The following is a 47,373-nucleotide window of genomic DNA, read 5'->3' as shown; positions in this document are numbered from 1 at the left end:
GGCAGGCTCGCGCCGACTCGAACGACAGCAGGGCTTGTTTTCGTTCGCTACCCCAGCGATAGCTCCCGATGTCGCCGTTTTCGCGAATGACGCGATGGCAGGGGATCAGCACGGCGATGCGATTGCGCGCCAGGGCGGAGCCGACCGCGCGCTGTGCGCGGGGATTGCCGATCAGCGTTGCCAGCGTCCGATACGAGACCGCGTCACCGGGTGCGATACTGATCAGCGCTTCCCAGACCTTGATCTGGAAATTGGTGCCACGTAGCAGCAAGTGTAGCGGCCGTTGCTGTTCGGCAAGGGAACATGCGCGTTGGACGGTTTCCGCGAGCGCCTCATCGTTGCGTATCAGCGTGGCGTGTGGCCATTCCGACTGAAGCTGTAATACGGCAGTGGTGTCGTTGGTGGACGCCGTAAACTGCAGATGACAAAGGCCGCGCTCGGTGCTGCCGGCGATCACCCGTCCGAATGGCGTCGGCCCGAAGCCGTAGGTGATGACCAGTCCTTCGCCCAGCGAGCGGACCTCGCCCGGCGTCACGGCATCGCAGGCGACCATCAGATCGTGTAACCTGCCAGGCCCCGACAGGCCCGCTGCGTACGCTGCGGCGAGGACGTCGTGCTGCGTTCGCAGTAGGGACCTGGCGTGCTCGGTGGTCAGGTATTGCAGAAAACGCTTGGGTGAAATTCCCGCCCAGACGCTGAAGGTGCGTTGGAGATGAAACGGGCTGATGCCGACGTGGTCAGCGATTTCCTCAAGTCCCGGCTGGCCAGGGGTGTTTTGTCTGAGGAAACGGATCGCGCGGGCGACCGTTTCATACGCCCGGCAGCGCTCGTCGAACGGGTTCACGCGGCTTGCCTCAGGCGCTCGAGAACGCCAGTGGTGAGCGCGATACCGGTCAGAATCAGCGCGCCACCGAACAGCGTATGCCAGCCAACCGCTTCGTCGAGAAAGACCGCCCCCCAGAGAACGCCAAAGACGGGGATCAAAAAGGTCACGGAAAGCGCGCGTGTGGGTCCGACATCGTCGATCAGCCGGAAGTACAGCAGGTAGGCGGCGCCGGTGCACACCACCCCCAGCAAAGATACGGCAGCCCAGTCGCCAGCGTCGGGAAGATGGCGAACGGGCGCCAGAAAAAACAGCGGCAGGACGACCAGACTGGCCATCCACATGCTGCCGTGCGCGTTGTCGAAGGGCGTCGCCACGCCAGGGCGTGCCTTGGCATAGATGCTGGCAATGCTGTACGACAGGGGGGCGAGCAGCCCGGCGGCAATCGCCATCCACTCACCGGCGTTGGCCAAGGCGATGTTCTTGCCGACCAGCACGCTGACGCCGGCGAGGCCACAGCCGAGACCGAGAGCGACGGCGCCGGTCAGCGGGGTGCGCAGCCAGAGGGCGCCAATCACCGCTCCGAAAAGTGGCGAGGTGGCGTTGAGAATCGCCAGCAGCGACGCGGGGAGCGACAGCGCGGCGTAGGCGAAGAGGAGAAAGGGCAGGGCCGAGTTCAGTAGCCCGACGGTCAGGAAATGCTTCCAGGTGCGCCTCAGTTCGAGAGGGCGTTTCAGCCACCGGCTTGCCAGCCAGAGGAATACGGCGGCAATGCCGACGCGGAACATGATCAACGCTACCGGGCCGAAGGCGGGAACGCTGACCCGCATGAAGAGAAACGAGGCGCCCCAGATCGCGGCGAGGCAGAACAGTCTGATGATGCTGGCGGTATCCATTGGCGTCTTCGTCGAATTGTGGTGTGGCTTGATTGTCGCCGTGTCGGCTGGCGCCTGCCACCCGATTCTTGCTCTTTCGGGAGCGCGCGGGCATTGCTGGTACGACAACGGATCGCGCCCTTTCGGCCTGGCCATTACGACGGTTTCGCGACCCTCGGGGTCGATTTTTCGCGGCCAGGTGAGGGGACTCCCCGGCGTCGCCGACGCGGCTGCTCGCTCGCCGGGCGCGCGGCGAATCCGGCCTCGCGGCGTTACCGGGCGTGGTCGGTGCGGGCTGAGCGGAGTGTCTCCTGGACCCGTGTCCCCGGGGCTAGCGACCGCCCTTGCTGCCACCCTTGTCCCAGCCATAGCGAATGGTTCTCTGCCAGCGGGTCTCCGCTTGGCGCAGGCCGTTGCTCGGGCTTGGCGAATACCGCTGCGTGGGCGTTTTCGGGGTGGGCGTCGCTTGCGGCTTGCTTGGGCGGGAAGGCTTGTCGGTCATTGCGGAGGGCTGGGATCGTGTGTCTGGCGCTATGGTAAACTTTGCGCCCATTCTAACGCTGAAGAGAAAGCCATGTCCGGCAACACCCTTGGCACGCTGTTCACCGTCACTTCGTTCGGTGAGTCGCACGGTCCGGCAATCGGCTGCGTGGTCGATGGCTGTCCGCCCGGACTGGCGATCAGCGAAGCCGACATCCAGGTCGAACTCGACCGTCGCCGGCCGGGGACTTCGCGCCATGTGACGCAGCGGCGTGAACCCGACCAGGTCGAGATTCTGTCGGGCGTTTTCGACGGCAGAACGACGGGCACGCCGATTGGTCTGCTGATTCGTAATCAGGACCAGCGCAGTAAGGATTACGGCAATATTGCCGAAACCTTCCGCCCCGGGCACGCCGACTACGTATACACGCAGAAGTACGGTTTTCGTGATCATCGCGGTGGCGGCCGTTCGTCGGCGCGCGAGACGGCGGTGCGCGTCGCCGCGGGGGCCATCGCCCGCAAGTGGCTGGCGGAGCGTTACGGGATCACCATCCGCGGCTGGATGAGCCAGCTCGGGCCGCTCGAGATCCCCTTCCTTGACGATGCCGAGATCGCCAACAATCCGTTTTTCGCGCCGAACGCGGCGATCCTGCCGCAGCTCGAGGACTACATGGATCAACTGCGCAAGGCCGGTGATTCGGTCGGCGCGAAGATCTCCGTCGCCGCCAGTGGCGTACCTCCTGGTTGGGGTGAGCCGGTCTATGACCGCCTTGACGCCGAGATTGCTTACGCGATGATGAGCATCAACGCGGTGAAGGGGGTCGAAATCGGGTCCGGTTTTGCCAGCGTTGCGCAGCGGGGCAGCGAGCACGGCGACGAGATGACGCCGCGGGGCTTCCTCACCAACAACGCCGGCGGGGTACTCGGCGGCCTATCCACCGGGCAGGATATTCTGGTCAACCTGGCGATCAAGCCGACGTCGAGCATTCGTTTGCCGCGACGTTCGATCAGTCTCGATGGCAGCGCAACGATAGTCGAAACGCACGGTCGGCATGACCCCTGTGTCGGCATTCGGGCGACGCCGATTGCCGAGGCGATGCTGGCGCTGGTGTTGATCGACCATGCCCTGCGCCACCGTGCGCAGTGCGGTGATGTGGTCTGCAGCATGGCGCGTATTGCCGGTGCGGCGGACGCGTGACGGCCAGTGGTCGCACTGGTTATAATTCCCGGGTCTGGTCGTGCAGTGGGCCGACCAGGATCAGAAAGAGGCCATGATCATGCACGTTGAGCACCACGATCTTCACCACGAGTTCCCCGAGTATCTGGATTCGATTCACGCCCTGAAAGCAGCGAGCGAGCCGTTCGGCCACATGTATGATGAATACCAGAATCTGACCCGGGAGGTCGAACGTCTCGAGGAGGAAGACCTGCCGGTCGGCGATTTCACCATCGAGAACATGAAGAAACACCGCGTCTTTCTCAAGGACCAGATGTACCGGATGCTGGTCGCACACAAGAACGGCGACTGAGCCGATCCTCGCCGGGGTGGTTCGGCGCATCCGGTAGAATTGCCGGATGCATGCTTTGCCCTATTGGCGCCTCTCCGGCTACTACTTTTTCTATTTCGCCTTCATCGGCGCGTTTTCACCGTATTTCGGGCTCTATCTCCAGTCGCTGTCGTTCTCGGCCTGGGACATCGGATTGCTGATGTCCCAGATGCAGCTGATGCGCCTGTTCGCGCCCTATTTGTGGGGCGCGCTGGCCGATCGTCTCGGGCAGCGGGTGGTCATCGTCCGTCTGGCTGCCGTACTCAGCCTGATCGGATTTTCCAGCTTCTTTAACGTGCGCAGTTTCGAGGCCATGCTGGTCGCCATGGCGCTGTTGGCCTTCTTCTGGAGCGCCGCACTGCCGCTGGTCGAAACGGTAACTTTCGACCATCTGCGTGAGCAGCCGGCACGCTACAGCCGAATCCGGCTATGGGGCTCGATCGGTTTCATTGTCGCCGTGATGGCTACCGGCGCCTTGCTCGATCAGGTGCCCCTGTCCGGCCTGCTGTGGGTGATTGCCGCGACGCTGGTCGGCATTCTGGTCTATGCGCTGGCCGTTCCCGAGGCGCCGTCGCACGGGGCCTCGGGCGATCACTTGCCGGTTGGCGAGATCGTGCGTCAGCGGCGCGTCAAGGCCCTGTTTGCCGCGTGTTTTGCCATGTCTGCGGCACACGGGGCGCTTTACGTCTTCTACTCGATCCACCTCTCCAGTCACCAGTACAGCAAGTTTCTGGTCGGCTGCCTGTGGTCGCTCGGGGTGCTGGCAGAGATCGTGATCTTCTTTTTCATGGTTGGCTTGCTGCGCCGGTTCGGACTACGTACCATTCTTCTGGTCAGCTTTTCGGCGGCGATAGTGCGCTTCCTGATGATCGGCTGGGGCGTCGACTGGTTGTGGGTGATCGTCCTCGCGCAGTTGCTGCATGGCTTGACCTTCGGTGCCTATCATGCGGCAGCCATTGCTGCCGTCAATCGGTGGTTTCCCGGGAGTTGCCAGGCGCGTGGCCAGGCCTTGTATTCAAGCCTGTCGTTTGGCGCTGGAGGTTTGGCGGGCAGCTTGCTGAGTGGCTGGACCTGGGATGCCTGGGGTGCGGCGCCGACCTATACGCTGAGTTCGGCGTTCGCCGTCCTGGGCCTGATCTTCGTCGCGTTGGGCGTCAAGAAAGCCGATCTGGATGCGGTCGCCAACCGGCTTCCGACGCCAATCAACGAGACTTCGCAGCGGTTTTGAGGTGCTTGATGAGATTGTTCCATGTTCGTCAATGCGGATTGGCCGTGCTGGCCGCCATTCTCGCCGCGGGCTGCGCGACGACGCGGACCACCGGTGGCGGAACGGTTGGCGTCGAGCGCGACCAGACCATGCTGGTTTCGTCGGCCACGGTCGATCGCTCGGCCGCCAAAGCCTATCGTGAGACGATGGGCGAAGCGCAGCGCAAGAACCTGCTCAATCGCGATGCGCAGCAGACCGAGCGGGTGCGCGCGATTGCCAGGCGGCTGATCCCGATGACTGCTGCTTTTCGCGCTGACGCGCCCGGCTGGCAATGGGAAGTCAACGTCGTCAGTTCAAAAGAACTCAATGCCTGGTGCATGCCAGGTGGCAAGATTGCCGTGTACACCGGTTTGATCGAACAACTGCAGGTTTCCGACGACGAACTTGCCGGTGTGATGGGACACGAGATTGCGCATGCGCTGCGTGAGCATGGTCGGGAAAAAGCTGGCCAGTCCGCTGGACTGAACGTTGCAGCGATGCTTGGCGGGGCCCTGATCGGCGCTTATTTCGGTGTCGATGCCGGCCTCGGGCAGAGCATGATCGGTAGCGTTGGCGACCTCGCGTTCATGCGCCCCAACTCGCGCGAGATGGAGCAGGAAGCCGACCGTATCGGCGTCGAACTTGCTGCACGAGCCGGTTACGACCCGTATGCGGCGATCTCCCTGTGGGAGAAAATGGGACGGGTGTCCGGAGGGCAGCCGCCGCAGTGGCTGTCCACTCACCCGTCACACCAGTCGCGGATCGCCGATCTGCGTGTCTACGCGCAGCGCGTGCAACCGCTTTATGTAGCGGCGCGTGCTGCTCACTGATTCCTGGCTCTGACCAACACAGCCGTTGAGCCGGCGCTGACAGCGGCCAGCGCGGTGTGACATAATTCTGCCCTCTCTCTAGTGGCCCGCCGGGGCCGCACTTTGTCGGATTGCCGATCTATGCCGCAGACCTTGTACGAAAAGCTTTGGCAGGACCATGTCGTCCATCAGGAGGCCGATGGTACCGCGCTGATCTACATCGACCGCCACCTGGTGCACGAGGTGACCAGCCCGCAGGCCTTCGAAGGCCTCAAGCTGGCCGGCCGCAAGCCCTGGCGGGTCTCGTCGATCGTCGCCACTGCCGACCACAACACGCCTACCGATCACTGGGATCGAGGAATCGAGGACCCGATATCGCGCCTGCAGGTCGAGACCCTGGACGCCAATATCAGGGAGGTCGGTGCGTTGGCCTATTTCCCGTTCAAGGACCCGAGTCAAGGTATCGTGCACGTCGTCGGTCCGGAGAGCGGGGCGACGCTGCCTGGCATGACCGTCGTCTGTGGCGACTCGCATACCAGCACGCACGGCGCTTTCGCGTGTATGGCACAGGGCATCGGCACCTCGGAGGTCGAGCATGTCCTGGCGACACAGTGCCTGCTGCAGAAGAAGTCGAAGACGATGCTGCTGCGTGTCGATGGCGTGCTCGGCAAGGGCGTTACGGCGAAGGATGTCGCGCTGGCGATCATTGCTCGTATCGGCACCGCCGGCGGCACCGGCTACGCCATCGAGTTTGCCGGCAGCACGATTCGCGGCTTGTCGATGGAAGGGCGGATGACGCTTTGCAACATGGCCATCGAAGGCGGTGCGCGCCTTGGCCTGGTGGCGGTCGACCAAGTGACCATCGACTACCTGCGGGGTCGCCTGTTTGCTCCGCAGGCGGAGCAGTGGGCGCCGGCCGTCGCTCGCTGGCGCACGCTGCGCAGTGACGATGGCGCCGAGTTTGATTGCGTGATCGAGCTGTCTGCCGACGACATCAGGCCGCAGGTCACCTGGGGTACGTCGCCTGAAATGGTGGTGCCGATCGATTCCTGCGTACCGGACCCGGCGCAGGAGTCTGATCCCGTCAAGCGCGAAGGAATGGAACGGGCGCTGGTCTACATGGGTCTGAGGGCAAGCTTGCCGATCCGCGAAATCAGCATCGACAAGGTTTTCATCGGCTCATGCACCAACTCGCGCATTGAGGACTTGCGCGCCGCCGCTGCCGTGGTGCGGGGCAGAAAGGTGGCGAGCAGTATCCGCCTCGCACTGGTTGTCCCGGGTTCGGGGTTGGTCAAACGGCAGGCAGAGGACGAAGGGCTGGACGAGGTTTTTCGTGCTGCCGGTTTCGAGTGGCGTGAGCCGGGCTGTTCGATGTGCCTGGCGATGAACGCCGACCGCCTTGAAGCCGGTGAGCGCTGTGCCTCGACGTCGAATCGTAACTTCGAGGGGCGGCAGGGGGCCGGTGGGAGAACGCATCTGGTCAGTCCGGAAATGGCCGCAGCAGCGGCGATTGCCGGGCATTTCTGCGATGTACGCGATTTGCTTTGATTTGAAGGAGAGATGATGAAACGCTGGTCAATGATTCTGGTGGCGATCATTTCGCTGATTTCGTTCAGCGCCTGCAACACCATGCAGGGCGTCGGCAAGGATGTCGCCAAGGGTGGTGAGGCGATCGAGAAAGCCGCCAAGTAAGGCCGTTGCGCAAGGAGAAGTATGGACAAGTTCGTTTGTCTTGATGGCCTGGTGGCTCCGCTCGACCGGGCCAACGTCGATACCGATGCGATCATTCCCAAGCAGTTCCTGAAGTCGATCAAGCGCTCCGGCTTCGGTCCGAACCTGTTCGACGAATGGCGCTACCTGGATGTTGGCGAGCCCGGGAAAGACAATTCGCAGCGGCCGCCCAAGCCGGATTTCGTCCTCAATCAGCCTCGCTATCAGGGCGCGCAGATTCTGCTCACCCGCAAGAACTTCGGTTGCGGCAGTTCGCGCGAGCACGCGCCCTGGGCTTTGCTCGATTATGGCTTCCGGGCGGTGATCGCCGAGAGCTTTGCCGACATCTTTTTCAACAACTGTTTCAAGAACGGTATCCTGCCGATCGTTCTGTCGGTTGCCGAGATCGACGCCTTGTTTGCGCTGGTGGACGAAACGCCGGGCTTTCGGCTGCTCGTCGATCTCCAGCCGCAACGGGTGGTGCGTCCGGACGGCAAGGCCCTATCGTTTGCGGTCGACTCGTTCCGCAAGGAATGCCTGCTCAACGGCTGGGATGATATCGGCCTGACCTTGCGTCATGCCGACTTGATCAAGGCCTTCGAGGAGAAGCGCCGAATCGAGCAGCCTTGGTTGTTCGCCTGAAGGAAGTGGAATGAAGATCTGTGTTCTCCCGGGAGACGGAATCGGCCCGGAAATAATGGCTGAAGCGGTGCGCGTACTGGAAGCTCTCGATCTCGGTTGCGAGATGAGCGAAGTGCTGCTCGGTGGCAGTGCGGTCGATGCCACCGGTGATCCCTATCCGGAGGCAACGCGCCGGCTCGCTGAGGGTGCCGATGCAGTGTTGCTCGGTGCCGTCGGTGGTCCGCAGTGGGACGGCTTGCCGCGCGCCCAACGTCCGGAACAAGGCCTGCTGGCCATTCGCAAGCATCTTGGGCTGTTCGCCAACCTGCGCCCGGCGATTCTCTATCCGGAACTGGCCAACGCCTCGACGCTGAAAAACGAGATCGTCGCTGGTCTGGACATCCTGATCGTGCGCGAACTGACCGGTGACATCTATTTTGGCCAGCCACGCGGCATCGAGATGCGCGACATCGATGGCCAGCCACAGCGCTTCGGTTTCAACACCATGCACTACAGCGAGAGCGAGATTCGCCGCATCCTGCGAGTCGCTTTCGAGGCGGCGCGCAAGCGCAGCGGCCGGCTGTGCTCGGTGGACAAGATGAACGTCCTGGAAACGACGCAGCTATGGCGTGACGTGGCTATCGAGACGGCGGCCGACTATCCCGACGTCGAACTCAGCCACATGCTGGTCGACAATGCCGCGATGCAACTGGTGCGCAATCCGAAACAGTTTGACGTGATCGTCACCGGCAACATGTTCGGCGATATTCTGTCGGATGAGGCGGCGATGCTCACCGGCTCGATCGGCATGCTGCCTTCGGCCTCCATGGATGCCAACGGCAAAGGCTTGTACGAGCCCTGTCACGGTTCGGCGCCGGACATCGCCGGTCAGGGCATCGCCAACCCGCTGGCGACGATCCTCTCGGCGGCGATGATGCTGCGCTATACCTTTGCGTCCGATGGCGCCGCCTTGCGCATCGAAGGCGCGGTCAAAAAAGTACTCGCTCAAGGCTATCGGACAGCCGATATCTACGAGCCGGGGACGAGGCAGGTGGGTACGCGGGCGATGGGTGACGCCGTTCTGGCCGCGTTGAGCGTCGGCTGAGTGGGTTGAGTCAATGGGATTTCTGGCAGAGGTAAGCAAATGAACAAGGTCGGTCTGGTCGGTTGGCGCGGCATGGTGGGTTCGGTGCTGATGCAACGGATGGTGGAAGAAGGCGATTTCGAGCATATCGAGCCGCTCTATTTCTCCACCTCTGCGGTCGGTGGCAGGGCGCCGGCACTCGCCGGCAAGGAAGGCGGCACGTTGCAGGACGCGATGTCGATCGACGTGCTGAGAGAGATGGACATCATCATTACCTGTCAGGGTGGTGATTACACCAAGGACATCTTTCCCCGGCTGCGCGCAGCTGGCTGGCAAGGGCACTGGATCGACGCTGCCTCGACGCTGCGCATGAAAGACGATGCGGTGATCATCCTTGATCCGGTTAACCTCGAGGTCATCAAGGAGGCGTTGGCCAGCGGTGGCAAGAACTGGATTGGCGGCAACTGCACGGTCTCGCTGATGTTGATGGGTCTCGGTGGCCTGTTCCGGCACGATCTCGTCGAGTGGGTCAGCGCCATGACCTACCAGGCGGCTTCCGGTGCCGGCGCGCAGAACATGCGCGAACTGCTGTTGCAGATGGGTGCGCTGCATGACGCGGTCAAGGTCGAGCTAGCGGAACCGGCATCGGCAATTCTTGAAATCGACCGCAAGGTCGCCGAAACGATGCGCTCGCCAGGCTTCCCGACCACGAACTTCCGCAACACGCCCTTGGCCGGCAGCGTGATCCCGTGGATCGACGCGCCGGTCGAAGGTGGCCAGTCGAAAGAGGAGTGGAAAGGGGGTGCCGAGTGCAACAAGATACTCGGCCTCCCGGCGTTTCGTTCGCCGGGTAGCATTCCGGTAGATGGCCTGTGCGTCCGGGTCGGCGCGATGCGCTGCCACGCGCAGGGCCTGACCATCAAGCTCAAGCGCGATGTGCCACTCGATGAGGTCTCCGACATCATCGGGCAGGCCAACCCCTGGGTAAGAATCGTCGCCAATGAACGCGAGATCAGTGAGCGGGAGCTGACCCCCGCGGCGGTCACCGGGACGCTGACGGTTCCCGTCGGTCGTCTGCACAAGCTGGCGATGGGCCCGGAGTATCTCGGTGCCTTCACGGTAGGCGATCAGTTGTTGTGGGGGGCCGCCGAGCCTCTTCGTCGCATGCTGCGGATTCTGATCGACGGCTGATTGGAGAGAGGGAAACAGAGCCGGTCGGGACACCAGCTCCCGGCCTTCGGCAGGCGCTGGACTCAGAAGCAAGTTTAGCTTGCATGGCTAACTTCATGATGTTATTTTAATAATTCCGATTTCGACGCTTAGGGTGGCGCCGTGGCCAAGAAAATACGCCAAACAGAAAAAAATCTCCGACTCCGGACCTCCGTATTGGCGGTTGCGTCGTCTCTGCTACTCGCGGCTGTGCCTTTGGCCACCGAGGCCGCCGGCTTGGGCAAGATCACCGTCTTGTCGGCGCTTGGTCAACCTTTGCGCGCCGAGGTGGAAGTGTTCGCGACGCGCGAGGAAATCGCGGGGATGAAGGCGCAGCTGGCGTCTCCGGATGAGTTCAAGCAGGCCGGTGTCGATTACTCGTCTGTATTGGCCGGTATCAGTTTCGCCGTCGCCAAGCGCCCGAATGGCCAGGCGATCATCAAGTTGAGTTCGAACAGGCCAATCAACGATCCATTTGTCGACCTGCTGCTGGAGCTCAACTGGGCGACGGGTCGCCTGATTCGCGACTACACTTTTTTGCTGGACCCGCCCGAATTTGCCGCCCGGGCCGCCGCCTCAGCGGCGCCCGCAGTGGTCGCCAGGCCCGTGGCGCCAGTCCGGCCGGTCGGCGAAGACCGTGTAGCCGCAACCAAGCCGGCGAGGGTCGAGTACTACAAGGCGCGCGCCAAGGAACAGGCAGAGAAACCGGCCGAAAAAACTCCGGCCGCCGCGCCTGGCCGTCAGGTCAGGCGCGGCGAGACCTTGAGCCAGATCGCTCGTGAAACACGCCCCGAGGGGGTCTCGCTCGACCAGATGCTGGTCGGGTTGTTCCGGGCCAACGAGGATGCATTCGATCGCGGCAACATGAACCGCTTGCGTGCCGGCAAGATTCTGTCGATACCGGAAAAAGGTACCGTCGAGGCGATACCAAGAAACGAAGCCAGACAAGTCGTGGTGGCGCAGTCATCGGATTGGGGCGCCTATCGCCGCAAACTTGCTGCTGCCGCAACCGACTCTCCCGCGGGAGAGGATGCGGCAAAGCAACAAGCGGCCGGCAAGATCACGACCAGGGTCGAAGAGCCCGCGGGGCCTGCCGCCGAAGCGAAAGATCATCTCAAAGTATCGAAAAGCGAGCTTGCCCCCGGTAAGTCGGCGGCAATGTCCAAGCGCTCGGACGAGGACCTGATTGCCAAAGAGCAGGCGCTCAAAGAGGCCAACGAGCGTTTGGCGAGTCTGGAGAAGAGCGTTGCCGAGCTGCAGAGGCTGGTCGAACTGAAGAGCCAGAGCCTCGCCGAGTTGGAGAGGCAGGCTGCTACTGGTACTGCCCCTGCCGCCGCTGTCGCGGTACCCGCTGCCGTAGCAACCCCGGTGGGCGCAGCAAAGGCGGTGGACAAGCCGGCTGATCAGCCAGGCGGGGACAAGACGATGGGAACGGTCGCTCAGGTCGAGCAAAAGGCTGAAGACGCCAAGCCGGAGGTCAAGCCGGAACCACCCAAGCCGGTCGAGCCGCCGGCACCGAATAAGGTGGTGGTGCCACCACCTCCACCCGAAGAGTCGAGCTTCCTGACAGAGCTGTTTACCAGTACGCCCTTCCTGGCGGGTGGTGGCATTGCCGCGCTTCTCGCTGCATACTGGCTCGCCAAACGTCGTCGGCAGGGTGAAGGTTCGCTGGATGAGACCAGCACGCTGGCACCCCACAGCGAGAATCTGGTAGTCAACTCGGTGTTCCGTAACACCGGCGGACAGAGCGTCAATACCGCACATTCGGTGGCGCAGACTGATTTCAGTCAGGCCGGTCCGGGCAGCATCGATACCGATGAAGTTGATCCGGTTGCCGAAGCAGATGTCTACATGGCCTACGGGCGAGATGCCCAAGCCGAAGAAATTCTGCTTGAGGCCAAGCAGAAAGATCCGGGGCGCCATGCCATTCACCTGAAGCTGCTTGAGATTTACTTTAGTCGCAGGGATGTCAAGCCATTTGACGCACTGGCGACGGAGCTCTTCAACGCCACCGGCGGGGTCGGCGTGGAATGGGAAAAAACGGCGGCGATGGGTGTTCAGCTTGACTCCAGAAATGCGCTGTTTGGCCCGGCTGGGCAAGGCGAGCAGGGTGCTCCAATGACTGACGAGGCGGCGACGGCCACGATCGCCGCAGCCGGCGTGCCGGTTATCGCGCCAGAAATGCGGGTTGTCGAGCCAACCAGGTCGCCTGTTGACTTTTCCGAGCCGATGGAGCGGACGCTGATTGACCCTGCGGCTCGGTCACGGCAAGCGCGGGCGTCGGGTGGCGGGCACGAGGCTGACGAAACGGTAGATTTCGAGAAGACCGATCTTGCCGGGCGCAATCGTGATCGCGACGAGGACAGCCAGTCCGGCGCGCCGAACGACGGCGATGATCCGTTCCTTGAAGCTACCTTGTCTTTCCCGACGCCGGAGCAGGGGGGGGCCCTGGACTTCGATCTGGAGACCTCTTTGCCAAAGGGCTCGCTGCTGCCAGTCGCCGACGAGGATGAGAGCTCGGAGACATCTGAGAAGTCGCCCCTGGAGGTGGTCAGCCCACCGGAGGAGACCGTGCTCCTCGAGCTGCCGTCGCAGGCAACCACCTCGCAACTTGGCGCCGGCCTCGATTTCGAATTCGATCTGGGAGTGGCGGTGCCGGGTGAGCCAACCGAGTCGAGTGCGGAGAGCAGGACCAAGGCGCCTGCACCAGCTGACGACGACGAACCGGTCGATATCGGCTCAGCGGATGCCGAGGCGCTCGAGTTCGACGTCAAGCTGTCCGAGTCGGCCGTCCTCGGCCAGGCGATGCAGCAGCCCTCGGTCGACCTGTCGTCGATCAGCCTGGATCTGGACGATGTTGATGAGATCTCCCCAGCGCAGCCGGCTGCCGACGATACGCCGGAATTTTCCTTCGAAACCGAGCTGGAAGATACGCTGGTCAATCCGGATTTCTCGACGGCACAGACCGACAGCACGCTCGATCCGCACTTTGGCTCCGATGTGGATCTGGCCGCCGGGCCCGAGATCAGCTCAAGCGAAGAGGTGGCGACCAAGATTGACCTTGCCAAGGCCTATCAGGAAATGGGTGACCTGGAAGGCGCGCGCGAGCTCTTGCAGGAGGTTCTCAAGGACGGCGATGCGGCGCAGCAGGCAGCCGCACAGGCTATCCTTGCCGGGCTGCGCGAATAAAGTCCGTCGCGCCGGGCCAGGTAGCGTGCCGGCCGTAGCGCCTTCAGGGCTGTGGCCAATGGGCCTTTCGGCTCGAGAGTAGGGGCGCGGCAGTGCATCCAACCACCCACCTTGTCATCTGGCTGATGATGCTGGCCGCTAGCCAGACCCTTGTTGGCCTTCAGTTGGTGGCCGCTTTCCTCGTTCTGCAGTTGTTTGGCATCTCTTCGTTGCGCCGGTGCGGGCGGCTCGCCTGGGGCATGCGCTGGCTTTTCGTATCGCTGTTCGTCATTCTTGCATGGGGCGGTGTTGGCGAGCCTCTGTGGCGCGGCGCCTTGGCACCGACTGTCGCCGGGCTGACCGATGCTGCGACGCATCTTGGCCGGCTGCTGGTCGCCTTGATGGCCGTCGCTGTGCTTCTGGAATGTATGCCGGTGTCCGATCTGCTGACTGCCACGCATCGCCTGCTCGGGCCCCTGCGAGCATCTGGCATCGATCCCGAGCGGGGGGTCGTGCGTCTGATGCTGGTGCTGCGCTACGTCGAGGTGATGCCGCGCCCACGCGACTGGCGGATCCTGCTTGACGTGCCTGCGAGGAGCGTCGACGAGATGCTCGAAGTCGTCGATCGTCCGTTTTCTTGGGCCGACCCACTGGCTATCGGGATGGCCGCCGGCGTTGTGACGATCTTCTGTTTCTGGCAGGCTTGAGGTATGCGTATTGCTCTTGCGGTCGAGTACGACGGGACCGGCTTCCGTGGCTGGCAGAAGCAACCCGGTGGTGGCACCGTTCAGGACGCACTGCAAGACGCTTTGCTGCAGTTTGCCGGGGTGCCGGTCAGCGTCGTCTGTGCCGGACGTACCGACGCGGGTGTGCACGCGCTGGAGCAGGTGGTACACTTCGATACGGATCTTGATCGGCCGATGTTCGCCTGGGTGCGCGGGACCAACACCTTCCTGCCGCCGGCAGTTGCCGTTCGCTGGGCGCAAAGGGTTGCCGACGACTTCCATGCGCGCTACTCGGCGTTCGCCAGGAAATACCGCTATCTGCTCATCAACCGGGCTCACCGATCCGGCCTCTGGCATTCCCGGGCCGGTTGGTATTACCATCCTCTGGATCTCGCCGCGATGCAGGCAGCAGCAGAGCGCTTGCTTGGTGAGCAGGATTTTTCTGCTTTTCGGGCGGCGGAGTGTCAGGCCCGATCACCGGTGAAGATCATGCGCAAAGCCGATATTCGGCGTTCAGGCGAGTTGATTGTGTTCGATTTCGAAGCGTCTGCCTTTCTTCACCATATGGTGCGCAATCTGGTTGGCAGCCTGGTATATGTCGGGCAGGGAAAACATCCACCGCAATGGATCGCCGATCTACTGGCGGCTGGCGATCGCCAGTTGGCGGCACCGACCTTCGCCGCAGCGGGGCTTTATCTCTCCGCTGTCAGCTACCCGCCGCACTATGGATTGCCGTCTGGCGCAACGACTCCCTCCGTGCCGCAGGGCCCCGGTCTGTGAACCGCGAACCCGCAGGCCCGACGAGGCCGCGCATCAAGGTCTGCGGACTGACGCGCCTCGAGGATCTGGAGCACGCCGTGCAGTCTGGCGCGGACGCACTGGGTCTGGTTTTTTATCCGCCGAGTCCACGCTTTGTTGACCTGCAGACAGCGGCTCGACTGGCGCGCGCCGTGCCGCCCTTTGTCACCCTGGTCGGGCTCTTCGTCAATGCCGAGCCGGCAGTCGTGCGGGCGACGCTGGCGGCGGTGCCGATTCATCTGCTGCAATGGCACGGCGATGAAGACGAAGCCTATTGCCGGCAGTTCGATCGGCCTTACATCAAGGCGGCACGCGTCAGGCCGGGGATGGATTTGGTACAATACGCGGCTGCCTTTCCGTCGGCGCAGGCGATTCTTCTCGATGCCTACGTCGAGGGTTATGGGGGGGGGGGCAAGGTCTTTGACTGGTCGCTGGTGCCGCGCTCCCTGGGCAAGCCGTTGATCCTTTCGGGCGGGCTGGATGCCGACAACGTTGGCGAGGCGGTGCGCTGCGTGCGACCGGACGCAGTTGATGTTTCGTCAGGCGTCGAGGCGCGCAAAGGCATCAAGGATGCGGCAAAGGTCCGCGCCTTCGTGGCAGCGGTACAGGCGGCTGGATTGACGAGCGGCGATTGATGAAAGTGTTCAAGGGATTACTCATGCGCACGAAAACGGGTGGTCGGCTACGGACCTTCTGGCGGCGCCATCTGGCCAGACAACCCTGAGGCGGTGACATGCCTGTTTGATTCTACGCAAGCCTATTGTCGCAAGCCGCCGCAAGGAGATTGTTGATGGCCGTACCTGCTTACGATTTACCTGACGCCACAGGCCACTTCGGCCAGTATGGTGGTGTTTTCGTTGCGGAAACCCTGATCGCCGCACTGGACGAACTGAAGGAAGCCTACGCGATCGCGCAGCGTGATCCACAGTTCATCGCCGAGTTCGAGTATGAACTCAAACATTATGTGGGCCGGCCCAGCCCGGTCTATCACGCCAGACGCTGGTCGGAAAAGTTCGGTGGGGCGCAGATCTACCTGAAGCGCGAAGACCTGAACCACACCGGCGCGCACAAGATCAATAACTGTATCGGGCAGGCTCTGCTGGCCCGGCGGATGGGCAAGCCGCGCGTTATCGCCGAGACCGGTGCCGGTCAGCATGGGGTGGCCACGGCGACCGTGGCCGCGCGCTATGGTATGCAATGCGTGGTGTATATGGGTTCGGAGGATATGCAGCGGCAGGCGGCCAATGTCTACCGCATGAAACTGCTTGGTGCGACGGTGGTGCCGGTGACCAGCGGTTCAAGAACGCTGAAAGACGCCCTGAATGAAGCGATGCGCGATTGGGTGGCACAGGTTTCGGACACCTTCTATATCATCGGTACGGTGGCCGGCCCACATCCCTATCCGATGATGGTGCGTGATTTCCAGTCGGTCATCGGTCGCGAGTCGATCGCCCAGATGCAGGAGCAATGTGGCCGCCAACCCGACGCCGTGATTGCCTGCGTGGGCGGCGGCTCCAACGCCATGGGCATTTTTCATCCCTACATCCCGGTCGACAGCGTGCGTCTGATCGGCGTCGAGGCGGCAGGTGAGGGCGTGGCAACCGGGCGCCACGCCGCCTCATTGACGGCCGGTCGTCCCGGCGTCCTGCACGGGAACCGGACCTATCTGCTGCAGGACGAGAACGGCCAGATCATGGAGACCCACTCGATCTCGGCTGGTCTCGATTATCCTGGCGTTGGCCCCGAGCATGCCTGGCTCAAGGATAGTGGCCGGGCGGAGTACGTCAGCGTCAGCGATGCCGAAGCGCTGCAGGCTTTCCACGACCTGTGTCGCCTTGAAGGCATCATCCCGGCGCTCGAATCGAGCCATGCTTTGGCCTACGCGATCCAGCTGGCACCGACCTTGCCGAAGGACAGTATCCTGCTGGTCAACCTTTCCGGCCGCGGTGACAAAGACATGCACACCGTTGCCGACAAATCGGGCATCACCTTCTGACCATGTCGAAAATCAAGGCAGTATTCGAGCGCCTGCAGGCGCAAGGGCGCAAAGCCCTGATTCCGTTCATCACCGCGGGCGACCCCGACCCGGCTCTGACCGTTCCTTTGCTGCATACCCTGGTCCTCGCCGGGGCGGATATTCTTGAGCTTGGTGTGCCGTTTTCCGATCCGATGGCCGACGGGCCCACTATCCAGCGGGCGTCCGAGCGAGCACTGGCCAAGGGCGTGAGCCTGCGACAGGTGCTCGAAATGGTTGCCAATTTTCGCGCTGATGACAACGAAACACCGGTGGTGCTGATGGGCTATGCCAATCCGATCGAGGCGATGGGCATCGAAGCCTTTGCTGCAGCTTCCTTCGATGCCGGTGTGGACGGTGTCCTGGTGGTCGACTATCCACCCGAGGAGGCGGTCGAGTTCGCACGGATCTTGCACCGCCATGCACTCGATCCGATCTTCCTCCTGGCGCCCACTTCCAGTGAGGCGAGGATCGCACAGGTCGGCGCGCTGGCCAGCGGCTACATCTATTACGTCTCGCTGAAAGGGGTGACTGGATCGGCTGCGCTGGACGTCGCTGCGGTGGCCGCACGCATCCCCGAGATCCGCGCACGCACCGGCGTGCCGGTCGGTGTCGGCTTCGGCATTCGCGATGCGAGCACCGCCGCTGCGGTAGCCGTCGTCGCCGACGCGGTGGTGGTGGGCAGTCGAATCATTGAAGAAATCGAGCAATCGTCGCCCGACGAGGCCTGTGAGAATGTCCGTACCCTGGTCGCCGAACTTCGCCGGGGAATAGATGCCGCAACGAAAGTAGCGCGAGGAACGTCATGAGCTGGTTGAGCAAGCTGTTGCCGCCGAAAATCAAGCGAAACGCCAACGGCCTGGCGCGCAAGTCGGCATTGCCCGAAGGCTTGTGGAGCAAGTGCCCGACCTGTGAGGCGGTGCTCTACGCTACCGATCTGGCTGCCAACTGCAATGTCTGCCCCAAGTGTGCCCATCACTTGCGCATCGGCGCGCGGGCGCGGGTCGATCTGCTGCTCGACGTCGAGGGGCGTGGCGAGATCGGTGGTGAGGTGCTGCCGGTCGATTCGCTGGCCTTCAAGGACAGTCGCCGCTATCCCGACCGTCTGCAGGAGGCCACCGAGTCCACCGGTGAGACCGAGGCGCTGGTGGTCGTGCAGGGTGCGATCAAGACCCTGCCGGTGGTCCTTGCCGTCTTCGAGTTCAACTTTATGGGTGGCTCGATGGGGTCGGTGCTGGGCGAGCGCTTCGTGCGTGGCGTGCGGGCCGCAGTCGAGCAACGGGTACCTTTCATCTGTGTCACCGCATCCGGCGGTGCACGAATGCAGGAAGGCCTCTTCTCGCTGATGCAGATGGCCAAGGCGACGGCGGTCCTGACACTCCTTTCCGAGGCGCGGCAGCCGTTCATCTCGATCCTCAGCGACCCGACGATGGGCGGCGTATCGGCCTCGTTCGCCTTCATCGGCGATGTCGTCATTGCGGAGCCGGGGGCATTGATCGGCTTTGCTGGCCCCCGCGTCATTGAACAGACCGTTCGCGAAACGCTGCCGGAGGGTTTTCAGCGTTCAGAGTTCCTGCTCGAGAAGGGCGCGATCGACATGATTGTCGATCGCCGCCAAATGAAGGATCGGGTTGCCAGCCTGCTGGCCCTGTTGCAGAGGCGGCCTGCGCTGCAGTGAGGAATCGTGCGTGAGCGGTGATCCGGGCGGCACCCTGCTGGCGCTAGCAGAGGCCGTCGCACCCGTCTCGCTCGAATCCTGGCTGGCGCACCTCGAAAGCCTCCACCCCAGCGGACAGGCCGGAATCGAGCTGGGGCTGGAGCGCGTCGTCCGCGTCAAGAACGCCCTGGGGCAGCAGCAACGCTGCCCGCTGATTACCGTCGGCGGCACCAATGGCAAGGGGTCGACCTGTGCCTATCTGGACGCCATCTACACCTTCGGCGGCTATCGCGTCGGGTGCTATACCTCGCCGCACCTGCTCGAGTACAACGAAAGGGTGCGCATTGACGGCCTGCCCGTGGGCGACGTCGCACTTTGCCAGGCCTTCGCTCGGGTCGAGGCGGCGAGAAAGGCTGCCGGTGACGTCGCGCTCACCTATTTCGAGTTCGGCACGCTGGCCGCGTTCGAGGTCTTCAGCGCCCACCAGGTCGAGGTGATGATTCTCGAGGTCGGCCTGGGCGGCCGGCTGGATGCAGTCAATGCCTACGATCCGGATTGCGCCGTGGTGACCAGTATCGCGCTGGATCACACCGACTGGCTGGGACCCACCCGCGCCTCGATCGGCTTCGAAAAAGCCGGCATTTTTCGTGCCGGTCAAGCGGCGCTCTGCGCGGATCCCGATCCTCCCGCCACTCTGATCGAGCATGCGCAGGCCATTGGTGTCGACCTGCACCTGCTGGGCCGTGATTTCGGTTATTTCGGCGACAGCCTGCAATGGACTTTCTGGGGCCGTGGCGGGTTGCGGCGCGGCGGCCTTGCCAACCCCGCTTTGCGCGGCCGATGCCAGCTGGCCAATGCCAGTGCTGCGCTCGCCGCCGTCGAGTTGCTCAGGCCGCGTTTGACGGTTTCGATGCACGCGGTGCGGCGCGGGCTGATCGAACTTGATCTGCCGGGCCGCTTTCAGGTGCTTCCGGGTCGGCCGACGATCATTCTCGATGTGGCCCACAACCCGCAGGCAGTGGCTGAGCTTGCCGACAACCTTGGCGGCATGGGCTTCTTCACCAGGACGATCGCTGTCGTTGGCATGCTGGCTGACAAGGACATTGCCGGGTCCCTGGCACCGCTGGCGGGCAAAATCGACATTTGGCTGCTGGCCGATCTCGGGGTGCCGCGAGGTGCGTCGGCTGAGGTCCTGGCCGGCGTGGTGTCCGGCGCCGGTTTCGGTGGCACTGTCGAGTGTCTGCCGTCAGCGGCGCAAGCCTTCGCGCGCGCTGTCAAGCTGGCCGGGGAAAATGATAGAATCGCAGTCTTTGGATCGTTCTACACGGTAGCTGCCGTCATGCGCAACATCAACAACGGTCGCTGACCGAAGCGACGCGAGTGGATTACACGATACCGATGACTGAAACATCCGATCCTCAACTGCACCTCAAGAAGAAAGCGCGTCGCCGGCTGGTCGGAGCGGTGGCCATTGCCGGATTCGCGGCCGTGATCCTGCCGATGGTCATGGACGAAGAGCCCAAGCCGGTGGCGCAGGACGTCCAGATTCGAATTCCCGGGCAGGAGCAACTGCAGTTTGACCCGAAGGAACTGGCGGCCAGGTCATCTTCTCCTCCTGTCGCAGTGGCGGCAGGCGAGGAGCACGATGGCGTGGCGTCTGCCGACGCGCTACCCAGGGAAGCTGTGAAGCCAGCGAAAGACAAGCCGCCGGCGACGCCGGCTGTCGCCAGGGCGCCGGAAAAAACCGCCGAAAAAACCGCCGAAAAGAATACGGCCAAGCCCGCCGACAAGCCGCCGGTAAAGAAAGCCGTAAGTCCTCCAGCAGTTGTCGGCAAGACCGTTGAAGCCCCGCCGGCCGCGCCCAATGGGCAGTACGTGATTCTGATCGGCGCTTTTGCCAATCCTGCCAACGTCAAGAAGCTGCTGGCCAGCATCGGCAAGATCGGGGTTCCTACCTATACCGAAATCCTCAATGCGCCGGACGGCAAGCGAACGCGCGTGCGTGCCGGCCCTTTCCCGAATCGCGACGCGGCCGATAAGGCTCTCGACAAACTGAAACGAATTGGTGTGGGTGGAGTCGTCGCTGGGCGGCCATGACGGTCTTTGACTACGTGGTGCTGTTCGTCGTCGCGGTTTCCCTGGTGCTCGGCATGTGGCGTGGCGTGGTCGGCGAGATCATCGCCCTGGTGGCGTGGGTGCTGGCGTTCTTCGCAGCCAGTTGGTGGGGTGCGCTGGTCGCCCAGGGCTTGACGTCGATTGGCGATCCGGTCCTGCGCCTGGTCGCCGGCTGGGTGACAATATTCGTCGCCGTGCTGGTGGTGATGGCGCTGCTTCGTCTGGCGGTTCGCGGCCTGCTCAAGGCCCTGGGCATGACTTTGACCGATCGTCTGCTGGGGACCCTGTTCGGCGTTGCCCGTGGTCTGGTCATCGTCCTGGTCCTCGTTGCCGTTGGCGGCATGACGTCGCTGCCGAAAGAGAAGTGGTGGAGTGAGGCGTATTTTTCTGCCCCGCTCGAAACAGCGGTGTTGGCCAGCAAGCCGTGGTTACCATCGGAAGTAACTAAACGGATCAGGTTCGGGTAGGGAAAGACTATGTGCGGGATTCTCGGGGTTGTCGCAACGACAGCGGTAAACCAGTTGCTTTACGATGGGCTGATGGTCCTGCAGCATCGGGGTCAGGATGCCGCGGGTATTGCCACCGTCGAGGACGACGCGTTCCACATGCACAAAGCGTCGGGACTGGTGCGCGACGTTTTTCGCACGCGCAACATGCGCGCCCTGCCGGGCAACATGGGCATCGCTCACTGTCGCTACCCGACCGCGGGTTCGGCGTTCGACTCCGCGCTGTCACAGCCGTTCTACGTCAACTCGCCGTTCGGTATCGTTCTTGGGCACAACGGCAACCTGACCAACACCGAGGAACTCAAGGAAGAGATGTTCCGCCAGGACCTGCGGCACATCAACACCCACTCCGATTCGGAGGTGCTGCTCAATGCCCTGGCGCATGAGCTGCAGGCCACGGCCAAGGGATGCCGGCTGGACCTGGACACGATCTTTGGCGCGGTGGCCGCCGTTCATCGTCGCTGCAGCGGGGCCTACGCGGTGGTGGCGATGATCGCGGGTTACGGCATGCTCGCCTTCCGCGATCCGTTCGGCATCCGCCCATTGATCTTCGGTATCAACGAGACCCCCGAAGGTCCCGAGTACATGTTCGCTTCCGAGTCGGTGGCGCTTGACACCCTCGGGTTCCAGGTGCTGCGTGATGTCGATCCTGGCGAGGCGATCTTTATCGACCTCGATCACCGCATGCACCAGCGGCAGTGTGCGCGAAGCTCGACGCTTGCCCCCTGCATTTTCGAGTTCGTCTATCTGGCCCGGCCGGATTCGGTGATTGATGGCGTGTCCGTCTACGAAGCGCGCCTGCACATGGGCGAGCACCTGGCCGACAAACTGCTCACCCGCATTCCCGTCGGGGAAATCGACGTGGTCATACCGATTCCCGATTCGAGTCGTCCTTCAGCGATGCAGCTGGCACAGCGCATCGGCGTTCCTTATCGTGAAGGTTTCGTCAAGAACCGCTACATCGGCCGCACCTTCATCATGCCGGGGCACGCGACGCGCCGGCGTTCGGTGCGCCAGAAACTGAACACCGTGGCGCAGGAATTCAAGGGCAAGCGCGTTCTGCTGGTCGACGATTCCATCGTGCGCGGTACCACCAGCCGCGAGATCGTGGAAATGGCGCGGGCTGCCGGCGCGCTGAAGGTCTACTTTGCTTCGGCTTCGCCGCCGGTGCGCTACCCCAATGTTTATGGAATCGACATGCCGACCCGCAGCGAGCTGATTGCGACCGGTCGCACCGACGAGGAAATCGCTCTTGAAATTGGCGCCGATGCGCTGGTCTATCAGGATCTGGAGGCGCTGAAAGCTTCGATCCGCGAGTTGAAGCCGTCACTTTGCTGTTTTGACACCTCATGTTTCGACGGCTCCTATGTCACTGGCGACGTCAGCCCGGAGTACCTGAGCGCCATCGAACTGGCTCGCGAGGGCCATGGCCAGGCGGCGTCAGCCAAGGAAGAGCGCTGGATGTCGCGGCAGTTGCACCTGAACCTGATGTCAGTAGGGTGAGGCCGATGGAGTCCAAGCGCAACTATTCCCTCGAGACGCTGGCGGTACGCGCGGGCCAGGAGCGCAGCCAGTTCAACGAGCACAGCGAGGCGCTGTACCTGACCTCGAGTTTCATCTTCAAGAACGCCGCGCAGGCCGCCGCGCGCTTTTCCGGCGCAGAGGAAGGCAACGTCTACTCGCGCTTCACCAATCCCACCGTGTCGGCCTTTGAACAGCGTCTGGCTGCACTGGAAGGTGCCGAAGCGTGCGTGGCGACTGCCTCCGGGATGTCGGCGATTCTCTCGCTGGTGATGGCGCTATGCAGCAGCGGCGACCACATCGTTTCTTCGTCTGGCCTTTTTGGCGCGACGCAGCAGTTGCTCGGCACCCTCATGCCGCGCTTCGGCATCCAGACCAGCTTCGTCGCCCAGACCGATGTCGCCGCCTGGCAAGCCGCCATGCGGCCGGAAACGAAACTGTTTTTTCTGGAAACGCCGTCGAACCCGCTGACCGCCATCGCCGACATCGCCGCGCTGGTCGACATCGCGCATCGTCGCGGGGTGCTGGTGGTGGTCGATAACTGCTTCTGTACGCCGGTTCTGCAGCGACCACTCGATCTCGGTGCGGACCTGGTGCTGCATTCGGCCACCAAGTACCTGGATGGTCAGGGCAGGGTGCTCGGTGGTGCCGTCGCCGGGCCAAAAAGGCTGACCGACGAAGTGTTCAGGTTCTTGCGTACCGCCGGGCCGACGCTCTCCGCCTTCAACGCCTGGGTTTTGCTGAAAGGCCTGGAAACGCTGCAGATTCGTCTCGAAGCGCAGTCGGCCAAGGCACTGCAACTGGCGCAGTGGCTGGAGCAGCATCCGAGCGTGACGCGCGTCTACTATCCCGGACTAGCTTCGCATCCCCAGTTTGATCTCGCGCGCCGGCAGCAGAAAAGCGGCGGCGCGATCGTCTCCTTTACCGTCAAGGGAGCGCGGCAAGAAGCGTGGAAAGTGGTGGACAGCTGTCGTCTGCTGTCGATCACCGCGAATCTGGGTGATACCAAGACGACGCTGACGCACCCGGCGTCGACCACGCACGGCCGGATCACGCCCGAGCAGCGGGCGGCGGCTGGCGTCAGCGAAGATCTGTTGCGTATCGCGGTCGGTCTCGAAGCCGTCGTCGATCTGCAGAACGACCTCGAAACGGGCCTGTCTTCGATCTAGCGGCCGCTACCGGTACGTTCCCGGCGCTTTGGCCGGGCCAGGTCTTCACGCTCGCCGGCGGCTTTCATGAGCGACTCTTTGGCGTCCTGCGGCATCATCAGATAGGTCATCAGGCTGGAGCCGATGCAGACCAGCCAGAAGAGTAAAAATCCGGTCGAATAGGTCGCCGTTGCCGACCATTCCACACGTTGGCCGAAAAGATACAACTGCTCGGGATCGATCATCGTGAAGAAGATCGTCTCGGCGATCCCGGCCGCAATGAATGCCGGCCACATCACCCATATCACGTATTTCATGCTTTACCCCTGTTCGTGTTCCTCTTGGTGCGGTCAAGCATCACGGCCGACCTGCGGCAAATGAACAAGCGGCCGAAGAGGTCTGATCGAAGGAGCCGACAGCCTTGCCGGCCGCTCGGGTCGCTTGATCGCCGCTGCAGCGACTTTGCGCGGCCGATCAAGCAGCAGACCGAACTCACGCGCACAAGGCAGGAAATGTGGCACAGACGGCGCTCCGGTTCAAGCACTAAACAAGCGGCGTAGGTCTGGCCGAGCTTGCGGCGCGGATGGCTCTGGCGCATGGCACCCGCCGCCGAGCCGCTTGTCGCGGGTTTTTCCGATACGCTGGCCGGGTAAAGCGGTGGCGCTTCGAGCCCGGGTCCTCCCTCTCGCGGTGCGCCATCAATGCGGCACGTTCCTCCTTTTTGCCAGTCGAGCAATATTTGCGGCGGTCGCGGCGATCCCGTTTATCATGATTCATGCGTCGCTGGCGCGGCCGGACACCGGTGGTCGTCACCATTGAACGCCGCGGGGAGCCTCCTGCCGAGGGACAATCATATGCCCGTTTACTACGACATCATCCACACCACCTGTTACCGCTATGCCTCCCCGGTGACTTTCGGCGAGCACCGGGTGATGTTCCGCCCGCGCGACAGTCACGACCAGCGGGTGTTGGCCACCGACCTGCAGGTCAGCCCCGAAGCGGTGGTGCGGATGATCCAGGATCCGCACTCCAACTCGGTTGCCCTGGTGACGCCACTGGGTGCTGCCAGCGAACTGAAGATCGTCTGTTCGTTCACCATCGAACACGCCGAGGGCCTGTACCCGGAACTGCAGCTGTCCCCCAGCGCATTGATCTTTCCCTTTGCCTATTCCGTGGAAGAGCGTTTCGATCTCGAGCATTACATGCGCCCGCACCACGACGACCCGGATGGCGTGCTGACGCACTGGGCACGCCAGTTCATGCGCACCGACGGACCGACCGGCACGCGCGACCTGCTGCTGAACATGAACCAGTTCATTCGCGATCACTTCGGCTACGCACAGCGGGAAGAGGAAGGAACGCAGACGCCGCTGCAGACCCTGCAGTGCGGGACCGGTAGCTGTCGTGACTTCGCCCTGCTGATGATGGAGGCGGTGAGGCGCCTCGGCGTCGCCACGCGCTTCGTGTCGGGCTACCTCTACGACCAGGCGCTCGATGGCGGTAGCGACGGCGGCACCTTCGGCGCCGGCGCGACGCATGCCTGGCTGCAGGTTTACCTGCCGGGTGCCGGCTGGGTCACCTTCGACCCCACCAACAACCTGCTCGGCGGCAACTGCCTGATCCGCGTCGGCGTCGCGCGCCACCCCAGCCAGGCCTCGCCGATCTCGGGCAACTGGTTTGGCGCAGGCAATGCCTACCTCGGGATGACGGCCACGGTACAGGTGCGACGGGTCATGCCGAATGCTTGATCGGGTGGCGGGTCGGTCGAGCACGGGCGATCTGTCGCCAGGCGCCAGCGCGGATCTTCCCGACCCGGCTCAACCGCGCGGATCTTTCGCCAGGCGCAAGCCCGAGAACTGCCAGCGGGCGGCTGGTGGAAAGAAATTGCGGTAGGTCGGCCGGCTGTGGCCGGCGGGTGTCGCGCGGCTGCTTCCACGCAGTACCAGTTGGCCGACCATGAACTTGCCGTTGTATTCGCTGACAGCGCCGTTCAGTGGCCGGAAGCCGGGGTAGGGGTCGTAGGACGAGCGCGTCCATTGCCACAGTTCGCCCGTCATCTGCGTCATTCCCGGCACACCATACGCCGCCTCCCATTCGAATTCGGTGGGCAAGCGGGCGCCGGCCCACTCGGCGTAGGCGGTGGCTTCGTAGAAGCTCAGTTGCGCCACCGGGGCGGCAACGTCCAGCGGCTGCACACCGTGCAGCCCGAAGATCTGCCAGCGGCCGGACGGTGCACGTGGGTCGCCGGGGGGCAGCCAGTACGCGGGAGCGCTCCAGCCCTGAGCCTGCACCGTGGCCCAGCCGTCGGACAGCCACAGCTCGGGTCGTCGATAGCCGTCATCGGCGATGAAGGCAGCATAGTCGCCGCAATTCACCAGGCGGTCGGCGATCTGGAACGGTGGCAAGAGCACCTCATGACGAGGCCTTTCGTTGTCGAAGGCAAAGCCCTTGCCGCCATGACCTACCGGCGCCACGCCGCCGGGCATGGCCAGCCAGCGCAGTGTCGGCGTCGCGGTGCCCGGAGGCACCCGTGGCGGGTCGGTAGGTTGGTAAGCCGGGAGTAGCGGGTTGCACGACAGCGCATGCAGGATGTCGGTGAGAAGCAGTTCCTGGTGCTGCTGCTCGTGCTGCAGCCCCAGGGCGACCAGCGGCGCGGCCAGTTCCCAGGCAGTGAAATCGGCTTCGGCTATGAAGGTCCACATGGCGGCGTCGACGTGCTGGCGATAGAGATGCACTTCATCCAGCGACGGCCGGGTCAGCAGGCCGCGTTGTGGCCGCGGGTGGCGTGGGCCGAGCGACTCGTAGTAGGAATTAAACAGCAGTGAAAAGCGCGGGTCGAAAGGCGCGTAGCCGCCAGCATGAGGCTGCAGCACGACAGCCTCGAAGAACCAACTGCTGTGTGCCAGGTGCCACTTGGTCGGGCTGGCGTCGGGCATCGACTGCACGCACTGGTCTTCGGCCGACAATGGCGCAGCGAGCGCCAGGCTGTGGGCGCGCACTTCGTCGTAGTGCTGCGCGACTTGCTCGCGGTGGGAGCGGTCAATAAATGAGAGTTCTTCGCGGGGCAAACCTATCGTGGGCATTTCGTTAGTCTCCCAAGGGTGTTTGCAGCACGCCGTTCGCGTCGCGGAACAGGCCTGTGCACATGGGTCGTGATCGCTTCCGGGTCATTACAGCATAGAAGCGAAATCACCGCCGGGCGAGGGCCCCGACCAAACCGCTCTTCGGCTCGCCGCTCATTGCGGCCGATCCAGGCTCGTTGTTGCCGCCGCGTCCGCCAGCAGCAGAGCCGACTCCTGCCGCACCCGGCCGGCCGGAATGGCGCGGTCGCCATCGATCAGGCGCGTCAACATGGCCATTTTTTCGGTGCCGGTCACCAGCCAGAGGATGCGGCGGGCCCGGTCGATCGCTGGATAGGTGAGGGTCATTCGGCGCCGGCCCTGGTAGATGCCCGACAGCGCGACATCGGCGGTGGCGACGAGCACGGGATCGCCGGGCAGCAGCGAGGCCGTGTGACCATCGGCCCCGAGTCCCAGGTGGACGAGGTCGAGCACCGGCGGCGAACCGGCAACCTCGCGCAAGGTGTCGATGTAGTTCTTTGCCGCCGCGTCGAGATCGGTCGCTTCCACCGGCATCGCGTGCACCTGCCCCGGTGGCAGCGGCACGTGCGCGAGGAGGTTTTCTTCGATGTGGGTGAGGTTGCGTTGCGCATCGCCGTTGGCTGCGACGCGTTCGTCGACCTGCATCAGGTGCACGTCCGGCCACGGCAGGGGCAGTTTCGCCAGTTCTCGCAGCATCGCCCAGGGGGTGCTGCCGCCGCTGACGGCGATGACGAAACGGCCGCGTGCGGCCACTGCGGCTGTGGCCTCGGCGGCGATGACCGCGGCGGCACGGCGGGCGACCGCGTCCGCATCGGCCAGCACTTCGAGTTTCATGACGGTTCCGTGACTGCCGGATTCTGCCAACCACCTGGCGGCGACAGCTTGCGGTTGGCCTGTTTCGGGCCCCAGCTGCCCGGCTGATATTCGAACAGCGGCGTTTCCGCCTTCAGCACCGGATCGACGATACGCCACGCCTCTTCCACATAATCCTGGCGCGCGAACAAGGTCCGATCGCCGGCCAGGGCGTCACCGAGTACGCGCTCGTAGGCGTCCATTTCCTCGCTGCCGGGCCGATGGCTGGCCAGCAGCTCGGTGTGCTGGCCGGTCATCCGGTCCTCCGCATCCATCACCGTGGCGCCGATGGCGATCGTCATGTCCGGGCTGATGCGAAAGCGGAGATGGTTGGCGACGCCCGCGCATCCGGGGAAGATCTTCGGCGCCCGATGCAGGCGGACGACCACCTCGGTGCACGTCACCGGCAGCAACTTGCCGGCCCGGATGTAGAACGGCACTCCGGCCCAGCGCCATGAATCGATCTCCAGTCGCAAGGCGGCGAAGGTCTCCTGTTGCGAATCCGGCGGCACGTCGGGTTCCTGGCGGTAGCCGGCAAACTGACCGCGCACCAGGTTCTTGGTCTCGATCGGCGGGATCGACTTCAGCACCTTCACCTTCTCGTCACGCATCGACTCGGCGTCGGCCCGCGCTGGCGGTTCCATCGCCAGATTGGCCAGCACCTGGAACAGGTGGTTCTGGATGACGTCGCGAATCGTCCCGACCTGATCGTAGAAGGCGCCACGGCCCTGCACGCCGAAACTCTCGGCCATCGTGATCTGCACGCTCTTGACGAACTTGTGGTTCCAGAAGGGTTCGAGGAAGGCGTTGGCGAAACGGAAGAAAACCATGTTGTGCACCGGCCGCTTGCCGAGATAGTGGTCGATGCGGAAGATGTGCTCCTCGTCGAAGGTGGCCAGCAGGACCTGGTTGAGATCGCGTGCCGAGACGAGATCGCGTCCGAAGGGTTTCTCGACCACCATGCGAGCGCCGTTGCTGCAGCCGGAACTGGCCAGTTGCTCGACGACCGAAGCGAACAGCGAGGGCGGAATGGCGAGGTAATGGGCGGGTCGTTTCGCCGCGCCGAGTTCCTGGCGCAGGGCGGCGAAGGTGGCCGGATTGCCGTAGTCGCCACGCACGTAGCGCAGCCGTGCGCTCAGGCGCTTGAAGGTCGCGGCATCGAATCGACCGTGCGTTTCGATGCTTTCCCGCACTCGCGCCTTGAGTTGGTCGAGGGACAGAGCGCCGCGCGCGACGCAGATCACCGGCACATCGAGGTTGCCGCGCTTGAGCAGGGCGTGCAGCGACGGAAAGATCTTCTTGTAGGCCAGGTCGCCGGTGGCGCCGAAAAGCACCAGGGCATCGGAGTGTATTTCGCTCATCGTGCTTCCCCTCTTTCGGGCTTATTTGGTGTCGGGTTTTTCGTGGTGGCCACCGAACTCGTAGCGCATCGCGGAGAGCAGCTTGTCCTGGAACTCGGCTTCGCCGCGCGAGCTGAAGCGCTCGTAGAGGGCGGTGGTGAGCACCGGCACAGGAACGCCCTCGTCGATCGCCGCCTTGATCGTCCAGCGGCCCTCGCCCGAGTCGGAAACGCGTCCGGCGAATCCCGTCAGCGAGGGGTCCTTGATCAAGGCATTCGCCGTCAGATCCAGCAGCCACGATGAAATCACGCTACCGCGCCGCCAGAGTTCAGCGATGTCGGGCAGCTTGAGGTCGTACTGGAAGTGTTCGGGGTCGCGTAGCGGTGTCGTTTCGGCGTCCGTCGCGTGCGTCTGCTTGCCGACGTTGGCGGCGCGCAGGACGTTGAAGCCCTCGGCGTAGGCGGCCATGATGCCGTACTCGATGCCGTTGTGCACCATCTTGACGAAGTGGCCGGCGCCGTTCGGCCCGCAGTGCAGGTAGCCCTGTTCCGCGGTGCCGGTGGCATTTTCGCGCCCCGGCGTGCGCGCGATCTCGCCGATCCCCGGCGCCAGCCGGGCAAAGATCGGATCGAGATGTTGCACGATGTCGACCTCGCCGCCGATCATCATGCAATAGCCGCGTTCCAGGCCCCAGACGCCACCGCTGGTGCCGACGTCGACGTAGTGGATGCCCTTCGCCGCCAGTTCTTTGGCGCGGCGGATGTCGTCGACGTAATACGAGTTGCCGCCGTCGATCACCATGTCGCCCGGCTCGAGCTGCGGCAGCAGCTCGGCGATGGTCTGGTCGACGACGGCGGCAGGCACCATCAGCCACAACGCGCGCGGCCGGGTGAGCTGCCGCGCGAGATCGGCCAGCGACGTCGCGCCGACTGCCTGTTCGCGCACCAGTTCGTCAACCGCCGCCGGTGCCATGTCGAAGACCACGCAGTCGTGGCCGCCCGCGATGAGCCGGCGCACCATATTGGCGCCCATCCGGCCGAGTCCGATCATTCCGAGTTGCATCCTGGTTTCCTTTCTTCTGTGGCGAGAGCGAAACTTGCGAATTCCCTGCTGACAGCGGAAGCTCACGTCAGGTTCGCTGGCAGCGTAACATGCAGCGCTTGCCATGCCCGCGTTGGTGACCGGCGATAACGGCTGTTTCGACCGGCGGCTTTACAGCGCTCCGGCCGGACGCGTAGTATCCAACGGCCGCAGCCTGTCGGCATGTCATCCCATTTACCGACACTTGTGGAAGATTCAGCGAACCATGCCCGAGCCTAGCTGGACGTGCCCTGCCTGCCACCGCACCAATCCCGTCGACACCGCCGTGTGCCGCGCGTGTGGCGCCCCCGCGGTCCCCGCGGCGACTGCGCCGGGGCCCGGCGATCCATTGCCTGCCGCTAGCCGTGACTTGTCTGTTGCGGCCGATTGCTCGCCAGCCGGGCAGGTGAGCGGCCACAGGGGTCAGCCAGACGAGACCTTTTTCGCCTCCCGCGAAAGCCAGTTGGCCAAGGCAAGGATCTACGTCTTCGGCGGCCTTGCCGCGGGTTTTGCCATGGTCATCGTGAAACAAGGCGGGTTTTCGTCTGATCTGCTCGTTACGCTGCCGATACTGCTCCTCTTCGCGCTTCCCGTCGGGCTCCATTTCCGTAACCAACTCAGGTTTGGCCAGGTCCTGGTCACACTCACCGATGAGGCGATCGAGGCACCAAATCTCGCCGCGAGGGAAAAGACACTCCGGTGGGCCGACGTTGACACCATCGCTCTCGATCTCAAGCAGGTCACCCCGGTTCTCGCATTCCACCTCAAGGAGGTTGACGGGTTTCGCAGCAGCAGGAAGTCGTGGGCGGGGATCAATCCATCGAAGCCCACCCTGGGATTGTCCGCTTTCTCGCCAGCCGATCAGGAACGCCTTCTCGACGCGGTAAGACGTCGACACCGTTTGGCGATCGGCGCCATCGATAGTGAGCCGGGGGCGACGGGCAACGAACTGCGGGAGAAGCGGGAGTTTCAGGAGCGAATCAGGGCGCTTCAGCCCTACACCTGGGCGACGCATGCGCTGATCGGCGCCAACATCCTGATCTGGCTGGCGACGCTGTTCTATGGCGCCGAGGTCGCGCGAACGCCGGCAGAGACGCTCCTCCTTTGGGGCGGCAACGCTGCCTCCGAGGTACAAAAGGGAGAATGGTGGCGGCTGCTGAGCGCCATCTTCCTCCATGGCAGTCTGGTCCACCTGGCGATGAACATGCTCGGCCTGTACACCGCCGGCATGACCGTCGAGCGGATCTATGGTCCACGGCTCTTGCTGATCATCTATCTTGGTTCGGGGTTGCTCGGCAGCGCATTAAGTCTGCATTTCGCCGCACAGCAGGCGGTATCGGTCGGTGCTTCGGGGGCGGTGTTCGGCGTCGCCGGAGCGCTGCTGGTGGCTGTATTGCAGCATCGCGACAAGCTGCCGAGATCCTTCAGCAAGCAGACGCAGGCCGGGATCGGTTTCTTTGTTCTCTATTCACTCGTGCAGGGCTTCGGGCACAACGGCATCGACAACGCGGCGCACGTGGGGGGCCTGCTGGCCGGCTGTCTGGCTGCTTTCATCCTGCCCAAGCGCTTCGACCTGGATTACTACCGAAGCGTGTTCGCCAGCCGAGCCGTTACCGCGCTGGCCATTCTGGGTCTGGCGACGGTGGGTCTTGCGGCAATGGCTCCGTTGGCGACAGTCGATGTTGGTCGTATCGTTGCCAGCTCACAGTCGCAGTTGTTGGAGCGTGCCGTTATCCGTTTTGATACCGGCTTGAAGGCGATCGCTCACGACCAGGACGAAGTCAAGGCGGGCAGGCTTTCGGAGCAGGAAGCGGACGAACGCAGCCGCTCCGTTCATGCGCCGATTTTCCGGAGCATTACCGAAGATTTCTCGCAAGCGGTCCTCCGTCCCGGCGATCCGCGCGCGCCGCTGATCCAGGACATGCGGCGCATGTCCGAACTACTCACCGAGTCGCTGGCGATGGCGTCGGTTTTCGACAAAAACTCCGGAAAGCTGGAACCGGCGGACCCGGCGCGCATGGCAGAGATCGAAAGCGAACTGGTGGCGGTCGGTGAGCGGGTGACGAAGGCGACCCAGGGGGTCGAGCCGAAGAAATGAGGCGACGTCCGCCAACGGGCGCGTGATCGGGCGCGTGATCGGGGGCGAGAGGCGGTACTCTCCTTGGCAGCGGCGAGTGCCCGGTGCCGCTTGCGGTAAACAGAGTCGTGCTGGTTGACGGCCGCGCGGCCAGCTGGCCTGAGCTTTTCATGGAGGTGTTCGATGGAGATACGACAACTGGGCCGCGATGGCCCGCGGGTATCGGCTCTTGGCCTGGGTTGCATGGGCATGAGCGACTTCTATGGACAGCGGAACGACGAGGAGTCGATCGCCACCATCCACCAGGCGCTGGATCTCGGCATCAACTTCCTCGACACCTCGGACATCTACGGCCCGCATACCAACGAGGAACTCGTCGGGCGGGCGATCAAGGGCCGGCGTAGCGAAGTCTTCCTGGCCACCAAGTTTGGTATTCTGCGCGATCCGGAGGATAGCTCGGTGGGCGGTTTCGATAGCCGTCCGGAATACGTGCGAAGGGCCATCGAAGGCAGCCTCCGACGCCTGGGAGTGACGACCATCGACCTCTACTACCAGCACCGGGTAGATCCGAAAGTGCCGATCGAGGACACGGTTGGCGCGCTCGCCGAGCTGGTTCAGGCCGGCAAGATTCGCTATATCGGCTTGTCCGAAGCGTCCGCCGCGACGCTGGAGCGCGCATGCCGGGTGCACCCGATTACCGCGCTGCAGAGCGAATATTCCCTGTGGTCGCGCGACCCCGAGGCCAACGTCCTCGCCGCTTGCCGGCGCCTGGGCGTCGGTTTCGTACCGTTCAGTCCGCTCGGGAGAGGCTTCCTCACCGGTGCGATCATGCGCCCCGAGGATTTCGCCGCCGACGACTCTCGCCGCTCGAACCCGCGTTTCCAGGCCGAGAACTTCGCCAGGAACCTCACGCTGGTCGACCACGTGAAAGCCCTGGCCGCCGAGATCGGCTGCACGCCCGCGCAGCTCGCGCTGGCCTGGGTGCTGGCGCAGGGCGATGACATCGTGCCGATCCCGGGTACCAAGCGGCGCATGTATCTCGACGAGAACGTCGGCGCGCTCGCGCTGCGGCTCACAGCCGCGCAGCTGGCCGCTCTGGACGCCGCCTTCCCCTTCAACGTGGCGGCAGGCGATCGCTACCCGCCCGGCTTGATGCAGGCGGTGAATCGCTGAGCCGCAAACTACCGCCAGCGGCCCGGTACGAAGCACCTGGCGCGATCGCTTGTCGAGGCACAGGGCGTCGAGCGCGCGGCGGCGCAACTGCCGGCCTGTTGGCGGCCGACACCGCTGGTTTCGAACATCAGCACTGCGCCGCCAAGCAGGGGCAGGGTCGAAGGTCGGGTCTCGCTTTTGTGCAACGGCTTGGGGATGTCGCGGGCAATAGGAAAGGCTTGACCCCGCCGGTGCGAAAGGAAAGACTTGACTCCGTCGGTGCGCTCTTCGAAAGCCTCGCGCACACGGATCGAAGAAGCAACCCTCGGCTGGCCGCTCCACAACCGCTGTTCGTCGCTGGCGACCGGATGGCCTTCTGGCGCAGGATACTGATACCGACAGGGCGCTACCAGGACAAGTGGCCCTGTCCAGTGGAGAACGTGGATGAGTGATTACCATGGCGCCCGGCGCCGTAGTCGTGGCAAGGCCCAGGCGGGCTCGGCGCGCTGGTTCAGGCGCCATCGCTGGCTGGTCGTTGGCGGTTGGCTGGCCGTTCTGGTGGGCGCCGGCTGGCTGCTCCTCATCCGTTCGGAACGCCTACCAGTGGCATCGAGCACTGCGGCGCTGACTGCGCGTTCGGCCGCCGCCGCTGACGGCGAGACGATGGCGGAGGTCAATTTGCCGGCCGACGATGCGGAACACAACAAGCGCACTGAATGGTGGTATTACAGCGGCCATCTTCAGACCGCCAGCGGCGAGCACTATTCGTTCCATCTGGCAGCGTTCCTGCGACGTGGAGCCCTGACGCATACGGTATTCCACGGCTCGCTCCTCGACCATCAGACCGAAAAACGCTACACCGAGCAGGCGCGGACCGCGGGCAACCCCTCCGATGGCCGTCAGGATGGCTTCAACTTCCGCTTTGCCGACTGGCAGCTGCAGGGAACAGGCGAAAAACACCTGGCGAAGATGGCCGGCAAAGGCTTCGCTCTCGATCTGCAACTCGACGACCCACACGCGCCGTTACTGCACCAGGCACCCGGAACGCCGATTGCCGGTTTGCTCGACTTCGCCGCCGCCGGCAAGAGTTACTACACCTCGCGCCCGCGCATGAGTGCACGCGGCACACTGAGCATCGACGGCAAGCAGCAGGCGGTAAGCGGCGAAGTGTGGTTCGATCACCAGTGGGGTGACTTCGAAGCAGCGGACCTGCGCTGGAACTGGTTTGCCCTGCAGCTGACAGACGGCGCCGACATCATGCTCTTCGAGCTCTTTGACCGCCAGGGTGGCGGCCCGGTACTGCGCATGGGTACCTACGCGCGCGATGGCACGATCAGCGCATTGGGTGATGCAGACTTCAAGGCCAAGGCCGACGGTAGCTGGAAGAGCCCTTTCTCGAGGGTCGCCTATCCGCTCGACTGGACGATCAACATCCCGTCGAAGGGAGTGAAAGTGCAGGTAGAGCCGGTGCTTCGCGCCAGCGAATTCGACGCGCTGACGACCACACTGAACGTCTACTGGGAGGGGGCGATCAAGGTCGGCGGCTCGCACAAGGGTGTCGGCTTCATGGAATTGAGCGGCTACCAGCCGGCAAGGCGGCCGCAGGAGAACAGCGGACCAAAGCGTTAGAGCGGTAATCGCGCTGCGCCGTAGCGCCTGTGGTTGGGCGCTGCGCTGGTCCGGCAGCGCAGGATGTTTTTGCCAATGGTTGTGATGGGGGGCCGAGTGATTCCGATTCTCAAATCACTCCGACCCCGTTAGTCGCGGAATATGGGAGCATGAAACGATGAGCGTCACCAGCGGCATGGTCGGCCACGGTTTCTACAACCGCCACTCGGCGCCGCAGATGGCGGCCATCGAACATGTGCTGCCGTGGCTTGATGCCGCGGCAGGTGGCATGGACTTCGCGGCGGTGCCGACAACGATCGCTCTCGCCGATTTCGGTTGCTCGGAAGGGCACAATTCGATCGCCGTCATGAAGCGTCTGGTGGACACCGTTCGAGCGCAGAGCGACCGACCGATCCTGACCATCCACAGCGACCTGCCGAGCAACGATTTCTCGGGCCTGTTCACGGAGTTGAGGGGACAAGGCGGCTCGGTCTTCGGCAATGCCCGAGTGTTTTCGTCAGCCGTGTGCGGCTCCATGTTCGAACAGTTGTTGCCGCCGGCGTCAGTGCACTTCGCGACGACCTTCAATGCCATCGGCTTCCTGTCGAGGCGGCCGCTCGAACGGCTGCCGGGATACATCCTGCCGAACGGGCCGAGCCAACGTGGCGGCATCGGCTACGTTGCCGACGATGAACGTGCGATCTGTGCGACGCAGGCCAGCGCGGACCTGGAGGCCTTCCTGCGCGCGCGCGGCCGAACTCGTCACGGGTGGCAAGCTGCTGGTTCAGGTATTCGGCGCCGGGGACGAGCAGCGGACCTGCGACGGCATCTACGACGTGCTCAACGATGCCGTACTCGAGGTGTTGGCCGATGGCCTGATCGATCGGCAACAGTACGACGATTACTATCAGCCGGTCTATTTCCGCACGCTCAATGAATTGACCGCGCCGTTCGCCGACAGCACTTCGCCGGCATCCCGGCTCTTATCCCTCGATTGCGCCGAGAGTTACGAAGTCGCCGTGCCGTTCGTCGAGGCGTTCCGCACGACGGGCGATGTGGCGCGCTATGCAAGCGAGTACACCGACTTCTTCCGCGCCTTTACCGAAGCCGTGCTGCGTGCAAGTCTCGCCGGGCAGTCGGGCTTGCAGATCCTGATCGACGACATCTATGCACGCGCCGAACGCCTGGTGCGCAACGACCCCGGGCGCTACGAATTTCACTATGTCGCACTGGCCATGCAGCTGACACGACAGGCATGAGGGTGGGGCGCGCTTCGCGTTTCGGGTTGTCGCTCCGCACTGATGCTGGCCACGCAACTACAAGCATTCACTACGAGGGTCACTTCCGCTAAGTGCGCAGCCGCGCAGGCTGCGGTTCACGTTTCCCACGATGTCGCTCAAGGGGATGGGCGTCAGATTCAGGCCAGCCTTCAGCCTCGCCTTGATCTTCTTCAGCGATTTCGCCGCCGGCTGGACATCCGGGTAGGGTTTCCCGGTGTTGGTTCCTCGACACATGCGTTTCTTTTTGCCCAACGGTCCAAGACCGGGGCGGCGAACAGGACACTTCACGCTTTTTTTTCTACGAGTCGTCAAATCAGGCCGGTCGACCGCGCACCCAAACCCGTTGTTTCGCCAGCTCACGAATGATCGCATTGGCTGACATTTGTCGCTCAGTTGTACTTCCGGAATGACCTCGCCACCCTCGGACGCTGAGCGCCCTTTAGCCAAACACCCAAAAGCGCTTCAAAGTCGTGAGGCACCCCAGGCCGCCTCGGTATGGTTGGCAGTCTGCGCTGATGCTTGGTGTTTTATTGGTATCGTCGCGGAGGAATTCTGGACATTGCTTGCAGAGCAGGCAACGGGGTGCCGTGCCGGTCGGCGTTGCTTGCTTGCAGCGTGCAGACAGCGGAAGCAGCGGCCCCGGCCAGCCCCGGGAAGGGGCAAACGAGGACGGCGGCAGGCTGGTTTTTCTTGAAGCGATGTGCTCTTAGCGCGGGTGCAGCCAGCTTGGCAGGAAGCTGTAGGGGTCGGCGTTGACCGTCGTGTCGTAGGAAATGCCGTGGCGTTGCAGCCGCTCGGCGAGCTTGCCATCCTTGCAGGCGTCGAACAGTTCGCTACAGCCGCCGACGAACTCGCCGCCGACGAAGATTTGCGGGAAGGTGTTCGAGCCGGTCTTCGCCCGCAGCGCCTGGCGCAGCTTGCCGCCACGGTTGTCCTGCTGGTAGGCGACCGAATCGAGGTCCACCGAGCGGTAGGGGATGCCGTATTTCGCCAGCACCTTGCGCACCGACCAGCAGAACTCGCACCACTCCAGCGCGAACATCACCACCGGTTGCCCGGCATCGGCGATCAGGGCGGCGACTTCGGCGACGGCGGTCTCGTCCAGCACCGGCGCTTCGTCTTCGGCCGGCGCGGCGGCCGGCGCGCTGACGTCGAAGCGGTAGCCCGCGGTCGAACGCGAAATTTCGTGCTCTTCCGCGGTCATGTCCACCGCCACGTCTTCGAACAAGGGCGTACTCAGGTAGCGCTCGCCGGTATCCGGCAGCATGCACAGGATGTTGGCGCCTTGCGGCGCGGTGGCGGCGATCTGCAGCGCGCCGGCGAAGGTGGCGCCCGAGGAGATGCCGACGAAGATTCCTTCCTTGCTTGCCAGGTCGCGCGCGCATTGCAGGGCGTGTTTGCCGTCGATCGCCAGGAAGTCGTCGATGCGCCGGCCCTCGATCACCTCTTCGGCCAGTTGCGGCACGAAGTCCGGCGACCACCCCTGCATCAGGTGCGGCCGGAACAGCGGGTGGCTTGCAGCGACAGAGCCGTCGGCATTGCGTGCCTGCGGGATGCCGCTGGCGAGGATCGCCGAGTTGTCCGGTTCGCAGACGACGATGCGCGTGTCGGGGCTGCGTTGGCGCAGCACGCGCGAGACGCCGTTGAGCGTGCCGGCGGTACCGAAGCCGGTGACCCAGTAGTCGAGCTTGACATCGTCGAAGGCTTGCAGAATCTCAACCGCGGTGGTGCGCGCATGGGTTTCGGCATTGGCCGGGTTATCGAACTGACGCGACTGCCACCAGCCATGCGCGCGCGCCAGTTCGACGGCCTTGGCGACCATGCCGGAGCCCTTCAATGCGGCCGGCGTCAGCACCACGCGGGCACCCAGGAAGCGCATCAGCTTGCGGCGCTCGACGCTGAAGTTCTCGGCCATGGTGACGACCAGCGGATAGCCTTTCTGTGCGCAGACCATCGCCAGTCCGATGCCGGTGTTGCCGCTGGTGGCTTCGACGACGGTCTGGCCCGGCTTCAATTCGCCGCGCCGCTCGGCGTCTTCGATGACGCCCAGCGCCAGACGGTCCTTGACCGAACCCATCGGGTTGAAGGCCTCGACCTTGACGTACAGATTGACGTGTGGCGGACCCAGCTTGTTGATGCGCACCACCGGTGTGTTGCCGATGGTGCCGAGGATGCTGTCGAATCGTTTGTTCATCGTCTCGCTCTCCTGGTGGGGTTGCCCGCTGCAGTCAGCGTGCTTTTTTTGGTTCTCTCGCTTCTTGTCGTCCGGCTGCCCAGTTTACCTCGCCAGCGCGCCTGGTCGTCGGCCGGCAGGCGGGGCCGGGGTCGGCGCCGTGCGCCAGCCGATGGGCGGCGCCGCGGCGGTTGGTGAGGATCAGGTCGTCGTCACCAAGGGCGCTGACCACGCCGATGCCGGCCGCTTCCTGGCCGACCGAGGTGCAGGTTTCCGGCGCTTTCCGGGCGGCGCTGCCGGCGACAATCGCTTCCTCGTGGGCGCGCACCAGCAACATCTGCTCGAGCAGCGCGGTTTCATCGACAGCTCGGCTTTCTGGCTTCATTGCGGCTGCCGTCCCGATAGTGGTGACGGCAGTCGAGGCCCTCCGGGAAAAGCCGCAAGATGGCCAGAGTGCGCTTAAGAAACGTCTAAGAGGCCTTGAAGGAGCATTGAAGAAAGCGTCTCTGTAGCACGCTTGCAAGGGGGCGAACGCGCCGCACGGGCTGACGGCGCGCCAGATTCTGCGTGCTCACGTTTGCGCTACCGAGCCGCAGGGGCAACGGGCTGAGAGTTCCTCCGGAACGCGTTACCTAACGTCGGCCGCCAAAACGGCCGCCGAAGCCGCCGCCAAAGCGCCCGCCGAAGCCGCCCCCACCGAATCGGTCGCCACCGCCCCAGCCTCCGCCGCCGAATCGGTCGCCACCCCCTCCGAAGCGGTCGTCGCCACCGAAGCCGCCGGCGTGGCTTTCAGCGTTGCTGCGCGCCTGCTGGTTGCGATCGGCCCAGCCGGTGTCGCCCCCGGCAGATTGCCATCCGCTGGCGCCGTGTTGCTGCCAGCCGCTGTCGGTATTGCGATAGACACTGCCGTCTGTGCCCGCGTAATGGTTGCCAAACAGGCCGCTCGAAGTGGTGCTCTTGCTCTGGCCTGTCCTGGCATCGTAGGCGGTGGTCGTATGCTGGGCACCCACTCCATCCGGGCCGGCCGTCGCCCCTGCGCTTTTCGAGATCGAACTGCCGCCGGGGCCGGTCGCCGAGGCGCTGGAAGCGTAGGAGCGCTGTCCGGTTTCGGTATTGTAGGCGCCGCCGCGGGCGACATTGCCGGAGGTGCCGGCGGCGGTATTGAAGCTGCGATCGTAGCCACGCTGCGCCTGGCCGGTGTTCTGGTTGTAACTGCGACCAGCGGCGTAGGAGCCGGTCGTTCCGGTGCGGTTATTGCTGTAGTTGCCGCTGGCGCTGGTGCCGACCTTGCCGTCGGAATTGGCGTACCAGCTTCGCGAGCCGGAATAGACGGTGTTTCCCCAATGGCCATAGACGTCGGCACTGGTCGATCCACAGCAGGGATAACCCCAATAGCCGGGGTGGTACCAGGCGCCGCCCCAGTAGGGCGCGGCCCAGGCGGCGGTGGCCAGGCCGAGGCCGAAGCCATAGGCAAAGCCGACGTAGGGGTTGTAGATTGGTGCCGCAGCCAGGCCCCAGGTGTAGGGCGCCGCATACCAGACCGAGCCGATCCAGGGCGTGTAATAGTAGCCGGTGCCATAGACTACGACGCCGTCGGCGCTTACCACGTTGCCCAGGTAGCCAGGGGTATAGCCGACGTACGCGACCTCGTTGCTGGCGCCATAGACATGTACGTAGGTCACGTAGTGCAAGGGCGAACTGGTCGGGATGTCGTAAATCACGGGTGGCACGCTGGTGGCGACGAACCACGGGCCGGTGAGGCGGCCGGCCGTAAACCAGACGCCCGCCTGGACTGCGTAATAGCTGCCCGCTGTCACCTCGATGATCGGCACTTCGGCGTTGCTGACGTACTGCAGCGGCGTGCCGTCGATTGGCCGGAATCGTGGCGCGCCGTCGAATACCGGGGTGAACTTCGGCCCGTTGCTCAGAGGCACGGTGGCGGTGTGCGGAATCGAATTGGCGATCAGTGTTTCCTGCGCCTGCGGTGTGCCGGCAACCGAGGCCAGAACGACGCCGGCTGGTGCATCCTTGGGAATGCGGCCGAAGTCGGCGGGCAGCGCGTTGGCAGCGGTGTAGGTCCACGGCCCGGTCAAGGCCGAAGCGCGGTACCAGCGCCCGGAAAGCAAAGTGTAGTAATCGTTGTTGGCGGTATCCACCAGCACGTCGGCGGTCGTGTTTTCCGCCCACAACAGGCCGCTGCCGGTGATTGGCACGAAGTTGGGCTGACCCTTGAAGACGATCAGCTCGGCCGGCACCTGGCTGACGTAGAGTGTCGGCACGCCATTTTCCAGCGTCGGTTTTGGCTGCGCCTGCGGACCACCGTCAAGCAGGTCGACGCGGCCTTTTTTGGCCAGTTTTTCCGCCACTTGGTTCAGCCCGGTCGGTTCACCGAGCGCTCTGCTCCACGGGCCGTCGAGCGAATCTGCCGACAGCCAGCCGTCGAAAACGTGCAGGTACCAACGGCTGTCGCCCTTGCTGCGGACGATCAGTGCCTGGGTGTTGATGACGCGCTCAAAGCGCGTATTGGCGACTGGCCTGATTGCCGGCACGCCATCGATGGGTATCAGGATCGCCGGCGAATTGCTGACGATCACCCGTGGTGGCTGGTTGTTGACCTTGGCCGCCTGTGGTTTCACTGTGCCCGAGGCGGCAAGTTCGCCTTCGAGCAAGGGTAGTGACATGCTGGCCATGACCGTCGGCAACTGCGTGCGCAATTGGCGCAAAACGTCGAGGCCGTGATCCGGGAGCGTCGGGAAGCTGGCCCGGCTCAGGCTGAGGTCTTCCAGGGAGACCCGTCGCGTGACACGATCGACGCCGGTGCGTGCGCTGCCCCAGATGACGCCGAAGCTTTGTTCCTTGGCATCCGTCTCTTTCACGGAGACCGCGGCGCGGAAGCTGAGCCTGTTGCCTTGCCAGCTATTGACCTGCGGCAGATAGACCAGCGCGGTTGCACCGGAGATTTCGGCCTGGCGGGGCCAGCCGTCACTGGCTGTCGGCGGCGCTGCTGGAGGCTGGGTGGCATTACCCGCTGCTGGAGGAACGGGCAGGCTGGTCCACGAATCGGCTGCTCTTACAGCGCCGTCGAAGGCTGGCTCTGCGTTCATGGGCGGCGCCATGTTCATTCCGGGGTCACCCGCAAAAGACGCTGACTGTTGGTTGGCGCAGCCGATGGGACCGGCGATGATGGCGCCAAGCAGGCAGGTGAGCAGGCGGGGTTTCGGCAGCTTGGCGATCATGGCGTTCCTCTGCGGGCGAAGTAGATCAGTGTGGGAGATTCTTGCGGCATAGTATGGAGTCGCCTGCTGGAGGGGTCAATGTGCTCGCTGCCCTGAACCTTGCCGCCAGCTTGCCGGCGGGTGCGGGCGCGTTGCCGGCTCAGCGCTGAAGCGGGAAACGCTGTTGGTTTACGGATCACCGCCCTGGCGGCGCTACGTGCCATACGTCACGCGAAGCTGCCGGCACTCCGGGACGCTCGGGGAAGGTCGCTTTCGCTCGCCCGAGTCACGGGAAGCCTCCACGCTTGACGGCTGCGCGGCAAGTGCTAGCCTGCGCTTTTCACTCAGGGAGACTGCGATGCAAAGGCGACAACTGGGCCGTGATGGTCCGCAGGTATCGGTGCTTGGCCTGGGGTGCATGGGTATGAGCGACTTCTACGCCGGGCGGGACGACAGCGAATCGATCGCCACCATTCACCGTGCGCTGGACCTCGGCATCAACTTTCTCGACACCTCGGACATCTACGGCCCGCATACCAACGAGCAACTGCTCGGGCAGGCGATCAAGGGGCGGCGAAGCGAGGTCTTCCTGGCAACCAAGTTCGGCATCTTGCGCGATCCCGACGATGCCTCGGTGCGCGGGTTCGACAGCCGCCCGGCCTACGTGCGAAGCGCCATCGAAGGCAGTCTGCGGCGGCTGGGCGTGGACAGCATCGACCTCTACTACCAGCATCGGGTCGACCCCGCGGTGCCGATCGAGGACACGGTCGGTGCGCTTGCCGAGCTCGTTCAGGCGGGCAAGGTGCGTTACATCGGCCTTTCCGAAGCGTCCGCCAGCACCCTCGAGCGCGCCCACAAGGTGCACCCCGTCAGCGCACTGCAGAGCGAGTATTCCTTGTGGTCGCGCGACCCCGAGGCCGAGGTGCTGGCCACGTGCCGCCGGCTTGGCGTCGGCTTCGTGCCCTACAGCCCGCTCGGCAGGGGCTTCCTCACCGGTGCGATCAAGCGCCCCGAGGATTTCGCCGCCGACGACTACCGACGTTCGAGCCCACGCTTCCAGGGCGAGAACTTCGCGCGCAATCTGGCCCTGGTCGACCAGGTCAGGGCGGCGGCTGCCGAAATCGGCTGTACGCCGGCGCAACTCGCTCTGGCGTGGGTGCTGGCGCAGGGTGACGACATTGTGCCGATCCCCGGCACCAAGCGACGCAAGTATCTTGACGAGAACGTCGGTGCGCTCGCTGTCCGACTGACGCCCGCACAACTGGCTTCGTTGGATGCGGCGTTTCCGTTCAACGCCGCCGCCGGCGAACGCTACCCGGCGAACATGATGGGGGCGGTGAATCGCTGATCGCCATGCGCCTCCCGGCGGTTTCATCGCCGGAAGCGGGTGGTCGTTCGTCAACCGCCGCTGTCGGCGCGCCTCCGGCGTAAAGCATGTCCCCTCCAGCGGCAGGGTTTGCGGGTGCGCACAGTCAGGCTATCCTGGCGGCTCGCTCAGCGCCGTCCGATGATCCATGCACCTGCTAGAACAAATCGCCGTCTTCCTGCTCGCCGCCGTGCTGCTGGTACCGCTGTTCCAGCGTCTCAAACTGGGCGCGGTGCTCGGCTATCTCGCCGCCGGCATGCTGATTGGCCCGTGGGGGCTGGGCGTCGTCGGCGAATTGCAGTCGACCATGCATTTCGCCGAATTCGGTGTCGTCCTGCTGCTCTTCCTGATCGGCCTCGAACTCGAGCCGGCGCGCCTGTGGGCGCTGCGCCGAGCGGTATTCGGACTCGGCGGCGCGCAGGTGGCGGCAACCGGTTTGCTGCTCTCGCTGGCCGGACTTGCGGCCGGACTCGGCTGGCAGGCCGCGCTGATCGCCGGCCTTGGCGGGGCGATGTCATCGACCGCGTTGGTCATTTCGTCGCTGGCCGAGCGCGGCCAGTTGATGGCGCGGCACGGCCGCGACGCCTTTGCCGTGCTGCTTTTTCAGGATCTCGCGGTCATTCCGCTGTTGGCGCTGTTGCCGCTGCTGGCTTCCTCGCCGACGCAGGGCGGTGTGCATTGGCTGGCAGCCACCAAGGGCGTTGGCGCGATTGTCGTGGTCATTTTCGGCAGCCGCCTTGTGGTGCGGCCCGCACTCAAGTTCATCGCCCGTCACAGCAGCCGCGAGGTGTTCACCGCGGCGGCGTTGCTGCTGGTCGTCGGCGCCGCGTTGGTGATGGAGAAAATCGGCCTGTCGATGTCGCTGGGGGCCTTCCTCGCCGGCGTACTGCTCGCCGATTCCGAGTTCCGCCACGAACTCGAGGCCGACATCGAGCCCTTCAAGGGCCTGTTGCTTGGGTTGTTCTTCATGGCCGTCGGGATGAGCGCCAACCTCGGCCTGCTCTGGCACACACCCTTGCTGGTGTTGGCCATCGGCCTCGCGCTGATGGTTACCAAGTTCGCCGTGCTCTATGCAATCGCCAAACTGATTCGCGCGCCGGAGGACAGCGCGCAGCGCCTCGCCGTGTCGCTTGCGCAGGGCGGCGAGTTCGCCTTCGTGCTGTTTTCGGCCGCCGCCACGCTCGGTGTGCTTGAGCGGGAGACCAGCGAACTGTTGGTGATGGCGGTGACCCTGTCGATGCTGCTCGCACCGTTCGCCTTTACCGGCCATGAGCGCCTGCTCGCGCGCTGGCTCGAACGCACCACCGAACCCGCCTACGACACCATCGACGGCCCCGGCAATCCGGTCATCATCGCCGGTTACGGCCGCTTTGGCCAGATCGTCTCGCGGACGCTGCGGATGTGCGGCATCGCTTTCACCGCCCTTGAAGTCAACTACCAGCAGGTGGATTTCGTGCGTCGCTTCGGTAACAAGATTTATTTTGGCGATGCCTCGCGGCTGGAACTGCTGAACGCGGCGAAGGCTGGTGAGGCAAAGCTGTTCGTGCTGGCGATTGACGACGTCGAAGCTTCGGTCAAGATTGCGGCCCTGGTGCGCAAGCATTTTCCCGACTTGCCGATCCTCGCCCGCGTGCGCAACCGCGTACATCTCTTTCGCTTGCGCGACCTCGGCGTCAAGCTGGTCTACCGCGAGACCTTTTTGTCGAGCCTGGAGGTCGCGCAACAAGCGCTGCTGGGCCTCGGCTTCGACCTGCCGTCGGCGCAGCGTGCGGTCGCCCTATTCAAGCAGCACGACGAAGCGCTGCTCGACGTCCAGCATGCGCTTCACCACGACGAGGCGCAGCTGATTCAGAGTGCACAGGAGGCAGCCGCGCAACTGCAGGACCTCTTCGAGGCCGATGCCGCCAGCTTCGAACAGTCGCGCGGCGACGTCAGTGCAGGGTGAGCGCGCGGCTCGCCTGTCGCATCAAATGATCATCATTGCCCCAGACGACAAACCATCGTGTGCATCGCGGCATTGCCACCGGCGCGACGCAAGATCGAGCGCTCCATCGACGGGCTGTGCCTGACGGCAAACGCCGCGGGCGAATGACGTGACGAACCATGACTTGTCATGGCAGTTACTTTCTGCGCAGGACCTCGTTACGAATTTCCTGGTAATGCTCTCGGGTTTCGGACTGAATCAGGGCAATGCCCAGACTGGGCGGCAAGACGGTATCTGGCACAGCCTCGGCCTGATAGATAATCCGGGTGCCGTTGCCGGAAGCTTCAAGCCGCGTGATGCCGTGATACTGCTTCATGTCGCCGCTGATCATGCGCGACTCGAAGCCAGTGATGGGCATCAGGGTGATTTCTCGCTCCGACTGAAAATGCATCGTCAGCGGGCCGAAACTGGTCGTTCCCGTCTGCGATACCCGGATCGAGTTTCCCTGTCGGGACAGCACCTTGCTCGTGACGACATTGGAAAGGAAGCGCGCCAGGTTGTCGAAATCGGTCAGCACCTCCCAGACCTTTTTCTGTGATGCAGGTATGAAGAGTTCTGCCTGCACGCTGACCAGCTTGTCGTGAACTTCAACGCGAACAACAATGTCACCAGCATCATCTCCGGCAAGCGCCTGGAGGGGAAAAAGACCCAGCAAGACAACGCAAAACGCCCTGAACAAAAGCTGCAGCGGCACCATTCGTTCAATCCCTTATTTGCGATTTCGCTGCAGCAGCCACTGTATGGCGGCAGCTATCAATCCAACCATTGCCGCCTGCTGGATGTTGGCGACCTGGACACCGTCACCGAGAAGAACGTCGGCGAACAGGGAGCCCGCGAATACGCCAGCGCTGGCGATGACCACACTCATGCCACGATCCATCATGACCTCACGTCAAGCCGAACCTTGATCCCCGACAGCTATCGTAACTGAACTGCCCCGGGTCTGGCAGGCGTCGTTGAAGTTGCGCTGCGGCCGCTCGCTTGCCGGAATCAGAGGGCGTCGGCAACGGCCCGGCCGACGTCGGTGGTGCTCGCCGTCCCGCCCATATCTGGTGTTCGCGGGCCTTCGAGCAGCACGGTTTCGATGGCGCGGAGCATGGCGTCGTGCGCGCCCGTGTGGCGGGCGTCGCCGCGGCCGAGGAAGTCGAGCATCATTGCGCCGGACCAGATCATGCCGATCGGGTTGGCGATATTGCGCCCGTAGATGTCTGGTGCCGAGCCGTGAACGGGTTCGAACAGCGAAGGAAAATCGCGTTCAGGGTTGAGGTTGGCAGAGGGCGCGATGCCGATGGTGCCGGCGCAGGCCGGGCCGAGGTCGGAGAGAATGTCACCGAAGAGGTTGGAGGCCACCACCACGTCGAAGCGTTCCGGGCTGAGCACGAAACGCGCACAAAGGATATCGATATGGTACTTGTCGCAGAGCACTTCAGGGTAGCTCGCCGCCATCGCCTCGACCCGCTCGTCCCAGTAGGGCATGCTGATGGCCATGCCGTTGGACTTAGTCGCCGAGGTCAGGTGCTTCTTGGGCCGGCGCTGCGCCAGCTCAAAGGCGTACTTGAGGATGCGGTCCACCCCCTTGCGGGTGAAGATCGATTCCTGCAGCACGGTTTCCCGGTCGCTGCCTTCGAACATCCGCCCGCCTACCGCCGAGTACTCGCCTTCGGTGTTCTCGCGCACCACGTAGAAGTCGATGTCGCCGACCTCGCGGTTAGCCAGCGGGCAGGGCACACCGGGCATCAGGCGGACCGGTCGCAGGTTCACGTACTGGTCGAAACTGCGCCGGAACTTGAGCAGCGACCCCCACAACGAAATATGGTCGGGCACCGTGGCCGGCCAGCCGGCGGCGCCGAAGTAGATGGCGTCGAAGCCCTCGAGCTGCTCGAACCAGTCCGCGGGCATCATCGTGGCGTGCTGCAGGTAGTAGTCGCAGTGGGCCCAGTCGATGGGTGTGAACTGCAGGTCGAGGTCGAACTTGCCGGCGGCGGCTGCGAGCACGCGCAGGCCTTCGGGCATTACCTCCTTACCGATGCCGTCGCCGGCGATGACGGCGATTCTGTGGGTGGTCATGATGCGCTCCCTGGTTGGCTGC

The 47,373-nt window shown here is 63.8% G+C and carries 40 protein-coding genes and 2 pseudogenes; 29 read left to right on the top strand and 13 right to left on the bottom strand.

All coding sequences use genetic code 11. The features are described 5' to 3' along the window. On the bottom strand, positions 1 to 844 hold an 844-nt coding region (locus RUW20_RS12930), incomplete at its 3' end, for a methylated-DNA--[protein]-cysteine S-methyltransferase (protein WP_313952644.1). Next, positions 841 to 1,719 (bottom strand): DMT family transporter, encoded by an 879-nt coding sequence (locus RUW20_RS12925; RefSeq protein WP_313952643.1) that lies wholly within the window; start codon positions 1,717 to 1,719, stop codon positions 841 to 843. The genes RUW20_RS12925 and RUW20_RS12930, both read right to left, overlap by 4 nt. A 553-nt stretch (positions 1,720 to 2,272) precedes the next feature. Between RUW20_RS12925 and aroC the strand changes: the two genes are divergently transcribed. The 21 genes from aroC (at position 2,273) to RUW20_RS12820 (ending at position 24,077) form a co-directional block, all read left to right on the top strand. Further along, positions 2,273 to 3,376, top strand: a complete 1,104-nt coding sequence (gene aroC / locus RUW20_RS12920) for a chorismate synthase (RefSeq protein WP_313952642.1) — start codon at positions 2,273 to 2,275, stop codon at positions 3,374 to 3,376. Positions 3,377 to 3,449: 73 nt separating this feature from the next. Beyond that, the gene (locus RUW20_RS12915; protein WP_313952641.1) at positions 3,450 to 3,707 is read left to right on the top strand and encodes a DUF465 domain-containing protein; all 258 of its coding nucleotides are present in this window, start codon (positions 3,450 to 3,452) and stop codon (positions 3,705 to 3,707) included. A 46-nt stretch (positions 3,708 to 3,753) separates the two neighbouring features. Continuing rightward, positions 3,754 to 4,953, top strand: a complete 1,200-nt coding sequence (locus RUW20_RS12910; RefSeq protein WP_313952640.1) for an MFS transporter — start codon at positions 3,754 to 3,756, stop codon at positions 4,951 to 4,953. 8 nt (positions 4,954 to 4,961) lie between these two features. Then, a complete protein-coding gene (locus RUW20_RS12905) occupies positions 4,962 to 5,801 on the top strand; it encodes a M48 family metallopeptidase (RefSeq protein WP_313952639.1) in 840 nt (279 codons plus the stop codon). Positions 5,802 to 5,921: 120 nt separating this feature from the next. Beyond that, positions 5,922 to 7,328, top strand: coding sequence for a 3-isopropylmalate dehydratase large subunit (gene leuC / locus RUW20_RS12900; protein ID WP_313952638.1), 1,407 nt, complete (start codon positions 5,922 to 5,924; stop codon positions 7,326 to 7,328). Positions 7,329 to 7,358: 30 nt separating this feature from the next. Further along, complete coding sequence (locus tag RUW20_RS12895; protein WP_409559363.1) at positions 7,359 to 7,472, top strand: entericidin A/B family lipoprotein; 114 nt, start codon at positions 7,359 to 7,361, stop codon at positions 7,470 to 7,472. Positions 7,473 to 7,493: 21 nt separating this feature from the next. Then, positions 7,494 to 8,132, top strand: a complete 639-nt coding sequence (gene leuD / locus RUW20_RS12890; protein WP_313952636.1) for a 3-isopropylmalate dehydratase small subunit — start codon at positions 7,494 to 7,496, stop codon at positions 8,130 to 8,132. A 10-nt stretch (positions 8,133 to 8,142) separates the two neighbouring features. Next, complete coding sequence (leuB, locus tag RUW20_RS12885) at positions 8,143 to 9,216, top strand: 3-isopropylmalate dehydrogenase (RefSeq protein WP_313952635.1); 1,074 nt, start codon at positions 8,143 to 8,145, stop codon at positions 9,214 to 9,216. Between the two features lie 39 nt (positions 9,217 to 9,255). After that, positions 9,256 to 10,386: an aspartate-semialdehyde dehydrogenase gene (asd, locus tag RUW20_RS12880; protein ID WP_313952634.1), complete on the top strand. Its 1,131-nt coding sequence runs from the start codon at positions 9,256 to 9,258 to the stop codon at positions 10,384 to 10,386. A gap of 234 nt (positions 10,387 to 10,620) precedes the next feature. Beyond that, positions 10,621 to 13,593, top strand: coding sequence for a FimV/HubP family polar landmark protein (locus RUW20_RS12875; RefSeq protein ID WP_313952633.1), 2,973 nt, complete (start codon positions 10,621 to 10,623; stop codon positions 13,591 to 13,593). A gap of 92 nt (positions 13,594 to 13,685) precedes the next feature. Next, positions 13,686 to 14,279, top strand: a complete 594-nt coding sequence (locus RUW20_RS12870) for a CbiQ family ECF transporter T component (protein ID WP_313952632.1) — start codon at positions 13,686 to 13,688, stop codon at positions 14,277 to 14,279. A gap of 3 nt (positions 14,280 to 14,282) precedes the next feature. After that, the gene (gene truA, locus RUW20_RS12865) at positions 14,283 to 15,077 is read left to right on the top strand and encodes a tRNA pseudouridine(38-40) synthase TruA (RefSeq protein WP_313952631.1); all 795 of its coding nucleotides are present in this window, start codon (positions 14,283 to 14,285) and stop codon (positions 15,075 to 15,077) included. Next, entirely contained in the window at positions 15,074 to 15,730 is a 657-nt protein-coding gene (locus tag RUW20_RS12860; RefSeq protein ID WP_313952630.1) for a phosphoribosylanthranilate isomerase, read from the top strand. Before truA ends, RUW20_RS12860 begins: the two co-directional genes overlap by 4 nt. A gap of 155 nt (positions 15,731 to 15,885) precedes the next feature. Further along, positions 15,886 to 17,091, top strand: coding sequence for a tryptophan synthase subunit beta (gene trpB / locus RUW20_RS12855; RefSeq protein WP_313952629.1), 1,206 nt, complete (start codon positions 15,886 to 15,888; stop codon positions 17,089 to 17,091). 2 nt (positions 17,092 to 17,093) lie between these two features. Beyond that, complete coding sequence (gene trpA, locus RUW20_RS12850; RefSeq protein WP_313952628.1) at positions 17,094 to 17,918, top strand: tryptophan synthase subunit alpha; 825 nt, start codon at positions 17,094 to 17,096, stop codon at positions 17,916 to 17,918. Then, positions 17,915 to 18,787, top strand: a complete 873-nt coding sequence (gene accD / locus RUW20_RS12845) for an acetyl-CoA carboxylase, carboxyltransferase subunit beta (protein ID WP_313952627.1) — start codon at positions 17,915 to 17,917, stop codon at positions 18,785 to 18,787. The genes trpA and accD overlap by 4 nt, the downstream gene beginning before the upstream one ends. Positions 18,788 to 18,797: 10 nt before the next feature. Further along, positions 18,798 to 20,132 (top strand): bifunctional tetrahydrofolate synthase/dihydrofolate synthase, encoded by a 1,335-nt coding sequence (gene folC / locus RUW20_RS12840; protein WP_313952626.1) that lies wholly within the window; start codon positions 18,798 to 18,800, stop codon positions 20,130 to 20,132. Between the two features lie 32 nt (positions 20,133 to 20,164). After that, a complete protein-coding gene (locus tag RUW20_RS12835) occupies positions 20,165 to 20,863 on the top strand; it encodes an SPOR domain-containing protein (protein WP_313952625.1) in 699 nt (232 codons plus the stop codon). Then, positions 20,860 to 21,348, top strand: a complete 489-nt coding sequence (locus tag RUW20_RS12830; RefSeq protein ID WP_313952624.1) for a CvpA family protein — start codon at positions 20,860 to 20,862, stop codon at positions 21,346 to 21,348. Before RUW20_RS12835 ends, RUW20_RS12830 begins: the two co-directional genes overlap by 4 nt. Positions 21,349 to 21,357: 9 nt before the next feature. Next, positions 21,358 to 22,890, top strand: a complete 1,533-nt coding sequence (purF, locus tag RUW20_RS12825; RefSeq protein ID WP_313952623.1) for an amidophosphoribosyltransferase — start codon at positions 21,358 to 21,360, stop codon at positions 22,888 to 22,890. Between the two features lie 5 nt (positions 22,891 to 22,895). Then, on the top strand, positions 22,896 to 24,077 hold the full coding sequence (locus RUW20_RS12820; protein ID WP_313952622.1) for an O-succinylhomoserine sulfhydrylase: 1,182 nt from the start codon (positions 22,896 to 22,898) through the stop codon (positions 24,075 to 24,077). On the opposite strand, the gene RUW20_RS12815 is transcribed toward RUW20_RS12820, so the two are convergent. Then, a complete protein-coding gene (locus tag RUW20_RS12815) occupies positions 24,074 to 24,355 on the bottom strand; it encodes a hypothetical protein (RefSeq protein WP_313952621.1) in 282 nt (93 codons plus the stop codon). The two genes, RUW20_RS12820 and RUW20_RS12815, sit on opposite strands and share 4 nt — an antisense overlap. 555 nt (positions 24,356 to 24,910) lie before the next feature. Here RUW20_RS12815 and RUW20_RS12810 point away from each other — a divergent pair. Continuing rightward, positions 24,911 to 25,804 (top strand): transglutaminase family protein, encoded by an 894-nt coding sequence (locus tag RUW20_RS12810; protein ID WP_313952620.1) that lies wholly within the window; start codon positions 24,911 to 24,913, stop codon positions 25,802 to 25,804. Between the two features lie 69 nt (positions 25,805 to 25,873). On the opposite strand, the gene egtB is transcribed toward RUW20_RS12810, so the two are convergent. From egtB to gnd, 4 genes are all read right to left on the bottom strand, one after another. Then, positions 25,874 to 27,139, bottom strand: coding sequence for an ergothioneine biosynthesis protein EgtB (gene egtB / locus RUW20_RS12805; protein ID WP_313952619.1), 1,266 nt, complete (start codon positions 27,137 to 27,139; stop codon positions 25,874 to 25,876). A 153-nt stretch (positions 27,140 to 27,292) separates the two neighbouring features. Then, positions 27,293 to 27,991 carry a 6-phosphogluconolactonase gene (pgl, locus tag RUW20_RS12800; RefSeq protein ID WP_313952618.1) on the bottom strand — a complete coding sequence of 233 codons (699 nt, stop codon included), beginning with the start codon at positions 27,989 to 27,991 and terminating at the stop codon, positions 27,293 to 27,295. Beyond that, positions 27,988 to 29,370 (bottom strand): glucose-6-phosphate dehydrogenase, encoded by a 1,383-nt coding sequence (zwf, locus tag RUW20_RS12795; protein WP_313952617.1) that lies wholly within the window; start codon positions 29,368 to 29,370, stop codon positions 27,988 to 27,990. Before zwf ends, pgl begins: the two co-directional genes overlap by 4 nt. 21 nt (positions 29,371 to 29,391) lie before the next feature. Continuing rightward, complete coding sequence (gnd, locus tag RUW20_RS12790; RefSeq protein WP_313952616.1) at positions 29,392 to 30,411, bottom strand: phosphogluconate dehydrogenase (NAD(+)-dependent, decarboxylating); 1,020 nt, start codon at positions 30,409 to 30,411, stop codon at positions 29,392 to 29,394. Between the two features lie 481 nt (positions 30,412 to 30,892). On the opposite strand from gnd, the gene RUW20_RS12785 reads away from it, so the two are divergent. From RUW20_RS12785 to RUW20_RS21725, 4 genes and pseudogenes are all read left to right on the top strand, one after another. Then, entirely contained in the window at positions 30,893 to 32,527 is a 1,635-nt protein-coding gene (locus RUW20_RS12785) for a rhomboid family intramembrane serine protease (RefSeq protein WP_313952615.1), read from the top strand. A gap of 162 nt (positions 32,528 to 32,689) precedes the next feature. Continuing rightward, on the top strand, positions 32,690 to 33,679 hold the full coding sequence (locus RUW20_RS12780) for an aldo/keto reductase (protein ID WP_313952614.1): 990 nt from the start codon (positions 32,690 to 32,692) through the stop codon (positions 33,677 to 33,679). Positions 33,680 to 34,102: 423 nt separating this feature from the next. Beyond that, the gene (locus tag RUW20_RS12775) at positions 34,103 to 35,287 is read left to right on the top strand and encodes a lipocalin family protein (protein ID WP_313952613.1); all 1,185 of its coding nucleotides are present in this window, start codon (positions 34,103 to 34,105) and stop codon (positions 35,285 to 35,287) included. 157 nt (positions 35,288 to 35,444) lie between these two features. Then, a pseudogene (locus RUW20_RS21725) lies at positions 35,445 to 36,525 on the top strand (hypothetical protein). Positions 36,526 to 37,252: 727 nt separating this feature from the next. Here the strand turns inward: RUW20_RS21725 and RUW20_RS21720 are convergent. The 4 genes and pseudogenes from RUW20_RS21720 to RUW20_RS12750 all read right to left on the bottom strand — a co-directional run bounded on the left by RUW20_RS21720 (position 37,253) and on the right by RUW20_RS12750 (position 41,955). Further along, entirely contained in the window at positions 37,253 to 37,588 is a 336-nt protein-coding gene (locus RUW20_RS21720) for a glutaredoxin domain-containing protein (RefSeq protein ID WP_409559362.1), read from the bottom strand. A 126-nt stretch (positions 37,589 to 37,714) separates the two neighbouring features. Then, positions 37,715 to 38,740 (bottom strand): annotated as a pseudogene (locus RUW20_RS12760) (PLP-dependent cysteine synthase family protein); the annotation flags it as partial. Positions 38,741 to 38,774: 34 nt separating this feature from the next. Next, positions 38,775 to 39,104, bottom strand: a complete 330-nt coding sequence (locus RUW20_RS12755; RefSeq protein WP_313952609.1) for a hypothetical protein — start codon at positions 39,102 to 39,104, stop codon at positions 38,775 to 38,777. Positions 39,105 to 39,351: 247 nt separating this feature from the next. Beyond that, the gene (locus RUW20_RS12750) at positions 39,352 to 41,955 is read right to left on the bottom strand and encodes a hypothetical protein (protein WP_313952608.1); all 2,604 of its coding nucleotides are present in this window, start codon (positions 41,953 to 41,955) and stop codon (positions 39,352 to 39,354) included. Between the two features lie 337 nt (positions 41,956 to 42,292). On the opposite strand from RUW20_RS12750, the gene RUW20_RS12745 reads away from it, so the two are divergent. Beyond that, positions 42,293 to 43,282 carry an aldo/keto reductase gene (locus RUW20_RS12745; RefSeq protein ID WP_313952607.1) on the top strand — a complete coding sequence of 330 codons (990 nt, stop codon included), beginning with the start codon at positions 42,293 to 42,295 and terminating at the stop codon, positions 43,280 to 43,282. A gap of 166 nt (positions 43,283 to 43,448) precedes the next feature. Then, entirely contained in the window at positions 43,449 to 45,245 is a 1,797-nt protein-coding gene (locus tag RUW20_RS12740) for a monovalent cation:proton antiporter-2 (CPA2) family protein (RefSeq protein WP_313952606.1), read from the top strand. A 175-nt stretch (positions 45,246 to 45,420) separates the two neighbouring features. Here RUW20_RS12740 and RUW20_RS12735 read toward each other — a convergent pair whose 3' ends face one another. Then, positions 45,421 to 45,849, bottom strand: a complete 429-nt coding sequence (locus tag RUW20_RS12735; RefSeq protein WP_313952605.1) for an SRPBCC family protein — start codon at positions 45,847 to 45,849, stop codon at positions 45,421 to 45,423. Between the two features lie 15 nt (positions 45,850 to 45,864). On the opposite strand from RUW20_RS12735, the gene RUW20_RS12730 reads away from it, so the two are divergent. After that, positions 45,865 to 46,215 carry a hypothetical protein gene (locus tag RUW20_RS12730; RefSeq protein WP_313952603.1) on the top strand — a complete coding sequence of 117 codons (351 nt, stop codon included), beginning with the start codon at positions 45,865 to 45,867 and terminating at the stop codon, positions 46,213 to 46,215. 59 nt (positions 46,216 to 46,274) lie between these two features. Here RUW20_RS12730 and RUW20_RS12725 read toward each other — a convergent pair whose 3' ends face one another. Beyond that, positions 46,275 to 47,351, bottom strand: a complete 1,077-nt coding sequence (locus tag RUW20_RS12725; RefSeq protein ID WP_313952645.1) for a tartrate dehydrogenase — start codon at positions 47,349 to 47,351, stop codon at positions 46,275 to 46,277. Positions 47,352 to 47,373 lie beyond the last annotated feature (22 nt).

This window comes from Accumulibacter sp. (genome assembly GCF_032229525.1).
Classification (GTDB): domain Bacteria; phylum Pseudomonadota; class Gammaproteobacteria; order Burkholderiales; family Rhodocyclaceae; genus Accumulibacter.
This window is presented reverse-complemented; position numbering and strand designations above follow the sequence as displayed.

Excerpts from the sequence above, each read along its gene's own strand:
- leuB (WP_313952635.1), top strand. The coding sequence starts at position 8,143 with ATGAAGATCTGTGTTCTCCCGGGAGACGGAATCGGCCCGGAAATAATG.
- leuC (WP_313952638.1), top strand. The coding sequence starts at position 5,922 with ATGCCGCAGACCTTGTACGAAAAGCTTTGGCAGGACCATGTCGTCCAT.
- trpA (WP_313952628.1), top strand. The coding sequence starts at position 17,094 with ATGTCGAAAATCAAGGCAGTATTCGAGCGCCTGCAGGCGCAAGGGCGC.
- RUW20_RS12780 (WP_313952614.1), top strand. The coding sequence starts at position 32,690 with ATGGAGATACGACAACTGGGCCGCGATGGCCCGCGGGTATCGGCTCTT.
- RUW20_RS12750 (WP_313952608.1), bottom strand. The coding sequence starts at position 41,955 with ATGATCGCCAAGCTGCCGAAACCCCGCCTGCTCACCTGCCTGCTTGGC.
- truA (WP_313952631.1), top strand. The coding sequence starts at position 14,283 with ATGCGTATTGCTCTTGCGGTCGAGTACGACGGGACCGGCTTCCGTGGC.
- RUW20_RS12775 (WP_313952613.1), top strand. The coding sequence starts at position 34,103 with ATGAGTGATTACCATGGCGCCCGGCGCCGTAGTCGTGGCAAGGCCCAG.
- RUW20_RS12905 (WP_313952639.1), top strand. The coding sequence starts at position 4,962 with ATGAGATTGTTCCATGTTCGTCAATGCGGATTGGCCGTGCTGGCCGCC.
- RUW20_RS21720 (WP_409559362.1), bottom strand. The coding sequence starts at position 37,588 with ATGTTCGCGCTGGAGTGGTGCGAGTTCTGCTGGTCGGTGCGCAAGGTG.
- RUW20_RS12740 (WP_313952606.1), top strand. The coding sequence starts at position 43,449 with ATGCACCTGCTAGAACAAATCGCCGTCTTCCTGCTCGCCGCCGTGCTG.
- RUW20_RS12810 (WP_313952620.1), top strand. The coding sequence starts at position 24,911 with ATGCCCGTTTACTACGACATCATCCACACCACCTGTTACCGCTATGCC.
- RUW20_RS12915 (WP_313952641.1), top strand. The coding sequence starts at position 3,450 with ATGATCATGCACGTTGAGCACCACGATCTTCACCACGAGTTCCCCGAG.
- pgl (WP_313952618.1), bottom strand. The coding sequence starts at position 27,991 with ATGAAACTCGAAGTGCTGGCCGATGCGGACGCGGTCGCCCGCCGTGCC.
- RUW20_RS12745 (WP_313952607.1), top strand. The coding sequence starts at position 42,293 with ATGCAAAGGCGACAACTGGGCCGTGATGGTCCGCAGGTATCGGTGCTT.
- trpB (WP_313952629.1), top strand. The coding sequence starts at position 15,886 with ATGGCCGTACCTGCTTACGATTTACCTGACGCCACAGGCCACTTCGGC.
- RUW20_RS12895 (WP_409559363.1), top strand. The coding sequence starts at position 7,359 with ATGATTCTGGTGGCGATCATTTCGCTGATTTCGTTCAGCGCCTGCAAC.
- RUW20_RS12925 (WP_313952643.1), bottom strand. The coding sequence starts at position 1,719 with ATGGATACCGCCAGCATCATCAGACTGTTCTGCCTCGCCGCGATCTGG.
- RUW20_RS12755 (WP_313952609.1), bottom strand. The coding sequence starts at position 39,104 with ATGAAGCCAGAAAGCCGAGCTGTCGATGAAACCGCGCTGCTCGAGCAG.
- RUW20_RS12835 (WP_313952625.1), top strand. The coding sequence starts at position 20,165 with ATGACTGAAACATCCGATCCTCAACTGCACCTCAAGAAGAAAGCGCGT.
- purF (WP_313952623.1), top strand. The coding sequence starts at position 21,358 with ATGTGCGGGATTCTCGGGGTTGTCGCAACGACAGCGGTAAACCAGTTG.
- RUW20_RS12830 (WP_313952624.1), top strand. The coding sequence starts at position 20,860 with ATGACGGTCTTTGACTACGTGGTGCTGTTCGTCGTCGCGGTTTCCCTG.
- gnd (WP_313952616.1), bottom strand. The coding sequence starts at position 30,411 with ATGCAACTCGGAATGATCGGACTCGGCCGGATGGGCGCCAATATGGTG.
- egtB (WP_313952619.1), bottom strand. The coding sequence starts at position 27,139 with ATGCCCACGATAGGTTTGCCCCGCGAAGAACTCTCATTTATTGACCGC.
- RUW20_RS12910 (WP_313952640.1), top strand. The coding sequence starts at position 3,754 with ATGCATGCTTTGCCCTATTGGCGCCTCTCCGGCTACTACTTTTTCTAT.
- RUW20_RS12820 (WP_313952622.1), top strand. The coding sequence starts at position 22,896 with ATGGAGTCCAAGCGCAACTATTCCCTCGAGACGCTGGCGGTACGCGCG.
- asd (WP_313952634.1), top strand. The coding sequence starts at position 9,256 with ATGAACAAGGTCGGTCTGGTCGGTTGGCGCGGCATGGTGGGTTCGGTG.
- leuD (WP_313952636.1), top strand. The coding sequence starts at position 7,494 with ATGGACAAGTTCGTTTGTCTTGATGGCCTGGTGGCTCCGCTCGACCGG.
- RUW20_RS12725 (WP_313952645.1), bottom strand. The coding sequence starts at position 47,351 with ATGACCACCCACAGAATCGCCGTCATCGCCGGCGACGGCATCGGTAAG.
- accD (WP_313952627.1), top strand. The coding sequence starts at position 17,915 with ATGAGCTGGTTGAGCAAGCTGTTGCCGCCGAAAATCAAGCGAAACGCC.
- aroC (WP_313952642.1), top strand. The coding sequence starts at position 2,273 with ATGTCCGGCAACACCCTTGGCACGCTGTTCACCGTCACTTCGTTCGGT.
- zwf (WP_313952617.1), bottom strand. The coding sequence starts at position 29,370 with ATGAGCGAAATACACTCCGATGCCCTGGTGCTTTTCGGCGCCACCGGC.